The sequence below is a fragment of the Methylobacterium sp. WL64 genome (genome assembly GCF_008039945.1).
GTDB lineage: Bacteria > Pseudomonadota > Alphaproteobacteria > Rhizobiales > Beijerinckiaceae > Methylobacterium.
Genome location: NZ_VRVA01000039.1, coordinates 1 through 45,744 on the forward strand (window position 1 = coordinate 1; position 45,744 = coordinate 45,744).

General features: G+C 69.0%; 38 protein-coding genes, 3 tRNA genes and 1 pseudogene. 22 read left to right on the top strand and 20 right to left on the bottom strand.

The genetic code is table 11. The features are described 5' to 3' along the window. Positions 1 to 304 precede the first annotated feature (304 nt). From FV242_RS17140 to FV242_RS17170, 7 genes are all read left to right on the top strand, one after another. A tRNA-Leu gene (locus tag FV242_RS17140) sits at positions 305 to 389 on the top strand. A 141-nt stretch (positions 390 to 530) separates the two neighbouring features. Continuing rightward, on the top strand, positions 531 to 1,952 hold the full coding sequence (gene tig, locus FV242_RS17145) for a trigger factor (protein ID WP_147908827.1): 1,422 nt from the start codon (positions 531 to 533) through the stop codon (positions 1,950 to 1,952). Between the two features lie 125 nt (positions 1,953 to 2,077). Continuing rightward, positions 2,078 to 2,704 (top strand): ATP-dependent Clp protease proteolytic subunit, encoded by a 627-nt coding sequence (locus FV242_RS17150; protein ID WP_007567155.1) that lies wholly within the window; start codon positions 2,078 to 2,080, stop codon positions 2,702 to 2,704. Between the two features lie 184 nt (positions 2,705 to 2,888). Further along, positions 2,889 to 4,160, top strand: coding sequence for an ATP-dependent Clp protease ATP-binding subunit ClpX (gene clpX, locus FV242_RS17155; protein WP_007567156.1), 1,272 nt, complete (start codon positions 2,889 to 2,891; stop codon positions 4,158 to 4,160). Positions 4,161 to 4,408: 248 nt separating this feature from the next. Further along, positions 4,409 to 6,835, top strand: coding sequence for an endopeptidase La (gene lon / locus FV242_RS17160; RefSeq protein WP_147908828.1), 2,427 nt, complete (start codon positions 4,409 to 4,411; stop codon positions 6,833 to 6,835). Between the two features lie 72 nt (positions 6,836 to 6,907). Further along, positions 6,908 to 7,630: an aspartate/glutamate racemase family protein gene (locus FV242_RS17165; RefSeq protein WP_147939758.1), complete on the top strand. Its 723-nt coding sequence runs from the start codon at positions 6,908 to 6,910 to the stop codon at positions 7,628 to 7,630. Positions 7,631 to 7,679: 49 nt separating this feature from the next. Beyond that, a tRNA-Val gene (locus FV242_RS17170) sits at positions 7,680 to 7,755 on the top strand. Positions 7,756 to 7,758: 3 nt separating this feature from the next. On the opposite strand, the gene FV242_RS17175 is transcribed toward FV242_RS17170, so the two are convergent. Beyond that, the gene (locus tag FV242_RS17175; RefSeq protein ID WP_147939759.1) at positions 7,759 to 8,703 is read right to left on the bottom strand and encodes an alpha/beta fold hydrolase; all 945 of its coding nucleotides are present in this window, start codon (positions 8,701 to 8,703) and stop codon (positions 7,759 to 7,761) included. Then, positions 8,704 to 9,717: an SDR family oxidoreductase gene (locus tag FV242_RS17180; protein ID WP_147939760.1), complete on the bottom strand. Its 1,014-nt coding sequence runs from the start codon at positions 9,715 to 9,717 to the stop codon at positions 8,704 to 8,706. 224 nt (positions 9,718 to 9,941) lie between these two features. On the opposite strand from FV242_RS17180, the gene selA reads away from it, so the two are divergent. Beyond that, positions 9,942 to 11,399, top strand: a complete 1,458-nt coding sequence (selA, locus tag FV242_RS17185; protein WP_147939761.1) for an L-seryl-tRNA(Sec) selenium transferase — start codon at positions 9,942 to 9,944, stop codon at positions 11,397 to 11,399. Positions 11,400 to 11,513: 114 nt separating this feature from the next. Continuing rightward, positions 11,514 to 11,984: a MarR family winged helix-turn-helix transcriptional regulator gene (locus tag FV242_RS17190; protein WP_147907162.1), complete on the top strand. Its 471-nt coding sequence runs from the start codon at positions 11,514 to 11,516 to the stop codon at positions 11,982 to 11,984. Between the two features lie 5 nt (positions 11,985 to 11,989). Here the strand turns inward: FV242_RS17190 and FV242_RS17195 are convergent, their stop codons facing one another. Further along, positions 11,990 to 13,336, bottom strand: a complete 1,347-nt coding sequence (locus FV242_RS17195) for a pentapeptide repeat-containing protein (RefSeq protein WP_147907163.1) — start codon at positions 13,334 to 13,336, stop codon at positions 11,990 to 11,992. Positions 13,337 to 13,384: 48 nt separating this feature from the next. Further along, positions 13,385 to 15,703, bottom strand: a complete 2,319-nt coding sequence (locus FV242_RS17200; protein ID WP_147939762.1) for an FdhF/YdeP family oxidoreductase — start codon at positions 15,701 to 15,703, stop codon at positions 13,385 to 13,387. A gap of 156 nt (positions 15,704 to 15,859) precedes the next feature. On the opposite strand from FV242_RS17200, the gene FV242_RS17205 reads away from it, so the two are divergent. Then, the gene (locus FV242_RS17205; RefSeq protein WP_147907165.1) at positions 15,860 to 16,033 is read left to right on the top strand and encodes a metallothionein; all 174 of its coding nucleotides are present in this window, start codon (positions 15,860 to 15,862) and stop codon (positions 16,031 to 16,033) included. Between the two features lie 121 nt (positions 16,034 to 16,154). Here FV242_RS17205 and FV242_RS17210 read toward each other — a convergent pair whose 3' ends face one another. The 5 genes from FV242_RS17210 to FV242_RS17230 all read right to left on the bottom strand — a co-directional run bounded on the left by FV242_RS17210 (position 16,155) and on the right by FV242_RS17230 (position 22,699). Next, positions 16,155 to 16,442: an MTH1187 family thiamine-binding protein gene (locus tag FV242_RS17210; RefSeq protein WP_092043425.1), complete on the bottom strand. Its 288-nt coding sequence runs from the start codon at positions 16,440 to 16,442 to the stop codon at positions 16,155 to 16,157. Positions 16,443 to 16,642: 200 nt separating this feature from the next. After that, the gene (locus FV242_RS17215; protein WP_147939763.1) at positions 16,643 to 17,953 is read right to left on the bottom strand and encodes a lysine N(6)-hydroxylase/L-ornithine N(5)-oxygenase family protein; all 1,311 of its coding nucleotides are present in this window, start codon (positions 17,951 to 17,953) and stop codon (positions 16,643 to 16,645) included. After that, complete coding sequence (locus tag FV242_RS17220) at positions 17,950 to 19,806, bottom strand: IucA/IucC family siderophore biosynthesis protein (protein WP_246692746.1); 1,857 nt, start codon at positions 19,804 to 19,806, stop codon at positions 17,950 to 17,952. Before FV242_RS17220 ends, FV242_RS17215 begins: the two co-directional genes overlap by 4 nt. After that, entirely contained in the window at positions 19,803 to 20,888 is a 1,086-nt protein-coding gene (locus tag FV242_RS17225; RefSeq protein ID WP_147939764.1) for a GNAT family N-acetyltransferase, read from the bottom strand. The genes FV242_RS17220 and FV242_RS17225 overlap by 4 nt, the downstream gene beginning before the upstream one ends. Beyond that, entirely contained in the window at positions 20,885 to 22,699 is a 1,815-nt protein-coding gene (locus FV242_RS17230; protein ID WP_147939765.1) for an IucA/IucC family siderophore biosynthesis protein, read from the bottom strand. The genes FV242_RS17225 and FV242_RS17230 overlap by 4 nt, the downstream gene beginning before the upstream one ends. 152 nt (positions 22,700 to 22,851) lie before the next feature. Between FV242_RS17230 and FV242_RS17235 the strand changes: the two genes are divergently transcribed. Continuing rightward, complete coding sequence (locus FV242_RS17235; RefSeq protein ID WP_147939766.1) at positions 22,852 to 24,048, top strand: MFS transporter; 1,197 nt, start codon at positions 22,852 to 22,854, stop codon at positions 24,046 to 24,048. Here FV242_RS17235 and FV242_RS17240 read toward each other — a convergent pair. The 3 genes from FV242_RS17240 to FV242_RS17250 are packed head-to-tail and all read right to left on the bottom strand — an operon-like array spanning position 24,033 to position 27,868. After that, positions 24,033 to 25,286, bottom strand: a complete 1,254-nt coding sequence (locus FV242_RS17240; RefSeq protein ID WP_281407074.1) for an MFS transporter — start codon at positions 25,284 to 25,286, stop codon at positions 24,033 to 24,035. The two genes, FV242_RS17235 and FV242_RS17240, sit on opposite strands and share 16 nt — an antisense overlap. Further along, positions 25,283 to 25,645: a hypothetical protein gene (locus FV242_RS17245; RefSeq protein ID WP_147907171.1), complete on the bottom strand. Its 363-nt coding sequence runs from the start codon at positions 25,643 to 25,645 to the stop codon at positions 25,283 to 25,285. The genes FV242_RS17240 and FV242_RS17245 overlap by 4 nt, the downstream gene beginning before the upstream one ends. Positions 25,646 to 25,648: 3 nt before the next feature. After that, entirely contained in the window at positions 25,649 to 27,868 is a 2,220-nt protein-coding gene (locus tag FV242_RS17250; protein ID WP_147939767.1) for a TonB-dependent receptor, read from the bottom strand. A gap of 323 nt (positions 27,869 to 28,191) precedes the next feature. On the opposite strand from FV242_RS17250, the gene FV242_RS17255 reads away from it, so the two are divergent. Next, positions 28,192 to 29,151, top strand: coding sequence for an AraC family transcriptional regulator (locus FV242_RS17255; RefSeq protein WP_187278460.1), 960 nt, complete (start codon positions 28,192 to 28,194; stop codon positions 29,149 to 29,151). A 77-nt stretch (positions 29,152 to 29,228) separates the two neighbouring features. On the opposite strand, the gene FV242_RS17260 is transcribed toward FV242_RS17255, so the two are convergent. Next, a tRNA-Gly gene (locus FV242_RS17260) sits at positions 29,229 to 29,302 on the bottom strand. 45 nt (positions 29,303 to 29,347) lie between these two features. Further along, a complete protein-coding gene (locus FV242_RS17265) occupies positions 29,348 to 30,190 on the bottom strand; it encodes a 3-keto-5-aminohexanoate cleavage protein (RefSeq protein ID WP_147939769.1) in 843 nt (280 codons plus the stop codon). A gap of 285 nt (positions 30,191 to 30,475) precedes the next feature. Here FV242_RS17265 and aroQ point away from each other — a divergent pair, with 285 nt between their 5' ends. From aroQ to pyrC, 3 genes are all read left to right on the top strand, one after another. Continuing rightward, the gene (gene aroQ / locus FV242_RS17270; protein WP_147907175.1) at positions 30,476 to 30,928 is read left to right on the top strand and encodes a type II 3-dehydroquinate dehydratase; all 453 of its coding nucleotides are present in this window, start codon (positions 30,476 to 30,478) and stop codon (positions 30,926 to 30,928) included. A gap of 132 nt (positions 30,929 to 31,060) precedes the next feature. Beyond that, positions 31,061 to 31,762: an orotate phosphoribosyltransferase gene (locus FV242_RS17275; RefSeq protein WP_147939770.1), complete on the top strand. Its 702-nt coding sequence runs from the start codon at positions 31,061 to 31,063 to the stop codon at positions 31,760 to 31,762. A 13-nt stretch (positions 31,763 to 31,775) separates the two neighbouring features. Continuing rightward, positions 31,776 to 32,861 (top strand): dihydroorotase, encoded by a 1,086-nt coding sequence (pyrC, locus tag FV242_RS17280; RefSeq protein WP_147939771.1) that lies wholly within the window; start codon positions 31,776 to 31,778, stop codon positions 32,859 to 32,861. Positions 32,862 to 32,887: 26 nt separating this feature from the next. Here pyrC and FV242_RS17285 read toward each other — a convergent pair. Further along, a pseudogene (locus tag FV242_RS17285) lies at positions 32,888 to 33,130 on the bottom strand (antitoxin MazE-like protein); the annotation flags it as partial. Positions 33,131 to 33,164: 34 nt separating this feature from the next. Here FV242_RS17285 and FV242_RS17290 point away from each other — a divergent pair. The 7 genes from FV242_RS17290 (at position 33,165) to FV242_RS17320 (ending at position 41,122) form a co-directional block, all read left to right on the top strand. Further along, the gene (locus FV242_RS17290; protein WP_147939772.1) at positions 33,165 to 34,610 is read left to right on the top strand and encodes an amidase; all 1,446 of its coding nucleotides are present in this window, start codon (positions 33,165 to 33,167) and stop codon (positions 34,608 to 34,610) included. A 420-nt stretch (positions 34,611 to 35,030) separates the two neighbouring features. Then, complete coding sequence (locus tag FV242_RS17295; RefSeq protein WP_147939773.1) at positions 35,031 to 36,806, top strand: acetolactate synthase 3 large subunit; 1,776 nt, start codon at positions 35,031 to 35,033, stop codon at positions 36,804 to 36,806. Between the two features lie 130 nt (positions 36,807 to 36,936). Further along, positions 36,937 to 37,479: an acetolactate synthase small subunit gene (ilvN, locus tag FV242_RS17300; protein WP_007561879.1), complete on the top strand. Its 543-nt coding sequence runs from the start codon at positions 36,937 to 36,939 to the stop codon at positions 37,477 to 37,479. 376 nt (positions 37,480 to 37,855) lie between these two features. Continuing rightward, positions 37,856 to 38,500 (top strand): glutathione S-transferase family protein, encoded by a 645-nt coding sequence (locus FV242_RS17305; protein WP_147907181.1) that lies wholly within the window; start codon positions 37,856 to 37,858, stop codon positions 38,498 to 38,500. A gap of 78 nt (positions 38,501 to 38,578) precedes the next feature. After that, positions 38,579 to 39,244, top strand: a complete 666-nt coding sequence (locus FV242_RS17310; RefSeq protein ID WP_246692748.1) for a TetR/AcrR family transcriptional regulator C-terminal domain-containing protein — start codon at positions 38,579 to 38,581, stop codon at positions 39,242 to 39,244. Positions 39,245 to 39,280: 36 nt separating this feature from the next. After that, positions 39,281 to 40,300, top strand: coding sequence for a ketol-acid reductoisomerase (gene ilvC / locus FV242_RS17315; RefSeq protein ID WP_147939774.1), 1,020 nt, complete (start codon positions 39,281 to 39,283; stop codon positions 40,298 to 40,300). Positions 40,301 to 40,468: 168 nt separating this feature from the next. Then, positions 40,469 to 41,122: a pyridoxamine 5'-phosphate oxidase family protein gene (locus FV242_RS17320; protein ID WP_147907182.1), complete on the top strand. Its 654-nt coding sequence runs from the start codon at positions 40,469 to 40,471 to the stop codon at positions 41,120 to 41,122. A gap of 168 nt (positions 41,123 to 41,290) precedes the next feature. On the opposite strand, the gene tam is transcribed toward FV242_RS17320, so the two are convergent. The 5 genes from tam to FV242_RS17345 all read right to left on the bottom strand — a co-directional run. Beyond that, entirely contained in the window at positions 41,291 to 42,073 is a 783-nt protein-coding gene (gene tam / locus FV242_RS17325; protein ID WP_147939775.1) for a trans-aconitate 2-methyltransferase, read from the bottom strand. A 24-nt stretch (positions 42,074 to 42,097) separates the two neighbouring features. Continuing rightward, entirely contained in the window at positions 42,098 to 42,799 is a 702-nt protein-coding gene (locus FV242_RS17330) for a haloacid dehalogenase type II (RefSeq protein WP_147939776.1), read from the bottom strand. Further along, the gene (trpS, locus tag FV242_RS17335; RefSeq protein WP_147939777.1) at positions 42,796 to 43,860 is read right to left on the bottom strand and encodes a tryptophan--tRNA ligase; all 1,065 of its coding nucleotides are present in this window, start codon (positions 43,858 to 43,860) and stop codon (positions 42,796 to 42,798) included. Before trpS ends, FV242_RS17330 begins: the two co-directional genes overlap by 4 nt. Before the next feature lie 93 nt (positions 43,861 to 43,953). Next, positions 43,954 to 44,715: an endonuclease III gene (gene nth, locus FV242_RS17340; protein ID WP_147939778.1), complete on the bottom strand. Its 762-nt coding sequence runs from the start codon at positions 44,713 to 44,715 to the stop codon at positions 43,954 to 43,956. Between the two features lie 387 nt (positions 44,716 to 45,102). After that, a partial coding sequence (locus FV242_RS17345; RefSeq protein WP_147939779.1) for a GyrI-like domain-containing protein occupies positions 45,103 to 45,744 on the bottom strand: 642 nt, incomplete at its 5' end.

Genomic DNA, 45,744 nt, shown 5'->3' on the forward strand with positions numbered 1-45,744 from the left:
GGGTGTCGCCGAGCCTGTCCCGGGAGCCTGGGCCCGCCCCGTCTCCGGCATCAGCCCGAACGCGGCCGCCGTGGCGAGCAGGGTCCGGCGCGACGGCTGACCGGTGCGCGGATCGGTCGGCGGCACGGGGCGGGATGAGGTCATGGGATCTCGACGGCGGCTCGCGATGGCCCCGGCTAGATAACGGCGTGCCCGCCCGCGCGCCACCGCCGCCACGGGAGGTCAAGTTTTTTGCTGCGAGCCGTGCGGCCCATGCTATAGGGCGCGCTTCCGGCGGCCGGCGACGCGCCGGGTGTCGGCGCGCGCGGGCGTGGCGGAACTGGTAGACGCGCTGGATTTAGGTTCCAGTGTCGCAAGACGTGGGGGTTCGAGCCCCTCCGCCCGCACCAGGACGCTTCCAGATGGCGCGGTCCCGTTCGGGGCCGCCTCATCCCCGTATCCGACACCGTCGTATCCCGGACCGCGCGACCAAGCCACACGACGCCGGCCCGGCCGGCGGCCACAAGGTCTTTTGAAGAGCGACGACGACGATGCAGGTGACCGAGATCAACGCCCAGGGTCTGAAGCGCGAGTTTCAGGTGCTGCTGGCCGCCCAGGAACTCGAGGAGCGCCTGAATACCGAGCTCTCCGGCATGAAGGACAAGGTCCAGCTGAAGGGCTTCCGCCCCGGCAAGGTCCCGGTGGCGCATTTGCGCAAGGTCTATGGCCGGTCCGTCATGGCCGAGGTGGTGCAGAACGCGGTCAACGAGGCGAACCGCAAGATCGTGGCCGACAACGATCTCAAGCTCGCTCTGGAGCCGCAGGTCGAGTTCCCGACCGACCAGGCCGAGATCGAGAAGGCGCTCGACGCCAAGGCCGACCTGGCCTTCAAGGTCGCCCTCGAGGTGATGCCGAACTTCGAGCTGGCCGACCTGTCCGATGTCAGCCTTAAGAAGCTCGTCGCCAAGCCGGAAGAGTCCGAGGTCGATGAGGCCCTGCAGCGCATGGCCGGCCAGAGCCGCCCGTTCAGCGAGCGGGAAGAGGGCGCCGAGGCTCAGGACGGCGACCGCGTGACGATCGATTTCGTCGGCCGCATCGACGGCGAGGAGTTCCAGGGCGGCAAGGGCGAGGGCATCGACTTGGAGCTCGGCTCCGGTTCGTTCATCCCCGGCTTCGAGGAGCAGCTGGTCGGCGCCAAGGTCGGCGACAAGCGGGTCGTGAAGGCGACCTTCCCGGAGGCCTACGGGGCCGAGCAGCTCGCCGGCAAGGATGCCGAGTTCGACGTGACCGTCACGAAGATCCAGGCGGCCGGCGAAGCCAAGATCGACGACGAGTTCGCCAAGTCGCTCGGCATGGAATCGCTCGAGAAGCTGCGTGAGGCGATCGCCAAGGCGATCGGCGGCGACTTCGAGGCGGCCTCGCGGCGCAAGCTGAAGAAGGAACTCCTGGACGCCCTGGACGGCAAGTACGCCTTCGAGCTGCCGCCCTCCCTGGTCGCGCAGGAATTCGCCAGCGTCTGGGCCCAGGTCGAGCAGGACCTGAAAGCTCGCGGCAAGAGCTTCGAGGACGAGGACACCACCGAGGAGAAGGCCCAGGCCGACTACCGGAAGATCGCCGAGCGTCGCGTCCGGCTCGGACTCGTGCTTGCGCAGGTCGGCGAGAGCGCCGATATCAAGGTTTCCGACGAAGAGGTGAACCAGGCCCTCATCGCTCGGGTCCGGCAGTTCCCGGGCCAGGAGCAGCAGGTGTGGGACTTCTACCGCAAGAACCCGCAGGCGCTCGCCGAGCTTCGGGCGCCGCTGTTCGAGGAGAAGGTGGTTGACCACGTCCTCGGTCAGGTCAAACTCGTCGAGGAGCCGGTCTCGAAAGAGACGCTTTTCGCCGATGAGGATGACGACGACACGACCGGCGAGAAGCCGGCAGATAACGCCGAGGCCAAGGACGAGTCCAACGCCGAGGCAAAGGCCGACTGAGCCCCGCACTGTCCCAGGACGGCGGGCATAGGGTTAGGCGATGGTTAAGCATCGCCAGTGTTCGCTGACATGCCCGGGCTGCCCTGATTCGCGGCAGCCCCGGGCCTCATTCTGGGCAGGACGAGATGAGAGATCCGATCGACGTCTACAACAACGCACTCGTGCCGATGGTCGTCGAGCAGTCGAGCCGCGGCGAGCGCGCCTTCGACATCTACTCCCGTCTCCTGCGCGAGCGCATCATCTTCCTCACCGGTCCCGTGGAGGATTACGGTGCGTCACTCATCGTGGCGCAGCTTCTGTTTCTCGAGGCTGAGAACCCCAAGAAGGAAATTTCCTTCTATATCAATTCCCCAGGCGGCGTCGTGACCTCGGGATTGTCGATCTACGACACGATGCAGTTCATCCGCTGCCCGGTGACGACGCTCTGCGTCGGCCAGGCCGCCTCGATGGGCTCCCTCCTGCTCACCGCCGGCGAGCCGGGTCACCGCTTCGCCCTGCCGAACGCCCGGATCATGGTCCACCAGCCCTCCGGCGGCTTCCAGGGGCAGGCCACCGACATCCTGATCCATGCCCGCGAGATCGAGGCGCTGAAGCGGCGCTTGAACGAAATCTACGTGAAGCATACCGGCCGTGACTATGCGGCCATTGAGAACGCGCTGGAGCGCGACAATTTCATGACCGCGGATGCGGCCAAGGAGTTCGGCCTCATCGACGAGGTCATCCAGAAGCGTCCCGAGCCCGCCGCCGCCTGACGGTTGCGTCGCCTGACCGCCGCGGCGTGGCCTTGATCCCGCCGCGGCAGCGTGTTTGCATCCGATGACAGGGCCCATCGGTCAAAGACGCGCAGCATACTGTTTCTTTAAGCGGGCCCCCTTACGTTGAAGCGATGCGCGTGCGCCCTTAGCCGGCTGCGTACGCGACGAATCGGAGACCGATATGAGCAAGACTGGCGGCAACGACTCCAAGAGCACGCTGTATTGCTCGTTCTGCGGCAAGAGCCAGCACGAGGTCCGCAAGCTGATCGCCGGCCCGACCGTGTTCATCTGCGACGAATGCGTCGAGCTGTGCATGGACATCATCCGCGAGGAGTCGAAATCCTCGTTGGTGAAGAGCCGCGACGGGGTGCCCACCCCGAAGGAGATCCGGCGCGTCCTCGACGATTACGTCATCGGCCAGGACTTTGCCAAGAAGGTCCTCTCGGTCGCGGTGCACAACCACTACAAGCGGCTCGCGCACGCGACGAAGCACAACGACGTCGAGTTGGCCAAGTCCAACATCATGCTGATCGGGCCGACCGGCTCGGGCAAGACGCTGCTCGCGCAGACGCTCGCCCGCATCCTGGACGTGCCGTTCACCATGGCGGACGCCACGACGCTGACAGAGGCGGGCTATGTCGGCGAGGATGTGGAAAACATCATCCTCAAGCTGCTCCAGGCCTCGGACTACAACGTCGAGCGGGCCCAGCGCGGCATCGTCTACATCGACGAGATCGACAAGATCTCGCGCAAGTCGGACAACCCGTCGATCACCCGGGACGTGTCGGGCGAGGGCGTGCAGCAGGCGCTGCTGAAGATCATGGAAGGCACGGTTGCGTCCGTGCCGCCGCAGGGCGGCCGCAAGCACCCGCAGCAGGAGTTCCTGCAGGTCGACACCACCAACATCCTGTTCATCTGCGGCGGCGCCTTCGCGGGGCTGGAGCGGATCATCTCCCAACGCGGCAAGGGCACCTCGATCGGCTTCGGCGCGAGCGTGCAGGCCCCCGACGACCGTCGCACCGGCGAGATCTTCCGTTCGGTGGAGCCTGAGGATCTGTTGAAGTTCGGCCTCATCCCCGAGTTCGTCGGCCGTCTGCCGGTTCTGGCGACCCTCGAGGATCTCGACGAGGCGGCGCTGAAGAAGATCCTTCAGGAGCCGAAGAACGCTCTGGTGAAGCAGTACCAGCGGCTGTTTGAGATGGAGAACGTCGACCTGACGTTCCAGGACGACGCACTGTCCCTGGTCGCGCGCAAGGCGATCGAGCGCAAGACAGGCGCTCGCGGCCTGCGGTCGATCCTGGAGACCATCCTGCTGGACACGATGTACGACCTGCCCGGTCTCGAATCGGTGGAGCAGGTGGTGATCGGTCCGGAGGTCGTGGAAGGCAAGTCGCGCCCGCTCTACATCCACGGCGACCGCAACAAGGAAGCGCCCGCCAGCGTCAGCGCGTAAGCGCTTGGCGGGGTTGCGTTAAGCACCCGGCTTCGGCCGGGTGCGCCGCGGGGAACATCTTGAAAACGGTGGCCCCCGCAGCCACCTCAGGCTCATCGCGGTGGCCGCTCGCTCCTTCGAGGAACGGTCCGCGTCGCCAGCCGCAAAGTCCACGACAATCCCGACCCTCGCGGCCCGGTCGGCCCCTGGCAATGGTTCGCCTCATCGACGAGGGGATCGAAGCCGGGCGTCCCTGAGAGGAAGTCCCCATGACACAGTCGAAATCGCGCCAGCCGGTTGTCCCGGGCTCGACGGGTTCCTACGCCGTCCTCCCCTTGCGCGACATCGTCGTCTTCCCGCACATGATCGTGCCTCTGTTCGTCGGCCGCGAAAAATCGATCCGCGCCCTCGAAGAGGCCGTGCGCACCGATCGCCATATCTTGCTCGCCACCCAGATCAACGCGGGTGACGACGATCCGGCAACCGACGCGATCTACAAGATCGGCACGCTCGCCTCCGTACTGCAGCTCCTGAAGCTCCCCGACGGTACCGTGAAGGTGCTGGTCGAGGGCATCGGTCGTGCCAAGGTCACGGGCTTCACCCGCTCGGACGAGTATTACGAGGCCACCGCCGAGGCGCTGCACGACGAGCTCGGCGACCGCGTCGAGGCCGAGGCGCTCGCGCGCTCGGTGCTCTCGGAGTTCGAGAACTACGTCAAGCTCAACAAGAAGATCTCTCCGGAGGTCGTCTCGGCCGTGACCCAGATCGACGAGCCCTCCAAGCTCGCCGATACGATCGGCTCGCATCTGCTCGTTAAGATCTCCGATAAGCAGGGCATCCTCGAGACGCCGACTGTGGCGCAGCGCCTCGAGCGCGTGCTGTCGCTGATGGAGAGCGAGATCTCCGTGCTCCAGGTGGAGAAGCGCATCCGGACCCGCGTCAAGCGGCAGATGGAGAAGACCCAGCGCGAGTACTACCTGAACGAGCAGATGAAGGCGATCCAGAAGGAGTTGGGCGACTCCGAGGACGGCCGTGACGAGCTGGCCGAGCTGGAAGAGAAGATCGAGAAGACCAAGTTCACCAAGGAGGCGCGCGACAAGGCGACGGCCGAGCTGAAGAAGCTCCGGCAGATGTCGCCGATGTCGGCCGAGGCCACCGTGGTGCGCAACTATCTCGACTGGATGCTCGGCATCCCGTGGGGCAAGCGTTCGAAGATCAAGAAGGATCTGCTTGGCGCCCAAACCCTGCTGGATGAGGATCATTTCGGCCTCGACAAGGTCAAGGAGCGGATCGTCGAGTACCTCGCCGTGCAGCAGCGGGCGAACAAGCTCACCGGCCCGATCCTATGCCTCGTCGGTCCCCCCGGCGTCGGCAAGACCTCGCTGGGCAAGTCCATCGCGAAGGCGACGGGTCGCGAGTTCGTGCGCATGTCGCTCGGCGGCGTGCGGGACGAGGCCGAGATCCGGGGTCACCGCCGGACCTATATCGGTTCGATGCCCGGCAAGATCGTGCAGTCGATGCGGAAGGCCAAGACCTCGAACCCGCTCATTCTGCTCGATGAGATCGACAAGATGGGCATGGATTTCCGCGGCGATCCGTCGGCGGCGCTCCTCGAGGTTCTGGACCCAGAGCAGAACAGCACCTTCAACGACCACTATCTGGAGGTGGACTACGATCTCTCGAACGTGATGTTCGTGACCACGGCCAACACCCTCAACATCCCCGGTCCGCTCATGGACCGCATGGAGGTGATCCGCATCGCCGGGTACACCGAGGAGGAGAAGGTCGAGATCGCGCGCAAGCACCTGATCCCGAATGCCTTGAAGAAGCACGGCCTCGGGACGCACGAGTGGTCGATCGACGACGACAGCCTGATGATGCTGGTTCGCCGCTATACGCGGGAAGCCGGCGTCCGTAACTTGGAGCGCGAGCTGTCCAACCTGATCCGCAAGGCGGTGAAGGAGATCCTGATCACCAAGACCAAGTCGGTCGTGGTCAACGCGGATACCCTTCCGGTCTTCCTCGGTCCGCCGAAGTTCCGCTACGGCGAGATCGATGCGGACGATCAGGTCGGCGTGGTGACGGGTCTGGCCTGGACCGAGGTTGGCGGCGAGTTGCTGACGATCGAGGGCGTCATGATGCCCGGTAAGGGCAAGATGACCGTCACGGGCAACCTGAAGGACGTGATGAAGGAGTCGATCTCGGCAGCCGCATCTTACGTGCGCTCGCGGGCGATTGACTTCGGGATCGAGCCGCCGCTGTTCGAGCGTCGCGACATCCACGTCCACGTGCCGGAGGGGGCGACCCCGAAGGACGGCCCGTCCGCCGGCATCGCGATGGCCACTGCCATCGTCTCGACGCTGACCGGCATCGCGGTTCGTCGCGATATCGCGATGACCGGCGAGGTGACTCTCCGCGGTCGGGTCCTGCCGATCGGCGGCTTGAAGGAGAAGCTGCTCGCGGCGCTGCGCGGCGGCATCAAGACCGTGCTGATTCCCGAGGAGAACGCCAAGGACATCGCCGAGGTGCCCGACAGCGTGAAGAACGGGTTGGAGATCATCCCGGTCTCCCGGATGGATCAGGTGCTGGAGCGGGCGCTGGTCCGGGTCCCCGTCGCCATCGAGTGGGAGGAGCCGCTGCCCGTGGCCAAGCCCGCCCGGACGGAAGAGGACGGTGCGGCGTTCATCGCCCACTGAGGATCGATCACTCAACCGATGCGATAGCCCCCGGAGCCTGCTCCGGGGGCTTTTTCGTGGGACCGGCCCGGCATGCGCATTCTGCTGATCAACCCCAATACCAGTCAGGCCGTCACCGACCTCGTGGCGGATCACGTGCGCCGCCAGATCGGCGACCGCGCGGACCTGCGGGCCGTCACGGGTCGGTTCGGGGCCCGTTACATCGCGAGCCGTGCAGCCGCGGCCATCGCGGGCCACGCCGCCCTCGATGCCCTGGCCGAGCACGGGGATTCCTGTGACGCGGTCTATCTCGCCTGCTTCGGCGATCCGGGCTTGTCCGCCCTGCGCGAATTATCACCCGTGCCGGTCGTCGGCATGGCGGAGGCGGCCTGTCGCGAGGCCGCCGCCACGGGGGCGTTCGGCATCGTCACCGGCGGGACGGCTTGGGACCCGATGCTTCGGGAGTTCGTCGGCACCCTCGGCCTGTCGGACCGGCTCGCGGCCATCACCACGGTGGCGCCGACCGGAGGCGACATCGCCCAGGATCCAAACCGCGCCCGCGGCATCCTGTCGCAGGCCTGCGCCAAATGCCAAGCGGCCGGAGCGAACACGGTGATCCTCGGGGGCGCCGGCCTCGCGGGGCTGGCGCGGCGCCTCGCGTGGCAGGTCCCGTGCCCGCTGATCTGCTCCGTCGAAGCCGGCACCCGGGCAGTCCTGGCCGCCGCGACGGCGCCCGCCGTTCCGGCGATGCGCCCCGTGCCGATGGACAGCATAGGCCTGACGACCGCCCTGGCACGCCGGCTGGCAGCACCGTGACGCCAGCCCCTTGCGCCACACCGACCCCATGCCGTAACGGTCGGCCGCCGGGCGGTTAGCTCAGTTGGTAGAGCGTCTCCTTTACACGGAGAGGGTCGGGGGTTCGAGTCCCTCACCGCCCACCAGCGTCACCGGGCTCCTGAGTGATCGCGGCCCCGGCTGAGGCCCCCACCCCCGATTGACCGAGCCGCCCGGACGACCGCGGCAGCGTCGATGTGCGGGAACATATGACCCAGACCGGGCAGCAACTCGAAGGTCGCCCCCGGGATCATCCGGGCGGCGGTGGCCCCGTGCAGGTATGGGTTCACCACGATGTCGGCGCCGCCGCAGAGGATGCGGGTGGGAACCCGCAGGCTCGGGTAGCGCATCACACTGCGTGTCAGGGCCGGCCAGAGCCAGCCGGCATCCTCGCCCTCGGCGGTGATCTGCGCGGCCCGACTGGCCAGCGCGAACGGAAAGTCGGTGCGGAACCGCTGTGGCATCGCCTGGGGCAGGAACATCGCGTGCCACAGCAGCGGCAGCAGGGCCGGATCGCTCGAGGCGCTCAGGGCCCGGGTGACGAAATCCCCGCCGAACGGCAGCGCCCGCGGTCCGAACAGAATCTGTTCGAGGCGCACCTCCGGGAAGCAGATTGGGGCCAGGGAGACGATGCCGGCGATCTCGTCCGGGTAGAGCATCCCGTAGGCGAGGGCGATTGCGCCACCGAACGAGTGGCCCAGGATCACCGGCCGCTTCAGGCCCAGCCGCTGCATCGCGTCCCGGATCTGCCTGGCCTGATCCCAGATGTCGGCGCCGGATCCGCGCGGGCGCAGGCTGAACCCATGGCCGGGGCGGTCGACGGCGACCACGCGGAAATGCTGGGCGAGTGCCGGCACCGGGCCGAGCCACTGGTCTTCCAGGCACATCAGCGTGCCGTGGATCGCCACGAGGTCGGGGCCGCTGCCGATTTCGGCATACGCGATGGTTCGGTCGTCCGGGAGGCGCACGAACCGGCGTGGAACGATCCGGGGATCAGCCCGCTCGTCCGGCGACGGTAGGGCCGGGCCGGGGAGGGGGACCGCAGCCGGAGCCAATTACAGGCGCTTCCTGCGGCTGGGGGCCGATCCGAGCAGGGCCAGCGCCGCTACCGTGCCGACCCCGAGCAGACCGGCCGCCGTGGCCAGCGGGTGCAGGCTCGCCCGCGTGTAGGCGCTCGTGCGCATCACGTAGACAGGTGGGTCGCCGCGCGTGAGGCCGGCCGAGACCGGCGCGTGCAGGGCGCCGGACGGGTCACGGGGCGGGATGCCGCGCTTCTGCATCGCGACGATCGTCGGGGCCATGTAATCGTAGGCGCCCGGGGCGAATTCCTTGCCGGCCACGAACGCCTTGCCGGCACCGCCGACGAAGATGTCGCGCTGCGGGTGCACGGCCGCATGCAGGATCGCGTTCGCGACCTCCTCGGGCGGGTAGATCGGCGGCGGCAGGCTCGGCTCCCGGTCCATGTAGTTGCGCGCGCGCTGGGGCAGGGGGGTGTCGATCGAGGCAGGCTTGATCAGCGTCACCGAGATCGGCGCGTCCTCGACCATGAGCTCCATGCGCAGGGCGTCGGTGAAGCCCTTCACGGCATGCTTGGAGGCCGCGTACATGCCCTGGAACGGGAAGGCGAGATCGGACGCGATGCTGCCGACGTTGATCAGTGCGCCGCCCTGCTTGTTCAGGTGCTCCACGGCGACCAGGGACCCGTAGACGGTGCCCCAGAGATTGGTCTGGATCAGGCGTTGATGGTCTTCGTCGCTGATCTCGCGAAGGCGGCCGTAGATCGACCCGCCCGCGACGTTCACCCAGGTGTCGAAGCCGCCGAACGTCGCGATCGCCTGATCGGCGATCGCCTGGACTTCGGCCCGGTTGCCGACATCGGCGACGACGTGGAGCGCCTTGCCGCCGACGCCCTCGATCTCCGCCTGGATCCGGGCCAAGGCCTCGCCGCTGCGGGCGGCCAGCACGACCCGGGCACCGCGCTCGGCCGCCATCCGGGCGGTCGCGAGGCCGATGCCGGACGATGCGCCGGTGATCACCACGACCTGCTCGCTGAGCGGCTTGTGCTTCATCGCTCTTCCCCACATCTGCGATCCGCGCGACCGGCCATGTAGCGCCGGCGCGGTCACGCGCATGAGGTTAGTCGCCCGGCGGTGCGTACGGTTCCGGCTTGGCCGGAGGTGATCGCGTCGCAGGCCTCGCCGTCGCCCGTTCGATTTGGTGCCGATCCTGCAGGGATCGCGTGCGGCGCTCCGGGGTAGTCCTCGGCGCGGGCATCCTTATCTCTCTCCGGACCATGACATCCTCAGCGACAGCCTGCCCGACCCCCGACGACGCGCAGCCGACTCCGCGCCGGATCCCCTCGGTGGAACGTCTGGTCGGCGGCGCCTCGGAGGAGCTGCTCGCCGCCTACGGGCGCACGGCCGTCACGGCGGGCGTGCGGGTCGTCCTCGCCGGGATCCGCGCGGAGGGAGGCGCCGTGCCGGACGAGGCGGCGATCCGTGAGGCGGTCGCGCGAAATCTTGCGGCCGAGCGGCGCGCGTCCCTGCGGCCGGTCTTCAACCTCACCGGCACGGTTCTGCACACCAATCTCGGCCGGGCGCTCCTGCCGCGCTCCGCCGCCGAGGCCGTGGCCGCCGTGATGGTGCAGGCGAGCAACCTCGAATTCGATCTCGCCACCGGGACCCGGGGCGAGCGCGACGACCACGTCGAGGATTTGATCTGCCGCCTGACCGGGGCCGAGGCCGCTGTGGTCGTCAACAACAACGCCGCCGCGGTCCTGCTGGTGCTGAACGCCTTGGCGATGCGCAAGGAGGTGGTGGTCTCGCGTGGCGAGCTGGTGGAGATCGGCGGCTCGTTCCGGGTGCCCGACGTGATGGTCCGTGCCGGGTGCCGCCTGCACGAGGTCGGCACCACCAACCGGACCCATCTGAGCGACTTCGCCGAAGCCTTGGGCCCGCGCACCGGCCTGGTCATGAAGGTGCATCCGAGCAACTACGCGATCACCGGCTTCACCGCCGAGGCGGATCCGGTCGCGCTCCACGCCCTCTGCCGGGAACAGGGCGTGCCGCTGGCGGAGGATCTCGGCAGCGGCAGCCTCGTCGACCTCGCGGCCTACGGCCTGCCCCCCGAGCCCACCGTCCGGGCCGCGTTGGCGCGCGCCGACGTCGTCACCTTCAGCGGCGACAAGCTGCTCGGCGCCGTCCAATGCGGGATCGTGGCCGGACGGAAGGACCTGATCGCCCGGGTGCGCAAGAGCCCGCTGAAGCGGGCGCTGCGGGTGGACAAGATGACCTACGCCGCCCTGGAGGCGGTCCTGCGGCTCTACCTGCATCCCGAGCGGCTGGCCGAGGAACTGCCGACCCTGCGGCTGCTCACCCGACCGCGCGCGGCGATCGACGCGCAGGCCCGGGCCCTCGCGCCGGCGGTTGCCGAGCGGCTGTCCGGCTGGGCCACGGTCTCGGTCGATGCGTGCATCAGCCAGATCGGGTCCGGAGCGCTGCCGGTGGAGACCTTGCCCAGCGCCGCCCTGGTGCTGGTGCCGGATGGGGCGGGCGGGCGCCGCGGCGCCGGAGGGCGCTGCAAGCGCCTCGCCGAGCGCCTGCGCGCCTTGCCGGTGCCGGTGATCGGCCGCATCAGCGGCGATGCCGTCGTGCTCGACCTGCGGACCCTCGAGGACGAGGCCGGGCTGCTGAACAGCCTATCGAACATGTCATCGTCAGGTGACGGAGCGTCGGGCGTCCGGAGTTGTTGAGAAACCGGGCGTGGAGCGGGAGCTTGCACGCACGCTGAGCGTGTTATGCTAGAAGGGCCAACCCGCGGTCGCGGTGCGAGACAAGCGGCACCCGGACCGCGATGGGCGAGCAACATGTCGTATTCTGTGGACACGATCGAGGCGGAGCAGGCAACAGATCCGCTCCTGCTCGATAACCAGCTTTGCTACGCGCTCTACGCGGCCGCGCACCGGATGACGAAGTCTTACCGGCCGCTTCTGGAGCGGCTCGGCCTGACCTATCCGCAATATCTCGTGCTGCTGGTGCTGTGGGAGCAGGACGGCGTGACGGTCTCGGAGATCGGCCGGCGGCTGCGGCTCGATTCCGGCACGCTGACGCCGGTTCTGAAACGCCTGGAGAGCGCGGGCTTCCTGGCTCGGACGCGGCGCCAATCCGACGAGCGCGAGGTCGAGATCGCCCTGACGCCCCGGGGCGCTGCGCTCCGTTCGGAGGCGGTCACGGTGCGCGAGAGCGTGATGTGTCAGCTGGACCTCAGCGAGCCCGAGATCCGCGCCTTGCGCAGGGATCTCGGCGCCCTGATCGAGCGTCTGAGCGTCAACGACTGACGCGCTCACCGGCGGAGGCGGTTGCCCAGCACGAAGCCGTAGAGACCCATCAGGATGATCCCGGCCGCGCCTTCGAGGCCGACGAGCAGGTTGGTCACCCGTCCGGTCGGCTTCAGGCCGATCTCCGGTGGGTTGGCCGTCATCATGTTGAGCGCGCTGTAGCTCATCAGATCGATCGGGTTGTAGGTCGGTCCCGCCTCGGGACCCTCCAGCACGATCAGGCCGCCGGTCAGGCCATAGAGGCCCGCAAATACGACGATCAGGAGCGCGAAGGCCCGGGCGATGCGCGACAGGCTCTCGCCGTAATCGCACAGCCACTCGACGAAGCGGTCGGCGGTCCAGCGGTAGCCGTGGCGCAGGATGCCAGCCCCGTCCCGCTCGGCCCAGGCGGCGCGTGCCTGTTGCCCGGCATGGACACGGCCCATGCGGCGACCGCGCTTGTAGGCCCAGCTGGCCGCATCGTGGCTGCCGATGCTCTTCCAGTTCTGCTCCAGGGCGAGGTAGCTCGCCTGCGCCAGCTCGTAGGCGCCCGCCACCTCCTCGCCAACGGCACCGCCGAGCTGCTCGACGCTCATCCGGGTGCCGTTGAGCCAAGCGCCCGCGAAGCGTGCGTGCCGCAGCCGGCAGGTGGCGAGGTTGAGCCGGACGAGATCGGTGTCCGAAAGGTCGGCGCCGGATAGGTCTGCGCCGTCCAGCTTCGCCCCGGTGAACTTGGCGCCGCGCAGGCGCGATCCCGCCAGCGTCGCCTTGGCCAGGCTGGCGCCCTCGAAATCCGCGTGGGTGAGGTTGGCGTCGGCGAGCTTGGCCTCGTCGAGTCGCGCGTTGCGGAACACCGTGTCGTCCGCGTCGGCGCCGGAAAAGTCGGCGCCCCAGAGGTCGGCATCCGTGAAGTTGGCCCCGTCGAGGAGTGCCCCCGACAGGTCCGCGAAGCGCATCGCCGCCTGTCCGAAGCGGGCATCCTCCAGCATGGCGGCGGACAACTTGACCTGGCCTGCCACGATGCCGGCGAAATCCGCGCCCGAGAGGTCGGCCTCGGACAGGTCGGCCTCCTCCAGGATCGCCCCGACGAAGCGGGTCGACCGCCCGACCGCCCCGGTGAGGCTCGCCCGGCGCAGGTTCGCGCCGGACAGGTCGGCCTCCTCCATCCGGGCGCGGGACAAATCCGACCCCGCCAAGGACAGGCCGCCGGATTCAGGGTCGGCCCTTGCCGCATCCAGTTCGGTCAGCGCCCGCGCGCCGGCGTCGACATGCGCGAGATCGAGGCCCGGCTCGCGCACGGGCGTGCCGGAGGCGATCAGGTCCAGGAGACCGCGCAGGCGCGGCTCCACGTTTCGGGGCGTGACCTGATCCATCCCGGCTCTTTGCCGGAGAGAACGGCGGCGCGCCAGATCCCCGCGGGCTCAGGTCGTCGGCATCGCAGCGCTGACCCGCACCGTGATGGCCTTGGCGGCCGGCGTCTTGGACTGCTCGTCGTAATGCCATAGGGGCAACAGCACGTTCAGTTCTGGATAATAGCCGCCGCAATTCCCCTGGGGGATATCGTAGGCGATCACCCGCAGGCCGCCGACGCGGCGCTCGACCTGGTCGCCGGCCACCGCTTCGACATCGACGGAGCCGCCATCCTTCAGCCCAAGCCGGGCGATGTCGGCCCGGTTCATGAACAGGATGTCGCGGGTGCCCTTCACGCCGCGGAAGCGGTCGTCGTACCCGTAGACCGTGGTGTTGAACTGGTCGTTCGAGCGCAACGTGATCAGGTCGAGCACGTCGGGCCCATGCTTCGGCAGGTCGGGATCGGCCTCCAGCCCCGCGGGGACGGCGAAATTCGCCTTGCCGGTCTCGGTCTCCCACTTCCGGTCGCGGGCGCCCAGCGGCTTGGTGATCCCGCCGGGCCGGAACATCTGCCCGTTCAAGTCGTGGAACACCTTGGGGTAGGTCGCCTCGATGGCGTCGCGCACCCGGCCGTAATCGGCGACCCACGCATCCCAGTCGATCCGCGGGTTCGGCGGCACCGTCGCCTTGGCGATCTCGGCGACGATCCAGGGCTCGGAGCGCACCTCCGGGCCGACCGGGTCAGACACGCCCCGGGAGCCGTGGAAGCGCGCGGTCGAATCCTCCATCGAGACCGCCTGTGGGCCGGTCGCCTGCTGGTCGATCTCGATGCGGCCGAGGCACGGGAGGATGTAGGCCACGTCCCCGTTCACCAGGTGCGAGCGGTTCAGCTTGGTCGAGATCTGAACGGTGAGGCGCTGTCGGCGCCAAGCAGGCTCCATCCGCCCGGTATCGGGGATCGCCCGCAGGAAGTTGCCGCCGAGGCTGACGAAGGCTCGGACGCTGCCGTCCAGGATGCCCTCGCAGGTCTCGACGGTGTTCAGGCCCTTCTCCCGCGGCGGCTCGAAGTCATACAGCTCCTTGAGCTTGTCGAGCGGCGCCAGCTCCGGCTTCTCGGTGATGCCGACCGTGCGCTGGCCCTGCACGTTCGAGTGGCCGCGCACCGGGCAGATCCCGGCCCCGGGCTTGCCGATATTGCCGCGCAGGAGCAGCAGGTTCACCAGCATCCGCACCGTCTCGGTGCCCTTGCGGTGCTGGGTCAGCCCCATCCCGTAGATGCCGATCACCGCCTTGGCGCGAGCGTAGGCTCCGGCCGCGGCTTCGAGGGCCGGGCGCGTGAGACCGGAGCGACGCTCGATCGCGGCCCAATCCTCACGATCGCAGAACGCCACGAACTCCGCGAAGCCGTGGGTGTGCTCGGCGATGAAGGCGTGGTCGAGAATGGCGGGTCGGCCCGATGCGGTGGCCTCCCGGTCCATCGCGAGCAGGGACTTGCACAGGCCGGTCAGCGCCGCGAGGTCGCCCCCGGCCTTCACCTGGTGATACTGCGTCGAGATCTTGGTCGCCGAGCGCGTCAGCATCTCCACCGGCGATTGCGGGTTGGTGAAGCGCTCGAGCCCGCGCTCGCGGAGCGGGTTGAAGGTGATGATCTGCGCGCCCCGGCGCCGGGCTTCCTGGAGCGGGTGGAGCATCCGGGGCGCGTTCGAGCCGACATTCTGGCCGAAGAAGAAGATCAGGTCGGTGGTCTCGAAATCCTCCAGCAGCACCGTGCCGACTGGCGCGCCGATCGATTGCGGTAGCGCCACCGAGGTCGGCTCGTGGCACATGTTGGACGAGTCGGGCAGGTTGTTGTTGCCGTAGAGCCGGGCGAACAGCGCCCACATGTAGCTCGTTTCGAGCGAGGCCCGCCCGGAGGCGTAGAACACCGCCGATTTCGGATCCTCGTCGCGCAGCGCCTTCAGCTCCCGTCCGATCTCCGCGAAGGCCTCCGTCCACGGGACGGGCCGGTACCGGTCGGTCTCGGGATCGTAGCGCATCGGATGGGTGAGGCGGCCCTGCTCCTCCAGGGCATAGTCGCTCCAGCCGAGCAGCTCGGTGACGGTGTGGGCGGCGAAAAAGTCCGGGGTCGCCCGGCGACGGGTCTGTTCCCAAGCCGTCGCCTTGGCGCCGTTCTCGCAATACTCGAAGGCCAGGGGCTTGGCCGGCTTCGCCCAGGCACAGGACGTGCACATGTAGCCGTCCGGCTTGTTGTGCTTGAGCAGCATCGCCGAGCCGGTGACCGGTACGCCCTCGCGGGTCAGGATCTCCACGAGGGAGCGGGCGGAGCCCCAGCCGCCTGCCGGGCCGTCGTAGGGTTCGATCCGTACGTCGCCGGTGTTCTGGTCGGTCATGCCGTCCTCCTCCCGGCACGACAGCGTCCGGACCGAGGGGAACGCGCGAGGATGCGGGTCGGATCACGGGCGCGTCACCGCGGCGTCGATCGGCTTCCGTCCCGGGTCCCGCGGCGCTACCCTGGGCCGGCGAAAGACTCGTCCCAGGAGAATTTGATGGCCAGCGTCGACGTTGAGATGGTGAAATGCGCCTGTCAGGACTGCGTGTGCGTGGTCCAATTGACCAAGGCGGTGTCGCGGGACGGCAAGGCCTATTGCTGTGACGAGTGCGCCGACGGCCACAAGGATCACGCCGGATGCGAGCATGCCGGCTGCGCCTGCCACGGCTGAGCCGCTCGCCTCCGCGCGGACGGGACCACCGCCGCGCAACGCTTCGGGGCGCGGTCCCTAATCCGATGCGCCCGCTGTCCGCCGAACCGGTATCCGCTCCGGCGGACAGAGATCCACCCCGTCAGGAGACGGCCGCGAGCTTGTCGGCCATGGACTGCTCCTTGTCCCGGCGGGTCGAGAAGATCAGCGTGAAGAAGGTCCGCTCGACGCCGAGTTCGGCGAGCCTGGCCTCGCAGCGTTCCGCCAGCGCGCAGACCTCCGATAGCTCGGCTTCGATGTTGGTGCCGTTGGGGTGCATCGTGGCGGTCAGGCCGCTCGCCTCGATGATCGCCTTGATCTCACGCACGTAAGGCGAGACCGACGGACCGACGCCCATCGGCACGATGCACAGGTCGGCGGATACCTTCATGGCGATGCTTTCCAAAGGTCGGAGCGCTCCGGATCGCGGGACGCGGCCGGGTGGCGGGCGCGTACGATATCACGAAGACGGCGCCCGCTCGGGCGGACGATGCGGCCAGGCCGCCACGCCGTATCCCGGGGCGGCGTAAGCGAGCGCGTTGCATGAAGGACTGAGAGCCGTCCCCGATTGCACCGCGATCGGGAGCAGCTCTAAGGGCGGCCGTCGCGTTCGTGAGACATCTGCTTGGGGTGTGACTTCGACCAAGCCAGGGGCGGCGACGGCGGGTTGGTCTCGAAGATCGTGCGTCCTGCCAAGGCGTTGACGATGACACCGCTGCGCCAGGCCATGAGGCTGAGCTGCGGCTCCGCGATGCCGTGGCTCACGAGGCCGCCGTTGAGGACGAAGAGCCGGTGGCCCGCCGGACCGTCCCAGGTCGCGGCGAAGTCGGAACCGATCTCGGGCCGGCCGTCCGCGTCGAGGACGAGGCGGTCCCGCAGCGGATCGAGGCAGGCTGGCAGCGCGTATCGGTAGCCGGTGGCCAGGATGACGAAATCGGCATGCGCAACCTCGATGCCTCCGTCGAAGCCGTTGCGCATGATGAGGCGGTAGCCGCCGACCCGGTCGACATCGAGCACGGTGCGGTGCGGCAGCAGGCTCGTGGCGAGGGGGGCCTCGGCGAGGTGCCGCAGGTTGTAGAGGCGCCTATAGATCGCCTGCAGGGTCGCGCCCAAGATGCCGTCGCCGGCGAGCTTCTGGCGTGCCACCGTGGAGCGGCGGCGGGCATCCGGCAGGGTGTGGAAGCTCTCGACGTAGCCGGGCGTGAACAGCTCGTTCGTGAACGGGGTTGCGTCGATCGGCTGGAAATTCGGGCGGCGGCTGATCCAGGTAACGGCGGCCGGCGCGTCCGATCCCCGGTTCAACAGGTTCAGCACGATCTCGGCGCCGCTCTGCCCACCGCCGATCACCGCGACCCGCCGTCCCTCGACCCGATCGAGGGCGAAGGCGACCTGAGAGCTGTGGACGTGGTCGCGCGGGTCGAGCTTCTCCGCAAAGGCGGGCAGGCTCGGCTGCAGTCCGACGCCGAGGGCCAGGTTACGCGCCCGCACGGTCCCCCGGTCGCCGTCGAGGCGAAAGTCGCGTCCTTCGAAGCGGACCTCACGGATCGCAGTGCCGAAGCTCAGGCTCGGCAGCCGGGCCGCGACCCAGGCGAGGTACTGCGCGAATTCCCGGCGCGGCACCGCCTCGAACTCGGCGTTGAGGAACTCGTAGAAGCGTTTCTGCGCCACGAGGTAGGCCAGGAAGCTCCAGGGACTCGTCGGGTTCACCGCCGTGACGAGGTCCTTGAGGAAGGACGTCTGCAGCGCGACGTCCGGAAGCATCATGCCCGGGTGCCAGTCGAAGGCCGACGCGCGGTCGAAGAACTGCGCGTCGAGGTCGCCGACCGCGTCGAGCTGCGCCGCGAGGCTCAGATTGAACGGGCCGATTCCGATGCCGGCGAGGTCGAGGGGGTGGTCGCTCATGATGCGCGGGCTCCTGCCTGTATGCCTGCCCTGTCGTCGTGCCCGGTACCGGCCTCCCGGGGGATGGAGGCCTCCGCGCGATGGAGCGGGTTGATCAGCGGACTGCCGAGCCGCGGCACCGGTCGCAGATTGGAATCGGAGTAGCCGAGGCTGAGCCGGACGCGGTTGATGCAGATCCGCGGCACGGTCGGCGCGAACAGCTCGAACTGGCGGAACCGGTCGGCGAGGTCGGGGTGCCGTGCATGGTAGCGGCGCAAAACCCGCGCGAGCGCCCCGTAGAAGGCGGCCTCGGGAAGGCCGTCGCTGCGCAGAAGCGCATCCGAGACGAAGCGCAGCAGACTGGCGAAATGGCCGGTCTGCAGGTGCTGCAGCAGGTGCGCGGCCGGCCGCCGCAGGAGGGTCTCGCGCACGCCTTCCGGCAGGTCTGCGGCCTCGGGGAAGTCCTGGTCCACGAGATCGGCGTCGCCCTGGAAGTCCTTCAGGGCGACGCCACAGGGCACGCCGCCCTCCAGGATCAGCGTCACGTTCTGGCCGTGGGCGATGAAGCCGACGCCGTAGCGGCAGAGGAAGTGGTAGAGCGGGACGGCCACGTGATCGAACAGCCGCTCCAGCCACGCCTCCGGGGCGAGGCCGGAGCGGGCGATCAGGCTGGACACGAGCGCGCGGCCCGCGGCATCCGCCTTCAGCAGCGCGCCCATCATGAGGGCGGATCGGCCGGGTCCGAGGCGGCTGGCAATGCCCTCCCGCCAGATCACGCCCAGCATCTCACGGTACTGGTAGGGCGCATCCGCGATCCGCTCGTAGACGGGGTGCGGATAGAAGGCGCCTGCGCGTTCCCGCAGGATCACGGTGCCGGCGAGCGCCGGATCGCGCGCGGCCTTGTCCGCCAGCCAGGTTGAGAAGGCCGGCCCGATATTCATGTACTTGCCCGGCACGCCCCGCCAGGCGGAGGTGTTGAGGATCGTGAGCGCCAGTTTCAAGTCCAGGCGGCCGTCTGCATCCGCGCAGGCGAGCGTCCGCAGCGATTGCTGGGGCCGGTAGCCGCGGCCGAAGGTCCCCAGGGGAACGAGGCGCCCAGCCGCGATTTCGCCTGCGAAATGCAGGGCGATCTTGTTGTCCCACTGCCAGGGATGGACCGGCACGACCAGATGGGTCGCGGGATCGGCCCCGCGTGCGGCGCAGGCCTGCGCCAGGCGCGCCCGTTCCGGCCCGTCGAGGGCGTCGGCCAGGAGGTCCGCCTCGGCGAGGCCGGGCTCCAGGCTGAGGCGGCAGGCGGTCCGGTCCGCCGCGACCCAGAACAACTGGATCTCGGGTTGGAATTCCGGCGCGTAGGCCTCGTAGTCGGCCAGACCCCAGCCGATCCGCCCCTTGCTGGCGGGGGCCTTCGGGTGGCCGTCGAGATAGGCCTGCAGGACCCGGTCGCTCAGAGCGAGGAGATCCGGCCCGGTCATGTCCCGGCCGATCGCCGCGATGCGGGCATCGGCCATGAGGGTGCTCAGCACTTCCGCCGCATAGGCGCAGAGGGTGGCGGGCTCGATCTCCAGCGTCCGGCTTGCATCCACCAGGAACCCGGCCGCGTCGCCGGCCGGGTTCACCCGGGTGCCCGCGATGCGGAACAGGCTGGCCGGATCGATCGCGAGGTTGCCCCAGATCCGGCGTTCGGCCGCGAAGCGGTAGGCGATCCCGCCGTCGAGGCGCAGCAGCCACTGCGTTCCGGCCCGGTCCGTCGGCTCGGGTATGAACGCCTCCTCGAACGCCAGTTCGGAGATCGTCTCCGCGATGAGCGCACGATTGAGATCGAGCCAGAACGGCGCCGTCACGGCCGCGCCACCCGGCAACGGTCCGACGCTCACAGGGGAACCTCGCAGAAGAAGCGCTCGCGCTCGCAGCAGACCAGGGCCGCGCGCTTGTGGGGGAAGTCGAACTCCTTCAGCGTCTCGTAGGCCGCATCCCCGCAATAGCTCAGCATCTTGCGATGCGTGGCCCGCGGCTCGCCCATGATCCGCCCGGTACGGGGCTCGTCGAGGAAGAGGTAGTGTGTGATGGCCCTGAACCAGGCGAGGGTCTTCAGCCTTCCCAGGTGCGCGACATTGCCGATCAGCCCGTGCCAGCCGCGGTCGAAATCCTCGGCGTCGTAATAGGGCCCGAGCCGATCCTCCTTGGCCCAATAGAACTCGAAATAGCCGACCGGCACGTCGTCGAAGCTGCCGATCACCCCGAACAGGTGCGGGTCGTCCTCCTGGTCGGCGAGGTAGCGGTCCAGGTCCGCCTCGCTCTGCGCGAGTTCCCAGTAATAGGCGACGCGCTTCTGGTTCATCCAGCCATGGAACAGGCCGAGATCGTGCCGCCGGTCGATGGCGCGAAACGACAGGGTCGTGCCGAGATGCGGCAGCCAGCGCCGGTAGAACGAGCCGTTCGGCTGCGGCGGTCGCAGGGGTGGCAGCCGATCCTGCGGCCCGATCTGAGAGCGGATCAGCGGGTAGGCGGCCCGCGTTCCGGCCGTCAGCCAGAGCAGGGGGAGCTGGTAGAAGGACGCTCGCTCCACGACCGCGTCGGGCGCGGCCGGATCACCCTCAGTCTTCGCCGCCAGGGCGCGCAGGGACGCCGCCTTGCCGAGGCCGGGAACGCGCAGCCACCCGGCCTCCGGGCACCGCTGGAACGCGGCCTCGACCAGGGCCGCCACCACCGCAGCGTCGGCGGGATGACGGCCGACCGAGCCGTTGAGCGCCAGGAAGGCTTCGTCCGCATCGTCGCGCAGTTCAGCCTCCGCGATCCGGTTGTCGCTGCGCGATACGAGCAGCCGGGCCGTGCCGGCATCGGACGGCAGGCTTTCGATCACGAGATCGTCGCCGGTGGCGGCCCAGTGGCGGCTCGTCCCGGTCCAGCCGTTCAGCGCCGTCCCGGTTACGGCTTCGATGCGGGCACGCACCGTCATGGCTTGGCGCCTGCCCGGGCGGACGGAGCCGCGAGCGGGTTCGGAAGGTCCACGTAGCTCGCCAGAGGGTCGGTCACGTCGGTGTTCTCATTGAGGTTGCGGAAGCAGATCTGGAAGTTGCCCTTGCTGCCCAGGGCCGGGGCATCGAGCAGCAGGCGCAGGCAGGTCTTGTCCCGGAGGTCCTTCCCGGCGAGCGCTTCGATGAAGCGGCGCATGGCCCCGGTGAGGGCGTCCTCCGGCGCTAGTCCGGCAATGCCGATGGCTCCGATGACGGCGAAGACGCTGTTGACCACGAGGTAGTAGGCCATGATCCGCGCAGCCTCCGCGGAGGTCAGGAGGTGCCCGGCCTCGAGGTCGAGCCCAGGGGCGGCCTCGCGGAGGGCCGGAAGGAATTCACGCACGAAACCCGTACCTTGGCAGTCGCGGAAGTAGGTTCTGACCGGCCAGCCATCCGCGAGTTCGAGGACCAGGTTCTGCTGGTGCGCGCCGAACAGCAGGCCGAGCGCGCACTGGATCTCGAGGATCGGCCCAACCGTGACGGCGAGGAAGCGCTCGAACCAGCGTAGGGCGACGGTCTCGACCGCGCCCGCTCCCTCTGCGCTCTCGCGGCCGGCGATGCGCAGGATCGTGTCGGCTAGCCCGCTGCCCCGCCCGTCGGGATAGATCTCGCAGAGAGCGGCCAGCACTGCGGCCGGCCGCTCGTCCGCCCCGCGGAACGGGTTATCGCGCAGCGCCACGAGCGTCTGCGGCAGCACGCCTCCATCGGCGCCACGCAGCGCGAGATAGGCCGGCTCGCCGAGGACGTGGAAGCACGGCCAGCGCGCGGCGATCTCGGCGCCGACCGGGCCGTTCAGCACCCCATCCACGACGAGGCCGCGCGCGCACTCGACGCTCTTGATGAGGCGCAGCGAGTTGGTGAGCCTGAGGCTCAGCGAATGCTTGAGCATGAAGCGCGCACCGGGTGCGTAGAGGCTGCGCAGCGATGTGGTTGCGTACCAGGGCCCGCCGGCCTGGCCGTGGTCGCGCAGGCGGCCTGCGCGGAACAGGGCGTCGATCTCGGGATCGAGCGCGAGCCGGGCGGCCTGCCAGGGATGGACCGGCAGGAGCACGCGGCCCTCGCACGCGGCAAGGATCGTCGGATCGAAGCCGGGATCCTCCGCGGCGAGGCCCGCGCAGAGGTCCGCCGCGCTCATAGCCCGCGAGGAACCCTGGACGACCGCCTCCGGCGCGGCCGACCACCAGCGCAAGGGAAAGCCCCGACCGTATTCCGGCGCGAAGGCGCGGGAATCGGCCAGCGTGAACTCGTCCCGGCTGCGCGGGGTTGGGTGCACGGAATGGCCGAACCGGAGCGCGCGCTCGGCTTCGCGGAAGCTCGGGTCGCGGCTCAGGAAGATGCCCGGTGCCGGGGCGCGGACGAGGATGTCCTCGATGGTGGCGAGGCTCTGAAAAAGGCGTCGCAGGAAGGTCGGCGCGGCCTGCGGGGCGGCCGGTCCGACGATGGCCGGTTCGTTCGCGACCGCTGCCGCGAACGCTGCGAAGGCCATGATGCGGGGCGGCTCGCCCGTGCGCAGCTCGCGAAACGGCAGCCTGAACATGTGCTGGCCGACGGACGAGACATGGGTGACCGCGATCTCGATCACTGAAGCCCGGCTCGGCAGCGGAATGCGCACCGTGCGACGCGTCGGATCGTCCTCGCGCGGCTCGGCGATCGCCAGAGTCCAGCCGGCCCATTCCCGCATCAGGCAGTTCAGGAAGCTGCGCGCCGATACCTGAGAAGCAACGTCGGCACATGAGATGTCGGCTTCAACCATACGACCCTCTTCATCTCGCGAAATTGGCAATATGCAAAAGCAAAACGAGATGCAATGGGCAATCAATACTATAGAATTGTTTTAAAAATACGATTTGGCGATTGCCACGCCGGTTATCGAGTCAATAAGATCCGTGCGCGGACGGAGGTGTCATGGTTCGGATCGATGCGCGCGCTCCCGGGGCTGGAGCAACCGGGCAGCTATCCCTCGCCGCGGCCTCGGTGGGGTTCGGACAATCGGCCGTGCTCGCCCTTGTCCCCGTGGCGGCCGAGCGCACCGGGCTCGACGCGGTCGCGATGGGGGGCGTCGCCTTCGCCGGGGCGGTCGCATTCCTGGTCTGCGCGCCGGCCTGGGGGAATGCGGGGATCGGTTGGCGTCTGCGCCGGCTGTTCGCGGCCCTCGCCGCCCTGATGGCGCTCGGCCACGGCCTGTTCGCGCTGGCCCTGACGGTGCCGGCTCTGCCCGTCGCTGGAGCCCTGGTGCTGCTCGTCGCCTCGCGGATCGCCTATGGGGCGGGGGCCGCCGGGGTGATGCCGCATGCCCAGGCCGCCGTGCTGGGGTCGGTGGCGGAAACGGCGCGCCCGGCGGCGCTCGGTCGGCTCGGTGCCGGTCTGTCGGCAGGGCGCATCCTCGGCTCGCTGGCGATGGGCGTCGGGGTGTTCGGGACGGCCGTGCCCCTGGTGGCTCTGGCGGCGAGCCCGCTGCTCCTGCTGGCCGCGCCCGACCTCCCGGGCGTCAGCCCTGGCGCCAGGCCGGCGGGAGCGCATCGCGGCCGCGTTCTGCGCGCGGCCGCGCCGCTCATGGGGATCGGCTTCGCCCTGACCCTTGGCCTCGGCCAGATCCAGATCGTGCTCGGCTTGTTCCTGCAGCAGCGCTACGGCCTCGACGCGGCGGGCGCTGCGGGTCTTGCCGGCGCGACCTTTGCGCTCGTCGCGGTGACGATGATCCTGACGCAACTCGTCCTGGTGCCGCGCCTCGGCCCGAACCTGCGGAGCAATCTCGGCGTCGGGCTTGCGGGTTTCGCCGCAGGTGCAGGCGTGATCGCCTGTGCTCCCGCCGCCTGGGTCGCCGTGCTCGGGACGGTCGTGGTGGGCGCCGGCATTGCCCTGGCGACCCCGCATTACACCGCCGCCCTGGTCGCCCGGGTGCCCGGGTACGCCCAGGCCGCGGCCGCCGGCTGGCTCGCGAGCGTCCATGTGCTCGGCCAGGGGATTGGAGCCCTGTGCGGCGGAGCGGCGTTCCGGATCGCGCCCGCGCTGCCGTTCTGGACCTGCGCGGCCTTGGGCCTTGCCCTGATCGTTGCCGCCGCGCGGCTGCGCCCGGACGATCCCCGTCATCCGGTGGCCTGACTGGCGCGGCCCGTCCCGAGCAGCCGGACGGTCGCCACCGTGGCGAGGCCGGACAGGAGCGTCGCGAGCCCGAAAAGGGCGCCGTAGCCGAGGAGGTCGGCGAGCTTGCCCGAGATCAGCGAGCCGACGAGGTAGACCACGAGCTGCGCGCAGGCGAGGATCGTGAAGTCCGTGCCCGGCTGTTCCGCCGAGGACACCGCCATGAACAGGCTGTAGAGCGCCACGATCTCCATGTAGCGGATCAGGGTCTGGAACCCCGCCGCGCCGAACAGCGGCCACAGGCCGACCACGGCCCCGAAGGCGTGCGCCGTGAACAGGGCGAAGCAGAGGGTCCGCAGCCCGCCCAGCAGCCCGAGGGTCGCGGCCGTGCCGTAGCGGCGGACCAGCAGCGCCGCGACGCCGGAGCCGGCGAGCCCCGCGGTCATCGCCGAGACGCCGGACAGGTAGCCGATCTTGTCGAGGGGAACGCCGGCATCGACCAGGTAGGCGCCCTCCATGGCCTTCACGAGCCCCTCGCTCACCCGGTAGGTGAGCGCGACCCACAGGATGGTGTGCACATCCGGCCGCCGCAGGAAGGCCCGGATCGAGGGCCGCGGCGCGGTGGCGCCGGTCTCGGGCGCACCCTCGCGCATGGCGAAGGCGGCCAGCAGCGGCGGCACGGAGAAGGCCGCCGCGCTCAGCAGCATCCCGGTCCAGCCGACATGATGGTAGAGGACGAGGCTCAGCGTCCCGCCGACCACAACCCCGAGGGCGACCGAGCCGCCCTGTATGGCGTTGCCGATGGCGCGATCCTCCGGCCGCAGCCGCTTCACGGCGTAGCCGTCCGTGGCGATGTCCTGCGTCGCGATCAGCAGCGCGGCGAGGAAGCCGACGCCGATGATCCCGGGCACGTTGGTGGGCCCGAGCGGCAGCATCGCGAGGATGCAGCCGATCACGCCGACCTGGGTCATCACCACCCACCCCGCCCGGTGCGCCCGCGCGAAGGGCCGTACCCGGTCGATCAGCGGCGCCCAGAGGAACTTCAGCACGAGGGGCAGGAACAGGAGGCTCAGATAGCCGATCGCCGCCCGGGACACGCCGGCCTCGCGCATGATCGGCGGGAGTGCGGCGGCGATCAGGTAGGAGGGGATCGCCTGCGCCATGTAGAGGGCGGCGAGCACCGCGAAGAGCGAGAACCGCTCGCGCCGCCCGTCGGGCGGAACGGTCACGGCGGCGGGGGCCGAGGAGGCTGCGCTCATGTCAGGTAGGCCCGCGCGGAGGCTCGGGCGGCGGGCTCGTCCGGGGCGATCGCGATCGGGAAGTTCCAGAGCCGGCGGAACACATCGGCGCCCGCCTCCTCGAAGCCCGGCCGCACGATCACGAGGCCGCGGCAGTGCCGCTCGAGGTCGGCGCGCGTCCGCTTGAACCAGAGGGCCTGCGCCTTCTCGGAGGCCGCCGAAAGCTTGCCGACGCCGCCGAGCAGCAGGATCAGGGCGAACGGTTCGGTCCGTGCGCCCACCTGCTCCAGGGCCTCGAGGTAGGCGGTCTCGTCGCCCGGCTCGGTCGGGCCGAGATAGCGCAGGACCAGGAGGTCGTCGGTCTCTTCGAGGGCGACCATCCCTCAGAAGGTCCTGCGGTAGCCGACGGTGACGGTGCGCCCGAGCCCGAAGACGGTCAGGTTGCGCACCGAGGTCGCGGTCGGATTCCAGTAGGCGCGGTCGAACAGGTTGTCGACGGAGGCGTAGAGCTCGCCTCCGGCCAGGGGCGCGCCGACCGCGGCGTTCACCGTGAAGGCGTCCTTCAAGCGGAAGCGGGTGCCGATGAGGTCGATGCGGGCGTCGCGGCCGCTGAAGCCCTCACCCTCGACCCGGAGCGAGACGCCGTTCGCGAACAGGTAGGTCCCCGAGAGCGTGCCGTGGAAGGGGGCGCCGATGCGGTTGTTCGGCAGGTAGCTGTCGAGGCGCCCGTCCTTGTTGGTGTCGTAGCGGCCCTCGCGGTAGCCGAGCACGGTGCCGAGATTCAGTTGCTCCGTGACCTGCGCGTTCCCGGTGAACTCGACCCCGTAGATCATCTCCTTCTGCTGGCTCAGCTTGTTGGTGAGCGGGTCGAACGTCGTGCCGTCGTCGGAGGTCGACACGAACCCGCCCAGGCTCCCGGAGAAGATCCCGCTCCGGCCGCGAACGCCGAAATCGTAGGAGTTCACGATCTGCGCCTGCGGGGCGATGCTGGAATACGCGATGGTGGTGCCCGCCGGCAGGCAGAACGGACGGGTGATCGGGCAGGCATAGGCGAGGGACAGCCCGGCCCGGCGCGTGAACGCACCGATATCGGCGAGCGCGTAGCCCTGGCTGAAGCCGCCGTAGAGGTCGATGCCCGGCAGCAGGTTGAAGGTCGCGCCGGCGTTGAAGGTCGGGGCCGAGTAGGAGAACGTGCCGCCGGTGACGTTGAGGGCCGGCAGCACGAAGGTCGAGTAGCCCAGCGCGTTGCGCGCCGCGCTGGCCGCGAAGGTCGTCGGCCGGGTGAAGCCTGCGACGTCGAGGTCGAAGTGCTCGTAGCGCATGCCGGCACGCACGGTCAGCCGCTCGCCGATGGGCAGCTGGAGCAGGGCGAAGCCGGCGTAGCTGTTCTGCTGCAGGGGCGTGAACACGTCGCTGCCGTCCCGCGCCCGCTGTCGGGTCGATTCCGAGATTATGTCGGAGCCCCAGGTCAGCTTCAGCCCGGGCAAGAGGGCGCTCAGGTCTGTATCGAGGGTGAGGTTGATGCCGCCGCGCTCGGTCGCGAGCGCAGTCTGGTTGGCCAGGCTGGTGGGCGCGGTGGGGATGAACGAGTAGGTGACGAACGGGTTTGCTGGATAGGCGAATTGCGAATAATTGAAGCGCTTGTTGATGTCGTTATAGAAACCGAGGATCGAGAAACTGCCAAGAGGCGTATCCCGATCCGTATAGCGCAAATAGAGTGAGCGCGTATCCTCGGCGACCGGCAGGCCGATATAGCTTCGCGCGTAGTCGGGCCGGGCGAAGGAACCGCTGTAATCCGTCAGGTAGCGCGGATCCTGGTTGAGCAGGATCTGAGTGAGGCCGAACTCGACGCGCTTGGTGAGATCGAGGTCGTATCCGAGCCGCAGGTTGATGTTGCCGAGCTGGAAGCGGTCGGCACCGCCCTGGCCGAGCTGACCGTCGGAGGGCAATTCCCGGCCCTTTCCGTCGAAGGTGCGGGTGGCGAACCGACCGGAGCCGGTGAACGCGTAATCGACGCCGTCCGGCACCTTGCCGGTCACGCTGATCGAGGTCTCGGGCGCGACGCCGTGAACCGGGTCGGCCGTGAAGGTCCGGATCGCCGTGTTCACGGTGACGACCGGAGCCCCGTCCGTCGGGCGCCGGGTGATAAAGTTGACGGTGCCGCCGGTCGCGCCCGCGCTGTAGAGGCTGGAGGCGCCGGCCACCACCTCGATCCGCTCCACCGAATTAAGGTCGATCAGGTTGAGGATGCGCGAGACGTCGCGCAGCGGCGTGTTCACGGGCACGCCGTCGATCAGCACCAGGAGGTTGCGGCCCCGGAAGCTCTCGGAGGCGCTGGAGATCGTGCCGTTCGGCACAGAGAAGCCCGGCACCAGCTTCGAAAGCACCGCCGAGGGGCTCGAGGTCAGGGCGAGCTGCTGGCGGATCTGGTCGCGATCGACGACCTGGACGCTCTGCGGCACGTCCTCGATCCGGCGCGGCGCGCGGGTGGCCGTCACGGAGATTTCGTCGAGGGCGACCACGGGTGCGGCGGTCTCGGCCCGGGCCGGCCCGGCCAGGGCGGTCCCCGCACCGAGGATCGCGACGAGACGAATGGTACGCATGATTGTCAGACCCACCCCTGCGATTCCGCGTCGGAACGCCTTCCACGACCGCCGAGCCGGGTCCGACGTGTAAAGAACGCCAGAAATCGACGGCCAGCCAGTTTGAAACTTGTCTAATTTAAGATCATCGCGACTTTGGGCGCCGACACGTTCGGTTGAAGATGCCTAAAGTCTCGACATGTCTAGGCGGCTCTAGCATGGTGATTTCGAACCCGCTTGGACTCGGGCGCGCAAGAGTATGGACTGCTGCGCAGCTGCAGGGTGAGGGAGGGCGCGATGACGAAACGACTTTGCTTGGCCGCCACGTTGCCGGGAAACCCGGTTTGGCCACCGCGATGAGCGCCACGGTGCAGGCCGTGACCCGCGGGGCGGCAGCCGGCGTCGTCCCGGAGTCCCGCGCGGACGCCGATTCCCTTCCGTTCCGGGGCCGGACGGCGATTCGCATCGTTCCGGACCTCGGCATCGCCTCGGTGTTCGAGCCGTCCCGTTCCTGGCGCGACGAGGGCCCGGGCGAGCGCCTGCTGCTGGTGCGGCCTGCGATCGGGCGCCTCCAGGTGACCCAGGGCGGGAGCACGGTCGCCTGCTGCTCCAGGGACGCGCTGCTGGTCGCCACGAGCCGGGACGCCGTCTTCGACGCACTGGGGGTCGACCGGATCGACCTCCTGGCGATCGACCGGCAGCGTCTGACCGGTCCGCTCGCCGCGCTGGAGACCGGTCACATCCGGCGGATCGGGCGGGACCATCCGGGGCTGCAGACGCTGACCGTCTACGGCGCGAGCCTTCTGCGGGGCCTGATCCCCGTGGGGGCCGCGGGCATCGCGGACCTCGTCCGCGAGCACCTCGCCCAGTTGCTGGCCTACATCGTGCGCGAGCCCGGCGTCGCGATCTCCGCGCCCGGCCCGAGCCGGCGAGACCTGCGGATCCAGGCGCTTAAGGCCGAAGTGGAGCAGCGCCTCGGCCGGCCGGACCTGAGCCTGGAGGCGGTGGCGCAGGCCCAGCAGATCTCCAGCCGGCAGGTCCAGGCGATGTTCCAGGCGGAGGGCGAGACCTTCTCGGGCTTCGTCCTCGCCCGCCGCCTCGACCGGGCGATGCAGCGCCTGACGGATTCCGAGGATGCCCGTCCGGTCAGCGCGATCGCCTTCGATGTCGGATTCGGCGACCTGTCCTACTTCAACCGCACGTTCCGCAAGCGCTTCGGTCTCACACCGTCACAGGTCCGACGGTCGAGCGGGACCATCGACCACGGTCACGTTCGCGGGCGTGATCGCGCGATGGATCTTTGAGAGCGTTCGCGGCCGGGAGGCGCGCAGACCAATCCGATATGCTGCCGCTGCCATCGGCTTCCGACGGTGAGACGGCGTGGAGCGGGTACCGGGAATCGAACCCGGGTATTCAGCTTGGAAGGCTGCTGCTCTACCATTGAGCTACACCCGCGCGGGCGGATCGTTAGCACGCCGTCCGGCCCGTGAGAAGACGGTCTCAGGCCAGGCCGAGCGCGGCCCGCGCCTCGGCGGGGCTGGCGACGTTGCGGCCGTGGCGGCGGACCGCTTCCGCAGCGAGGCCGACCAACTCGGCGTTGCTCGCCGCCAGCCGGTCCTTCGTCACCCGGATGTTGTCCTCCAGGCCGGTGCGGACCGCGTCGGCGCCGCGCGCGAGCGCCCAGTCCATCACGACCGCCTGGTTGCGGCCGATCCCGGCGGCGGTCCAGGTGGCTTCGGGCAGGATCCGCCGCGTCTCGGCGAGCAGGATGTCGAGCAGGTGCTCCTCGGCCGGCATCGCGTTCTGGACGCCCATCACGAACTGCACGTGCGGGCGCGCGTCGATCAGGCCCGCCTCTACCAGCCTCCTGGCGCCGTGAAGGTGCGACAGGTCGAAGATCTCGATCTCCGGCCGCACCCCGTGCTGCTTCATCTGACTCGCGAGATCGGTCACGAGGCCGGCGCCGTTCTCGTACACGATGGTCGGGAAGTTCACCGAGCCGGTGGAGAGCGAGGCCATGTCGGGACGGTGCTTCAGCGAGAGTCCCCGGGCGGCCGGATCGCGCCCGCGCCCGCCGGTGGAGAACTGCACGATCATCCCGGGACAGTGCTTGCGCAGCCCCTCCTGCACGGCGGCGAACTTGTCGGGGTCGGAGGAGGGCGATTCGTCGTCGTTGCGCACGTGGATATGGGCCAGCGTCGCGCCGGCCTCGAAGGCCTGTTGCGTCGACTCCACCTGCTCGGCCACGGTGACCGGCACGGCCGGGTTGTCCTTCTTGCGCGGCACCGAGCCGGTGATCGCCACCGCGATCACCACGGGCGCCTCGCTCGGGGATCCTGCCATCGCGCCTTCTCCCTGATCGTCCGTCTGGTTCCGGTCCGGGATAACGTCGCGCACCGGGAAACTGAACCGCCCGGGCGGGACATCTCGGCGCCGGTGACAGGGTGAAACCGGGGGCTCGTTTGACCCTCGCACCACGCGCGGCCACAACGGGGCGAGCCGGCCCACGCCCTCGCCCTGAGGCTCGCTGCGCCCACACATCGCGGATGCGGGCGTGGATCGGAGAAGGGGTGTCTCAGGGCCTGGGCGCAGTCGAGGCGAGCCGCCATTCGAGCGGCGAGGAACACGATGATCGACACCATCCTGGTCCTGAACGGGCCGAACCTGAACCTGCTCGGCAAGCGGCAGCCGGAGATCTACGGGCGCGAGACGCTGGCCGATGTCGAGGCCCTGTGCCGCGAGACCGCCGGCGGCTTCGGGCTCACGGTGGATTTCCGTCAGAGCAACGCAGAGCACGCGCTGATCGACGCGATCCAGGCCTTCCGGGTCGGTTCGGCCGGCATCGTGATCAATGCCGGCGCCTACACCCACACCTCGGTGGCGATCCTCGACGCGCTCAACACCTGCGAGGTGCCGGTGATCGAGTGCCACATCTCGAACGTCCACCGGCGCGAGTCGTTTCGCCATCATTCCTACGTCTCGCTCGCCGCGACAGCCGTGCTGGCCGGTTTCGGGACGCACGGCTACGCCCTAGCGATCCGGCATCTGGCGCAGCTGCGGGCCCAAGCCGGCACGGCCTGAGCGGCGGATAGCGGCCGGTTCAGGGTTGACGCTGGCGGAGACAGGGCGGAGGAGACCGGTCAGGCCTTCCCCATCCTCGCACTCGAGACCGGTCGCCGGCGGAGAGTGCCCCCAGCGGAGCGCGCACGCCGCATGACCACGTCGTTCCTGCCCATCGACCGGACGCTGATCGCCCGCGAGGCGGCTAAGATGTTCCTCGAGATCCAGGCGGTCCATTTCTACAAGGACGAGCCGTTCAAGTTCACCTCCGGCTGGGCCAGCCCGGTCTATATCGATTGCCGCAAGATCATCTCGTTCCCGCGCCTGCGCTCGACACTGATCGACTTCGCCGCCTCGACGATCGTGCGCGAGATCGGCTACGAGACGCTGACCCACATCGCGGGTGGCGAGACCGCCGGCATCCCGTTCGCCGCCTGGATCGCCGACCGGCTGATGCTGCCGATGCAGTACGTGCGCAAGAAGCCCAAGGGCTTCGGCCGCAACGCCCAGATCGAGGGCGAGGTTGTGGAGGGCGCCCGGACCCTGCTGGTGGAGGATCTCGCCACCGACGGGCGCAGCAAGGTGAACTTTTGCCAGGCGCTGCGGGACGCCGGGGCCCAGGTCGATCATTGCTTCGTGCTGTTCTACTACGACATCTTCCCCGGCAGCGCCGCGCTGATGCAGGAGATCGGGATCAAACTGCACTACCTCACCACGTGGTGGGACGTGCTGGCGGTGGCCAAGGAGATGGGCACCTTCGACCCGAAGACGCTGGCCGAGGTCGAGAGCTTCCTGAACGCGCCGGCCGACTGGTCCGCCGCCCACGGCGGCATTTCCGCGTTCGGGCAGGCCTGAGGAGTCCGCCGCGATGAGCGTCGCCGACCTGTTCCCCGCCGCGCAGCCGCCCGCTTCCACGGCGGCCGACCGGATCACCATCCGCCGGCCGGACGACTGGCACATCCACCTGCGCGACGGCGCGATGCTGAAGGCGGTGCTGCCCTACACGGCGGCCCAGTTCGCCCGGGGCATCATTATGCCGAACTTGGTCCCGCCGGTGACCACGGTGGCGGCGGCGCGCGCCTATCGCAAGCGGATCCTGGCCGCGCTGCCCGCCGGCCTCGATTTCACCCCGTTGATGACCTGCTACCTGCGGGACGACACCGACCCGGACGAGATCGAGCGCGGCTTCGCCGAGAAGGTCTGGATCGCCGCCAAGCTCTACCCGGCCGGCGCGACGACGAACTCCCATGCTGGCGTCACCGACCTGATCGGGCTCGCGCCCGTGCTGGAGCGGATGGAGCGGATCGGCATGCCGCTCCTGATCCACGGCGAGGCCACCGATCCGGAGATCGACATCTTCGACCGCGAGGCGGCGTTCATGGAGGGCAGCCTGATCCCGCTGCTCGCCCGCCACCAGGGGCTGAAGGTCACCGTCGAGCACGCGACCACGGCCGAGATCCTCGACGTGGTCCGGGCCAACCGGACTCGCGTGGCGGCGACGATCACGCCGCACCACCTCGTCATCAACCGCACCCACATCTTCCAGGGCGGTCTGCGCCCGCACCTCTATTGCCTGCCGGTGGCCAAGCGTGAGCGGCACCGCCTGGCGCTGCGGGCGGCCGCCACCTCCGGCGAGGCGTGCTTCTTCCTCGGCACCGACACCGCCCCGCATGTCCGCGGCGCCAAGGAGGCGTCCTGTGGCTGCGCCGGTGTGTTCTGCGGCCCGACCGCCTTGCAGACATACGTGCAGGTGTTCGACGAGGAGGGGGCGCTGGACCGGTTCGAGGCCTTCGCGTCACTGAACGGCGCGCGCTTCCACGGACTCGCGCCCAACGCGGCCACCGTCACCTTGGAGCGCCGGGAGAGCCGCGCCATCGAGGCGGTCGCGGTGGAGGCCACCACCGTGGTGGTGTTCCGCGGGGATGAGACGCTGCCTTGGGCGGTGGTGGCGTAGAGGCGGGAACGGGCTTGGTGCTCGGCATCGCCTGCGGTGTCGGCCACTGCGAGCGACTGGCGATGCGCCTCAGCTTCGAACGCCGATGTCCGGACGTCGGGAGCCGAGATCTGAACGGGTCTCAGCCCCTCAGCACGGAAGCGCGCACGGTCCTTGCGACCCTTCAGGCGCAGAGACGCGGAATCTAACAGATTCGGCACAAATCGCGTGCGCCTCGAGGGTGACAGGTCATGTCGGCGAAGACAGACGGTTTTCCCTCGCGCCGACATTCTGTAAGCCGCCTACCGATCCGGAGACCCGACCATGCAGGATGAGCGACAGGACGGCATCACGGCGCTCGGTGCCGTGGATCTCGCGGCTGCCATCCGCGGCCGGGTCGTCTCCTGCGTCGAGGTCATGCGCGCGTACCTGGAGCGGATCCACCGGCTCAATCCGCAGGTCAACGCCATCGTCGGGCTTCAGGACGACGCGGTGCTTGTTCGAGAGGCCGAGGCGCGGGATGCCGCCCTCGGGCGCGGCGAGGACGTCGGGCCGCTGCACGGCTTCCCGCTCGCCGTGAAGGATCTCGATGCGGTGCGCGGGCTGCCGTTCACTCAAGGTTCGCCGATCTTCGCCGGCCGGATTGCCGAGGTGGACACGATCATGGTCGCCCGGCTGCGCGCGGCCGGGGCGATCTTCATCGGCAAGACCAACATCCCTGAGTTCGGCCTCGGGTCGCACAGCTTCAACCCGGTCTACGGCGTGACCGGGAATGCCTACGACCCGGAGAAGAGCGCCGGCGGGTCGAGCGGCGGGGCCGCTGTGGCGGTTGCGCTCAAGCTGCAACCGGTGGCCGACGGCAGCGACTTCGGCGGGTCGCTGCGCAACCCTCCGGCCTTCAACAACTGCTTCGGGCTGCGCCCGAGCTGGGGCCGGATCCCGGTCGAGACCAAGGACGTGTTCAGCCCGGGCCTGTCCGTGCTCGGTGCGATCGGACGCAGCCCCGCCGATATCGGCCTGATGCTGTCGGTCCAGGCCGGCTACGATCCTCGCTGCCCGAACACGATCCGTCAGGACCCCTCCGCCTTCGCGAGCCCGCTGGCCCGGGATTTCCGCGGAACGCGGATCGCCTGGCTCGGGGATTTCGACGGCCAGATCCCGTTCGATCCCGGGGTGCTCGAACTCGGCCGCGCCGCTCTTGCCACCTTCACGGAGATCGGATGCGTGGTCGAGGAGGTCGCGCCCCGGTTCGACATGGAGGCGCAGTGGCGCGACTGGCTGACCCTGCGGGCGCTGGCGGTCTCGGCCTCGCTCCGGCCGTTCTACGACGAGCCCGCCCACCGGGCGCAACTCAAGCCGGAGGCCGTCTGGGAAGTCGAACGCGGCTTGGCGCTCACCGCCGACCAGGTGGTCGCCGCCCTGGAGGCGCGCACCCGCTGGTACGAGACCCTGCGTCGCTTCATGGAGCGCTACGATTACCTGGTCATGCCGAGCGCACAGGTCTTCCCGTTCGACAAGAACCTGCGCTGGCCCCGGGAGGTCGGCGGCCGCACGATGGACACCTACCACCGGTGGATGCAGACCGTGATCCCGGTGACCCTCTCGGGCCTCCCGGCCCTCGACGTCCCGGCAGGCTTCGGCGAGACCGGTTTGCCGACCGGTATCCAGATCGTCGCCCGGAACCACGGCGAGCTCGCCTGCCTCCAGCTCGGCGCGGCCTACGACGCGGCGAGCAACTGGGTGCGCCGCCGGCCGCCGCCCCTGCACTGAGCGCGGTCGATCCTCAGCTTACGCGTTGACCGGTTGTCAGGTCTCCGGTATGAGGCCCAACACTTCACGCGCGACTGACCTGAATCCGATCCTGGATTCATCGATCGCCGCGAGGCAGGCTCGGATATCCGATGAACGCGGTTCTTATTGTAGCGGAAGCGTCACCGACGGGGCGGCCCTAAACCAGGGCTGCAATCCGAGCGGTGGCGCATGCAGGGTCCCTAGGGGCCCTTTTTTATTGCCCGCTGCCCGGTGACGCATCACGACCAACGAGATCCACGCGTTCGAGATACCGACGGAGACAGGACTTTCGAGCGAGGCGGATGCCGCCTCGCGTGACGAAGGTGCAGGACGAGAAGAACCGGCCCGTCCGGCGGCGCACGACCGCCGTTGACGATCCGGGGAGCGGAGGAGGAGAGCATGGGCGGCGAGGTCATGACCGGGGCCGAGATGGTCATCCGGGCATTCCGGGATCAGGGCGTGGACACGCTGTTCGGCTATCCGGGCGGTGCCGTACTTCCGATCTACGACGCTCTATTCCACCAGGACGCGGTGAAGCACGTGCTCGTCCGGCACGAGCAGGGCGCGGTGCACGCGGCCGAGGGCTATGCGCGCTCGTCCGGCAAGGTCGGCTGCGTGCTGGTCACGTCGGGGCCCGGTGCCACCAACATCGTCACCGGCCTCACCGACGCGCTGCTCGATTCGATCCCGCTCGTCTGCATCACCGGGCAGGTTCCGACGCACCTCATCGGCACCGACGCCTTCCAGGAGTGCGACACGGTCGGCATCACGCGCCACTGCACGAAGCACAATTACCTGGTCAAATCCATCGAGGACCTGCCGCGGATCCTGCACGAGGCGTTCTACGTCGCGGCGAACGGCCGGCCCGGTCCGGTCGTGGTCGATCTGCCCAAGGACATCCAGTTCGCCTCCGGCCTCTACGAGCGCCCGGAGATCTCGAGCCACAAGACCTACCGCCCCGCCGTCAAGGGCGACGGCGACCGGATCCGCGCGGCGGTCGAGATGATGGCGACCGCGCGCCGCCCGGTCTTCTACACCGGCGGCGGCGTGATCAATTCCGGCCCGGAGGCCTCACGGCTCTTGCGCGAGCTGGTTGCCGAGACCGGTTTCCCGGTCACCTCGACCCTGATGGGGCTCGGCGCCTATCCGGGCACGGACCCGAAGTTCCTGGGCATGCTCGGCATGCACGGGACCTACGAGGCCAACCTCGCGATGCACGAGTGCGACGTGATGATCTGCGTCGGCGCCCGGTTCGATGACCGGATCACCGGCCGGCTCGACGCGTTCTCGCCGTTCTCCAAGAAGATCCACATCGACGTCGACGCCTCCTCGATCAACAAGGTGGTCAAGGTCGATGTCGGGATCGTGGGCGACTGCGCCTCGGTGCTGGCCGACATGCTTGAGGCCTGGCGTGCCCTGCCGTCGCGGCCGGAGAAATCCAACCTCGACCCGTGGTTCCAGAAGATCGGCGCTTGGAAGGCGCGGGACTGCCTCGCCTACTGGCCGTCGGGGACGATCATCAAGCCGCAATACGCCGTGCAGCGCCTCTACGAAGCCTGCAAGGATCGCGAGACCTACATCACCACCGAGGTCGGCCAGCATCAGATGTGGGCGGCGCAGTACTTCAAGTACGACGAGCCGAACCGCTGGATGACGAGCGGCGGCCTCGGCACCATGGGGTACGGCCTGCCGGCGGCCATCGGCACGCAGCTCGCCCACCCGAAGGGGTTGGTGATCGACATCGCCGGCGAGGCCTCGATCCTGATGAACATGCAGGAACTCTCGACCGCGGTTCAGTACCGGCTGCCGGTCAAGGTGTTCATCCTGAACAACGAGTACATGGGCATGGTTCGGCAGTGGCAGGAGCTGCTGCACGGTTCGCGCTACTCGCAGAGCTACTCCGAGAGCCTTCCGGACTTCGTCAAGCTGGCGGAGGCCTACGGCGCCAAGGGCATGCGCTGCGAGAATCCGGGCGACCTCGACGGCGCGATCGCGGAGATGCTGGCCTATGACGGGCCGGTGCTGTTCGATTGCATCGTCGACAAGACCGAGAACTGCTTCCCGATGATCCCGTCGGGCAAGGCGCATAACGAGATGCTCCTGTCCGATTACCTCGGTGAGACCGGCGTCGAACTCGGCGACGTGATCTCCGAGGAAGGCAAGATGCTGGTGTGAGGTTTTCAGGGTGGCGGCCCTTCGGGGCCGCTGCCCGCCGCATGGGCGGCGGTGCGCGGTCGCGCTTGCCTTGCGCGAGACGCGCTCGGATCGCCGCCATGAGCAGGACTGGACGAGGACGAAGCCGGCGATGAACGCGATGAACACCCACTATCCCGACGCCGTCCGCGTCGAGCCGGTGAACCGGCACACGCTCGCCGTGATCGTGGACAACGAGCCCGGCGTGCTCGCCCGCATCTCCGGCATGTTCTCCGGCCGCGGCTATAACATCGAGAGCCTGACCGTCTCCGAGACCGAGGAGGCGCGCCACATCTCGCGCATCACCATCGTGACCGCCGGCACCAACGCCGTGATCGAGCAGATCAAGGCGCAGCTCGACCGGCTGGTGCCGGTCCACCGGGTCGTGGACCTGACGCTCCAGGGCAACGCGCTGGAGCGCGAGATCTGCCTCGTGAAGGTCAAGGGCGAAGGCGAGCACCGCAGCGAGGCCCTGCGCCTGGCCGCCGCCTTCGGCGCCAAGACGCTCGACGCCACGCTCAACTCCTTCGTGTTCGAGCTGACAGGCGCGACCGAGGAGATCGACCGGTTCGTGCGCCTGATGAGCGTGATCGGCCTGGTCGAGATCTGCCGCACCGGCATCAGCGCCATGGGGCGCGGGTCGGAGCCGCTGTAGGGGCCAAAGGCTCGGATCTGCTATGCTCCGCCGTCCTCGTGGGATGCGGAGCCATGGAAGCCGAGGTCACCCGTTGGGGCGATGATCTCGCCGCGCGGCTGAGCCGTGCGCACCAGGCGCATTAGCGAGCCCTGGCCGCGGAAGTGATGCTGCCGCCCGGCTCCGTCGGTGCGGGCGCGGCTCCGACGGATCAAATCCGCGCGATCGATCAGCGTACCCGCATCTTGAGACGCCTTGGCACGGCACCCGCTGTGGTTCTCGCCGAGGCTCGCCCCCGGGTCGCGACACTGATCGGCCTGCAGGCCTCCCGGTTCGCGGATCCGAGACGGTAATCCCGGGTTGCCTGCTATTGATTCCAAGACCGCAAAGCGCCCGCATGACAACCCGCACCCTCTACTACGCCCCCGGCGCCTGCTCACTGGCCGCCCACATCATCCTCGAAGAATCAGGGCTGCCGTTCGAGGGCGTGAAGCTCAACCTCGCGGCGGGGGACCAGAGGGCACCGGAATACCTCGCGATCAACGAGCGCGGCCGTGTGCCAGCTCTGGTCGAGGACGGCTGGGTGCTGACCGAGTGCGCCGCGATCCTGCGCCACGTCGCCCGCTCCGTGCCCGAGAAGGGCTTTTGGCCGACCGACCTGCGCGCGCAGGCCGTGGCCGACGAGTGGTTGGGCTGGCTCGCCGCCAACCACCACGTCGCCTACGCGCATGTCCGTCGCCCCGAGCGCTACACCGCCGACGAGGACGCCTTCGCCGGCATCCGTGCCAAGGCTGCGGACACCTACGGCGACCTCTGCACCATGACCGAGGTCCGGCTCTCGAACGGCGGCTGGGCGGTGGGCGATCGCTACGGCGTGGTCGATGCCTACCTGATGGTGTTCTGGGTCTGGGCGTCCGGGTCGTCGATCAAGTTCGATATGGCAGAGCGCTTTCCGGCGTGGCACGCACACGCTCGACGGGTCGCCGAGCGGCCGGCGGTGCAGGCGGTGTTCGGGCGCGAGGGGCTGTCCCTGCCAGCGTAGATCCAGCGTCGTCCGGCCCCTTGCGGCGTAGGACGAATCGCTCTATCGAGCGTACCGTACGGTACGGTACTGGGAACGATGCGGTCGAGCCTCGCAGAGCGGCAGGAGACGATGGAGGCGGGCGCCCAGGCGCACGAGTCGCCATCCGTGCGCCAGCAGGCCGTGCTCGATGCCGTGCTCGCCCTCATGGTCGAGGACGGGGACCAACTCACCATGGACGCCGTCGCGCGCCGGGCCAGCTGCTCCAAGGAGACGCTGTACAAATGGTTCGGCGACCGCGACGGCCTGCTCACCGCCACCGTGCGGTGGCAGGCGTCCCGGGTCCATGCCGGCCGCGAGGCCGTGCAAGCCCTCGACGGGACGACCCTGCGGGAGCATCTTCAGGACTTCGCGGTCTCCTGGTTGACGGTGATCGCGAGCCGCACCTCGGTGGCGCTGAACCGGATCGCCGTCGCCCATGCCGGCTCGCGCAAGAGCAACCTCGGCGGCATCGTACTGGCGAACGGTCGCTTCGCCATCGGTGAGCGGGTGAAGCCGGTGCTGGAGGCCGGGCGCACCGCCGGGCTCCTCGCTTTCGCCGACAGCGAGGCGGCGTTCCGGACCTTCTTCGGCCTCGTCGGCCGCGATATTCAGATCCGACTTCTGCTCGGCGAGGCGCTCGACCTCGATGCAGATGAGATCCGGCGCGATGCGGAGCGCGCCGTGGAGCAGTTCCTGGCCCTGTACGGCCAGGCCAAAGCCTAACCTCACCCGAAACCAGCACCTGAAGAGGAAACCGACATGCGGGTTTATTACGATCGCGACGCCGACCTGAACCTGATCAAGGGCAAGAAGGTCGCCATCGTCGGCTACGGCAGCCAGGGCCACGCCCACGCGCTCAACCTGCGCGATTCCGGCGTGAAGGACATCGTCATCGCGTTGCGCGAGGGCTCCGCCACGGCCAAGAAGGCCGAGCACGAGGGCTTCAAGGTCCTGTCGGTCGCCGAGGCCGCCAAGTGGGCCGACGTCGTGATGATGCTCACCCCCGACGAGTTGCAGGGCGACATCTACCGCGAGTCCCTCGAAGGCAACATGAAGCAGGGCGCCGCCCTCCTGTTCGCCCACGGCCTCAACGTCCACTTCAACCTGATCGAGCCGCGCAAGGACCTCGACGTCCTGATGGTCGCCCCGAAGGGCCCCGGCCACACCGTCCGCTCCGAGTACCTGCGCGGCGGCGGCGTGCCGACCTTGATCGCCATCGCCCAGGACGCTTCCGGCAACGCCCACGATCTCGGCCTGTCCTACGCCTCGGCCAACGGCGGCGGTCGCGCCGGCATCATCGAGACCACCTTCAAGGAAGAGTGCGAGACCGACCTGTTCGGCGAGCAGGCCGTGCTCTGCGGTGGCCTTGTCGAGTTGATCAAGGCCGGCTTCGAGACCCTGGTCGAGGCGGGCTACGCCCCCGAGATGGCCTATTTCGAGTGCCTGCACGAGGTGAAGCTGATCGTCGACCTCATCTACGAGGGCGGCATCGCCAACATGAACTACTCGATCTCCAACACGGCCGAGTACGGCGAGTACGTCACCGGCCCGCGCATCGTCACGCCTGAGACCAAGGCCGAGATGAAGCGCGTGCTCAACGACATCCAATCGGGCACCTTCACCCGGAACTGGATGCTGGAAAACAAGGTCAACCAGACCTCGTTCAAGGCGACCCGCGCCAAGCTCGCCACCCACCCGATCGAGGAGGTCGGCACCAAGCTCCGCGCCATGATGCCGTGGATCTCCGAGAAGGCGCTGGTCGACAAGAGCCGCAATTGATTTGGGATTTGGCGGCCGGGCTTTGCCCGGCCGCATCTCGGGGGCCGGTCACGCGAAAGCGAGGCCGGCCTTTTCTATTGGCGGTTGCCGAACGCGACCCTTCCCGACAATAACCGCCCCAGCGGTCCCGGCTGCATGAGGACCGGACAGGGTTGGAGAGGACACGCCATGGCATCGCTCTATTCGGACGCCCACCGGGCGCTGCAGACCGAGTTCGGCACCACCAAGCTCGCCGTGCGCCTCGACGAGGATTGGGTCCACGAGAGCATCCAGCCGGACGAGGGCGCCTTCATCGCCTCCCGGGATATGTTCTTCCTGTCCACGGTCGATCCCGACGGGATGCCGACCGTCTCGTACAAGGGCGGACCCCCGGGTGTGGTGAAGGTGCTCGATGAGAACACGCTCGCCTTCCCGGGCTTCGACGGCAACGGCATGTTCTACTCGATGGGCAACATCGAGGGTCAGGCCAAGGTCGGCCTGCTGTTCATCGACTTCGAGACGCCGCACCGGATCCGCGTCCAGGGCCACGCCACGCTGCTGCGCGACGACGCCCTGATGGCCGAGTACACCGAGGCCAAGTACCTGGTGAAGGTCGCGGTGAAGAAGATCTGGGTCAACTGCCCGCGCTACATCCACAAGTACCAGAAGCTCGAGCAGAACAAGTACGTCCCGACCCCCGGCCGCGAGACCCCGCTGGCCTCCTGGAAGCGCCTTGACCTCGCCGGTGACGTGATCAGCGATGCGGACAAGGCCCGGGTCGCTCAAGAGGGCAAACTTGAAGTCGCCGAGTACGAGGCGCTCGTCGCCCGCGGCGAGGCCTGAACGAACACCCTACGCACGGCTCACCGTCCATTGCGAGCGTGAGCGAAGCAACCCAGGGCAACGCACGATCGCCGGAAGGGGTGTATCGCTGGGCAAGGCGCGCAATGACGGTGCGGGACGATCCGATGGAGCGCGCGATGTCAGCCGTGCTCGCCGAAGCCGGAGCCGCTACCCGTCGTTACGGGCCACGATGAACACCCGTGGAAACGCCAGCAGGCGCCTTCCGTCGCTGCGGGGCGGGTAGCCGGTCTCGATGGCAGTCTCGTAGGCCGCCAGGAACCCGGCCGCCTGATCCGGGTGCAGCGGATCGAGGAACGTCCGCAGCCCGGTGGCGCGGACCCAGTCCACGATGGCGACTGCATCCGCCATCGGGTGGTGATAGGCGGTGCGCCAGACATCCACGTCGGATGCCAGCGGCGCCAGCAGGTCGTAGTAGCCGGCCGGGTCCAGCATCCGGCCGAGGCGCCCGGCCACAGCCGGATCGCCGATCGCCGCTGCCCAGGGGCCGGCGGAGGCGGTCTCACGCATCAGGCGGTGCGAGGGTTCGGCGAGGTTGTCGGGCATCTGCACCGCCAGCACGCCGCCGGGCGCCAGGAGACCGAACAGCCGGGGCAGCAGCGCCGGATGGTCGGGCAGCCATTGCAGCACCGCGTTGGCGTAGATCAGGTCCGGCGCCCGCTCCGGTGTCCAGGTGGCGGCGTCGGCGAGCGCGAAGCCGAGGCCGGGCAGGCGGGCCCGGGCGCTCTCCAGCATCGCCGGAGACGTATCGAGCCCGATGACCTCCGCATCGGGAAAGCGCGCCGCGATCAACGCGGTGGAATTACCCGGGCCGCAGCCGAGATCGTAGGCGAGGCGCGGCCGGTCGAGGGGCACCCGGGCCAGCAACTCGGCCGCCGGCCGGGTGCGCTCGTCCTCGCAGCGGGTGTAGAGGGCGGGGTTCCAATCGGCCATCCTGCTCCCCCTCGTGTTCCGCCGTCAGCAGCCGAGTTGATTGGCCAGGTCCGCGAGGTCCCGGGCCGCGTACGTGACCGGGACAGTCGGCGCGGTCTCGCCGCTGGCCGGCCCGTGCTCGTGGGGCCGGGCGATGTGGGCGGTGGATAGGCCGTAGCTGGCCGCCGCCGCGAGGTCGTTCGAATGGGCCGCGACCATCAGGGTCTCGCCCGGCGCGAAGCCGAACGCCGCCACCGCGTCGCGGTAGAGCGCGGGCTTGGGCTTGTAGTCGCGGGAATAGCCGGCGCCCAGGATCGCGTCGAAGATCAGGCCGTTGCGCCGGGCGAGGTCGGCCATGAGCCGGACATGGCCGTTGGAGTTGGGCGCCAGGAGGTAACGCTCCCGCAGCCGGCGCATCGCGTCCGGCACCTCGGGCCAAGCGTCGAGCCGGTGCCAGGCCTGGACCAGCTCCCGCTGCACGTCGTCCGGCACACCCGCGATGCCGAACTGCGCCAGCACGCCGGGGAGCGATTCCGCCTGCAGTGTGTCGAGATCGACGTAAGTACGCGCGCCGGAGCGCACGGTCTCCATCGACGGGCCGTAACATCCGCGCCAGGCATCGGCGAAGGCGCCGGCATCGAGCGCCGGCGCGTGAGCGTTGAGCAGGCGCCCGGCCTCCCGGGCGACCCCGGAGCGCCAGTCGACGAGCGTCCCGAAGACGTCGAAGACGAGCGCCCGGACCGTCACCGCACCGCCTGAAGGTTCGGGCTCCGGCGTACGAAGCCGACGATGTCCTTGACCGCGTCCAGCGTTTGCGCCGCGATCGTTTCGGCCCGCCCGGCGCCGTCGGCCAGCACGGCGTCGATATGGCCCGGATCGGCGGTCAGCCGGCGCATCTCGCCGGCGATCGGCGCCAGGTTCGTCACCGCGAGGTCGGCCAGAGCCGGCTTGAAGGTCGAGAACTGCGCCCCGCCGAAATCGCGCAGCACCTCCTCGCGGGTGATGCCGGCGAGTGCGGCGTAGATCCCCACGAGGTTGTCCGCCTCCGGCCGCTCCTTGAGCCCCGCGATTTCAGAAGGCAGCGGATCGGAATCCGTTTTTGCCCGCCGGATCTTCTGGGCGATGGTGTCGGCTTCGTCGGTGAGGTTGATCCGCGCGTTGTCGGACGGGTCCGACTTGGACATTTTTTTGGACCCATCCCGCAGCGACATCACCCGCGCGGCTGGCCCGCCGACCAACGGCTCGGTCAGCGGGAAGAACGCCTCACCGTGGCCATGCGCTGCGATCGAGCCCGAAAAATCGGTGTTGAACTTCTGGGCGATGTCCCGGGTCAGCTCCAAGTGCTGTTTCTGGTCCTCGCCCACGGGCACGTGGGTGGCACGGTAGGCCAGGATGTCGGCTGCCATCAGCACCGGGTAATCGTAGAGCCCGATCGAGGCGTTCTCCCGGTCCTTGCCGGCCTTCTCCTTGAACTGGGTCATGCGGTTCAGCCAACCCAGCCGCGCGACGCAGTTGAACACCCAGGCGAGTTCGGCGTGCTGAGGCACTTGGCTTTGGTTGAACACGATCGCGCGCTTGGGATCGATGCCGGCGGCCAGGAACGCGGCCGTGACTTCGCGGATCTGGCCGCGCAGGGCCTCGGGGTCCTGCCAGACGGTGATCGCGTGCATATCCACAACGCAGTATAGGCACTGCGCGTCGCGCGCCTGCATCTCCACGAAGCGTTTCACCGCCCCGAGGTAGTTCCCGAGATGCAGGTTGCCGGTGGGCTGGACGCCCGAGAAGACCAATTCGGTGAACGTGGCCATCGGCGCCGATCCTGAGCAGTACATAGCCGGGGCTGCGCGCCTGCCGGGCGCGGGGTTACTCGCACCCGCGGCCGGGACCGGTCAAGGATGCGCTCACGGCTCCCGGGCCGTCAGCGCCGCACTTGGGCATAGATCGACCAGGACGCAGCGCCCGCAGGCCGGACGGCGATGATGGCAGACCTGCTGGCCGTGCAGCATCAGGATCTCGTGATTGTCGTAGAGGTCCTGCGCGCTCCAGTCCGCGGGCAGTTGCGCCCGAAGGATGGCATGCGAGGGTCCGACATCGATCCGCGGACCGATCAGCCCGAGGCGCTGGGCGACGCGGTGGTGGTGGCTGTCCACCGGCAGGGCCGGCATCCGCAGGGTCGAGAACGACAGTACCGCCGCGCTGGTCTTCGGGCCGATTCCCGGGATCGCCTCCAGCCAGGCCCGGGCCGCCGCGACGTCCATACCCGCCAGGAACGCCAGATCGAGGCTGCCGCAGCGATCGCGCACCGCCACCAGCACGTCGCGGATCCGGGGCGCCTTCAGCTCCGGCCAGGTCACGCCGGCGATAGCAGCCTGGATCTCCGCCACATCGGCGTCGATCACCGCCTCCCAGTCCGGGAACCGAGCGCGCAAGGCCTTGAAGGCCCGCCCGGATTCGGCGTTGCGGGTCCGGTGCGAGAGCAGCGACGAGATCAGCTCGCTCGCTGGATCGAGGCTGTGGAAGTACGGGATCGGGCAGCCGTAGACCGGGCAGAGTCTGGCATGGACCGCGCGCGCCTTGTCGGTGACCGCCGGGTCGGCCGGCGCGGCGACGGACTTACGACGCGGCGCGGACGCAGTGGCGGTCGGGAAGAGGGAGGTCGGCATGCACGGGGAATCCCCAAGCCGCCACCACTGTTCCGGGGTGCCAAATACAGCGGCGATCTGTCCATCGACCAAGGCTGCGAGATATTCGTAGGCGGTTACTGGGTCATCGTGCCGAGGAAGCGATTTCTGACAGATCGCGGCATCGCCGAAGCCCATTCGTCCTTCGGCGATTTTTCGATGACCGGATAAGGCGCATTGTCATTCCGGGACGCCGCAGGCGAGCCCGGAACCCAGAGCCGCCGACGGCGCGAGATCTTGAACGGTCAGCGGTCATCGATCCCGGGTTCCGCTTCGCGGCCCCGGGATGACAGGGCTGCTGAGAGAGTCCCGGCCAGATCGCGCTCGCCAAAAGAAACAAGAATTCTTGTTGTGACCGCCTCTCGAAACCTACTTCACCAATGCAAAAATATTCACATCGAGGTTGTCGTCGGTGCCGTCCTTGAGGTCGGTGGCGTATTCCTCGATGAAGCGGTCTTGGACGACGATGTCCTTGGCGTCGAGATAGGCCGTCAGGGTCTCGTAGGTGCCGTCGATCGACTCGTAGGAGCCCTTGTGCGGGAAGCGCAGGGCCTTGCCGGAGGGGGTCGTGCCGAAACGCAGGCCGTCGGCCTCCGCGGGTGCCGGGCTCGGGGGCGCGGCCACCGGGATCATCGCCTCGTACTCGAAGCCGTCGTCGTCGGTGCGGGTGAACACCGCCAGCGGCCGGCCCGCGGGGGCGATGCCGGCCTTGGCGAGATCCGCCTCGATCCGCGCGAAGGCCTGCCTCAGGTTGACGATGGCCTCCTCCCACTTGGTCTTGCCCGAGAGGATCGCGGCGGGCTTGGCCGGCAGGGTCACCTCATCGACGTCGCCCGGCTCGCCGGGCTTCTCGATGAGGGTCGGGCGCCCCGGCGTGCCGACGGCCGCCTGGCCGGCGGGGGGCGGAGCGATCGCCTGCTGCGGCGCCGGGGCGGCGCTCTTGGTCGGGTCGGCGACCGGGTTGGGCGCCGTCGTGGTCGGCAGCGGGCTGGTCTGGGCAGGGGACGGCGC

Excerpts from the sequence above, each read along its gene's own strand:
- FV242_RS17240 (WP_281407074.1), bottom strand. The coding sequence starts at position 25,286 with ATGAGCGCAGCCTCCTCGGCCCCCGCCGCCGTGACCGTTCCGCCCGAC.
- lon (WP_147908828.1), top strand. The coding sequence starts at position 4,409 with ATGACACAGTCGAAATCGCGCCAGCCGGTTGTCCCGGGCTCGACGGGT.
- pyrC (WP_147939771.1), top strand. The coding sequence starts at position 31,776 with ATGAGCGTCGCCGACCTGTTCCCCGCCGCGCAGCCGCCCGCTTCCACG.
- FV242_RS17320 (WP_147907182.1), top strand. The coding sequence starts at position 40,469 with ATGGCATCGCTCTATTCGGACGCCCACCGGGCGCTGCAGACCGAGTTC.
- FV242_RS17150 (WP_007567155.1), top strand. The coding sequence starts at position 2,078 with ATGAGAGATCCGATCGACGTCTACAACAACGCACTCGTGCCGATGGTC.
- FV242_RS17310 (WP_246692748.1), top strand. The coding sequence starts at position 38,579 with ATGCGGTCGAGCCTCGCAGAGCGGCAGGAGACGATGGAGGCGGGCGCC.
- FV242_RS17215 (WP_147939763.1), bottom strand. The coding sequence starts at position 17,953 with ATGAGCGACCACCCCCTCGACCTCGCCGGCATCGGAATCGGCCCGTTC.
- FV242_RS17195 (WP_147907163.1), bottom strand. The coding sequence starts at position 13,336 with ATGGATCAGGTCACGCCCCGAAACGTGGAGCCGCGCCTGCGCGGTCTC.
- FV242_RS17265 (WP_147939769.1), bottom strand. The coding sequence starts at position 30,190 with ATGGCAGGATCCCCGAGCGAGGCGCCCGTGGTGATCGCGGTGGCGATC.
- FV242_RS17275 (WP_147939770.1), top strand. The coding sequence starts at position 31,061 with ATGACCACGTCGTTCCTGCCCATCGACCGGACGCTGATCGCCCGCGAG.
- aroQ (WP_147907175.1), top strand. The coding sequence starts at position 30,476 with ATGATCGACACCATCCTGGTCCTGAACGGGCCGAACCTGAACCTGCTC.
- FV242_RS17250 (WP_147939767.1), bottom strand. The coding sequence starts at position 27,868 with ATGCGTACCATTCGTCTCGTCGCGATCCTCGGTGCGGGGACCGCCCTG.
- FV242_RS17230 (WP_147939765.1), bottom strand. The coding sequence starts at position 22,699 with ATGGTTGAAGCCGACATCTCATGTGCCGACGTTGCTTCTCAGGTATCG.
- FV242_RS17290 (WP_147939772.1), top strand. The coding sequence starts at position 33,165 with ATGCAGGATGAGCGACAGGACGGCATCACGGCGCTCGGTGCCGTGGAT.
- FV242_RS17205 (WP_147907165.1), top strand. The coding sequence starts at position 15,860 with ATGGCCAGCGTCGACGTTGAGATGGTGAAATGCGCCTGTCAGGACTGC.
- FV242_RS17225 (WP_147939764.1), bottom strand. The coding sequence starts at position 20,888 with ATGACGGTGCGTGCCCGCATCGAAGCCGTAACCGGGACGGCGCTGAAC.
- FV242_RS17295 (WP_147939773.1), top strand. The coding sequence starts at position 35,031 with ATGGGCGGCGAGGTCATGACCGGGGCCGAGATGGTCATCCGGGCATTC.
- tam (WP_147939775.1), bottom strand. The coding sequence starts at position 42,073 with ATGGCCGATTGGAACCCCGCCCTCTACACCCGCTGCGAGGACGAGCGC.
- FV242_RS17165 (WP_147939758.1), top strand. The coding sequence starts at position 6,908 with ATGCGCATTCTGCTGATCAACCCCAATACCAGTCAGGCCGTCACCGAC.
- FV242_RS17190 (WP_147907162.1), top strand. The coding sequence starts at position 11,514 with ATGTCGTATTCTGTGGACACGATCGAGGCGGAGCAGGCAACAGATCCG.
- nth (WP_147939778.1), bottom strand. The coding sequence starts at position 44,715 with ATGCCGACCTCCCTCTTCCCGACCGCCACTGCGTCCGCGCCGCGTCGT.
- FV242_RS17305 (WP_147907181.1), top strand. The coding sequence starts at position 37,856 with ATGACAACCCGCACCCTCTACTACGCCCCCGGCGCCTGCTCACTGGCC.
- FV242_RS17180 (WP_147939760.1), bottom strand. The coding sequence starts at position 9,717 with ATGAAGCACAAGCCGCTCAGCGAGCAGGTCGTGGTGATCACCGGCGCA.
- FV242_RS17245 (WP_147907171.1), bottom strand. The coding sequence starts at position 25,645 with ATGGTCGCCCTCGAAGAGACCGACGACCTCCTGGTCCTGCGCTATCTC.
- FV242_RS17210 (WP_092043425.1), bottom strand. The coding sequence starts at position 16,442 with ATGAAGGTATCCGCCGACCTGTGCATCGTGCCGATGGGCGTCGGTCCG.
- trpS (WP_147939777.1), bottom strand. The coding sequence starts at position 43,860 with ATGGCCACGTTCACCGAATTGGTCTTCTCGGGCGTCCAGCCCACCGGC.
- ilvC (WP_147939774.1), top strand. The coding sequence starts at position 39,281 with ATGCGGGTTTATTACGATCGCGACGCCGACCTGAACCTGATCAAGGGC.
- clpX (WP_007567156.1), top strand. The coding sequence starts at position 2,889 with ATGAGCAAGACTGGCGGCAACGACTCCAAGAGCACGCTGTATTGCTCG.
- ilvN (WP_007561879.1), top strand. The coding sequence starts at position 36,937 with ATGAACGCGATGAACACCCACTATCCCGACGCCGTCCGCGTCGAGCCG.
- selA (WP_147939761.1), top strand. The coding sequence starts at position 9,942 with ATGACATCCTCAGCGACAGCCTGCCCGACCCCCGACGACGCGCAGCCG.
- FV242_RS17200 (WP_147939762.1), bottom strand. The coding sequence starts at position 15,703 with ATGACCGACCAGAACACCGGCGACGTACGGATCGAACCCTACGACGGC.
- tig (WP_147908827.1), top strand. The coding sequence starts at position 531 with ATGCAGGTGACCGAGATCAACGCCCAGGGTCTGAAGCGCGAGTTTCAG.
- FV242_RS17235 (WP_147939766.1), top strand. The coding sequence starts at position 22,852 with ATGGTTCGGATCGATGCGCGCGCTCCCGGGGCTGGAGCAACCGGGCAG.